51 protein-coding genes, 2 tRNA genes, 1 pseudogene and 1 CRISPR repeat array (2 of these 55 running past the window's edge) are annotated in these 57,671 nt (G+C 31.9%); of the genes and pseudogenes, 42 read left to right on the top strand and 12 right to left on the bottom strand.

Features of this window, described 5'->3' with window-relative positions; translation table 11 throughout:
- Nucleotides 1-395, top strand: partial view of a polysaccharide deacetylase family protein gene (locus ACWJJ2_RS07325; RefSeq protein WP_216303523.1) — the end only. 457 nt of this gene lie to the left of the window's left edge; only the last 395 of its 852 coding nucleotides appear in the window; its start codon lies off the left edge, out of view; it ends in the stop codon at nucleotides 393-395.
- A 149-nt stretch (nucleotides 396-544) separates the two neighbouring features.
- On the opposite strand, the gene hcp (ACWJJ2_RS07320) is transcribed toward ACWJJ2_RS07325, so the two are convergent.
- The 3 genes from hcp (ACWJJ2_RS07320) to ACWJJ2_RS07310 all read right to left on the bottom strand — a co-directional run bounded on the left by hcp (ACWJJ2_RS07320) (nucleotide 545) and on the right by ACWJJ2_RS07310 (nucleotide 3,950).
- The gene (hcp, locus tag ACWJJ2_RS07320; RefSeq protein ID WP_220286611.1) at nucleotides 545-2,263 is read right to left on the bottom strand and encodes a hydroxylamine reductase; all 1,719 of its coding nucleotides are present in this window, start codon (nucleotides 2,261-2,263) and stop codon (nucleotides 545-547) included.
- A gap of 193 nt (nucleotides 2,264-2,456) precedes the next feature.
- On the bottom strand, nucleotides 2,457-3,014 hold the full coding sequence (locus ACWJJ2_RS07315; RefSeq protein ID WP_462954115.1) for a hemerythrin domain-containing protein: 558 nt from the start codon (nucleotides 3,012-3,014) through the stop codon (nucleotides 2,457-2,459).
- A 225-nt stretch (nucleotides 3,015-3,239) separates the two neighbouring features.
- Nucleotides 3,240-3,950 (bottom strand): Crp/Fnr family transcriptional regulator, encoded by a 711-nt coding sequence (locus ACWJJ2_RS07310; protein WP_220286613.1) that lies wholly within the window; start codon nucleotides 3,948-3,950, stop codon nucleotides 3,240-3,242.
- Nucleotides 3,951-4,218: 268 nt separating this feature from the next.
- On the opposite strand from ACWJJ2_RS07310, the gene hcp (ACWJJ2_RS07305) reads away from it, so the two are divergent.
- The 27 genes and pseudogenes from hcp (ACWJJ2_RS07305) (at nucleotide 4,219) to cas2 (ending at nucleotide 35,021) form a co-directional block, all read left to right on the top strand.
- Nucleotides 4,219-5,865, top strand: a complete 1,647-nt coding sequence (gene hcp, locus ACWJJ2_RS07305) for a hydroxylamine reductase (protein ID WP_462954114.1) — start codon at nucleotides 4,219-4,221, stop codon at nucleotides 5,863-5,865.
- Nucleotides 5,866-6,254: 389 nt separating this feature from the next.
- Nucleotides 6,255-6,473: a YuzB family protein gene (locus tag ACWJJ2_RS07300; protein ID WP_220320245.1), complete on the top strand. Its 219-nt coding sequence runs from the start codon at nucleotides 6,255-6,257 to the stop codon at nucleotides 6,471-6,473.
- A 78-nt stretch (nucleotides 6,474-6,551) separates the two neighbouring features.
- Nucleotides 6,552-6,740, top strand: a pseudogene (locus ACWJJ2_RS07295) (anaerobic nitric oxide reductase flavorubredoxin); the annotation flags it as partial.
- A 265-nt stretch (nucleotides 6,741-7,005) separates the two neighbouring features.
- On the top strand, nucleotides 7,006-8,238 hold the full coding sequence (locus ACWJJ2_RS07290; protein WP_462954113.1) for an FprA family A-type flavoprotein: 1,233 nt from the start codon (nucleotides 7,006-7,008) through the stop codon (nucleotides 8,236-8,238).
- 20 nt (nucleotides 8,239-8,258) lie between these two features.
- Nucleotides 8,259-8,984: an iron-sulfur cluster repair di-iron protein gene (ric, locus tag ACWJJ2_RS07285; protein ID WP_462954112.1), complete on the top strand. Its 726-nt coding sequence runs from the start codon at nucleotides 8,259-8,261 to the stop codon at nucleotides 8,982-8,984.
- Nucleotides 8,985-9,020: 36 nt separating this feature from the next.
- The gene (locus tag ACWJJ2_RS07280) at nucleotides 9,021-11,582 is read left to right on the top strand and encodes a RyR domain-containing protein (protein ID WP_220320242.1); all 2,562 of its coding nucleotides are present in this window, start codon (nucleotides 9,021-9,023) and stop codon (nucleotides 11,580-11,582) included.
- Nucleotides 11,583-11,763: 181 nt separating this feature from the next.
- Nucleotides 11,764-12,972 carry an NAD(P)/FAD-dependent oxidoreductase gene (locus ACWJJ2_RS07275; RefSeq protein WP_216303514.1) on the top strand — a complete coding sequence of 403 codons (1,209 nt, stop codon included), beginning with the start codon at nucleotides 11,764-11,766 and terminating at the stop codon, nucleotides 12,970-12,972.
- Nucleotides 12,973-13,039: 67 nt separating this feature from the next.
- Nucleotides 13,040-13,201, top strand: coding sequence for a rubredoxin (gene rd / locus ACWJJ2_RS07270; protein ID WP_165414173.1), 162 nt, complete (start codon nucleotides 13,040-13,042; stop codon nucleotides 13,199-13,201).
- Between the two features lie 65 nt (nucleotides 13,202-13,266).
- Entirely contained in the window at nucleotides 13,267-13,455 is a 189-nt protein-coding gene (locus ACWJJ2_RS07265; protein ID WP_216303513.1) for a ferredoxin, read from the top strand.
- A gap of 330 nt (nucleotides 13,456-13,785) precedes the next feature.
- Nucleotides 13,786-15,279, top strand: a complete 1,494-nt coding sequence (locus tag ACWJJ2_RS07260; RefSeq protein WP_462954111.1) for a YjjI family glycine radical enzyme — start codon at nucleotides 13,786-13,788, stop codon at nucleotides 15,277-15,279.
- Nucleotides 15,272-16,108, top strand: a complete 837-nt coding sequence (locus tag ACWJJ2_RS07255; RefSeq protein WP_216303511.1) for a YjjW family glycine radical enzyme activase — start codon at nucleotides 15,272-15,274, stop codon at nucleotides 16,106-16,108. Before ACWJJ2_RS07260 ends, ACWJJ2_RS07255 begins: the two co-directional genes overlap by 8 nt.
- 196 nt (nucleotides 16,109-16,304) lie before the next feature.
- Nucleotides 16,305-16,739, top strand: coding sequence for a hypothetical protein (locus tag ACWJJ2_RS07250; protein WP_216303510.1), 435 nt, complete (start codon nucleotides 16,305-16,307; stop codon nucleotides 16,737-16,739).
- A 498-nt stretch (nucleotides 16,740-17,237) separates the two neighbouring features.
- Nucleotides 17,238-18,662 (top strand): YfcC family protein, encoded by a 1,425-nt coding sequence (locus ACWJJ2_RS07245; RefSeq protein ID WP_216303509.1) that lies wholly within the window; start codon nucleotides 17,238-17,240, stop codon nucleotides 18,660-18,662.
- Between the two features lie 557 nt (nucleotides 18,663-19,219).
- Nucleotides 19,220-20,227, top strand: coding sequence for a selenide, water dikinase SelD (gene selD, locus ACWJJ2_RS07240; protein WP_253198215.1), 1,008 nt, complete (start codon nucleotides 19,220-19,222; stop codon nucleotides 20,225-20,227).
- Nucleotides 20,228-20,247: 20 nt separating this feature from the next.
- Nucleotides 20,248-21,639 carry an L-seryl-tRNA(Sec) selenium transferase gene (gene selA / locus ACWJJ2_RS07235; protein WP_462954110.1) on the top strand — a complete coding sequence of 464 codons (1,392 nt, stop codon included), beginning with the start codon at nucleotides 20,248-20,250 and terminating at the stop codon, nucleotides 21,637-21,639.
- A 25-nt stretch (nucleotides 21,640-21,664) separates the two neighbouring features.
- Complete coding sequence (selB, locus tag ACWJJ2_RS07230; protein ID WP_462954109.1) at nucleotides 21,665-23,572, top strand: selenocysteine-specific translation elongation factor; 1,908 nt, start codon at nucleotides 21,665-21,667, stop codon at nucleotides 23,570-23,572.
- A gap of 82 nt (nucleotides 23,573-23,654) precedes the next feature.
- Nucleotides 23,655-23,751, top strand: a tRNA-Sec gene (locus tag ACWJJ2_RS07225).
- Between the two features lie 166 nt (nucleotides 23,752-23,917).
- Entirely contained in the window at nucleotides 23,918-24,121 is a 204-nt protein-coding gene (locus ACWJJ2_RS07220; RefSeq protein WP_462954108.1) for a hypothetical protein, read from the top strand.
- A 59-nt stretch (nucleotides 24,122-24,180) separates the two neighbouring features.
- Nucleotides 24,181-25,158: a helix-turn-helix transcriptional regulator gene (locus ACWJJ2_RS07215; RefSeq protein ID WP_462954107.1), complete on the top strand. Its 978-nt coding sequence runs from the start codon at nucleotides 24,181-24,183 to the stop codon at nucleotides 25,156-25,158.
- 261 nt (nucleotides 25,159-25,419) lie between these two features.
- The gene (gene cas10d, locus ACWJJ2_RS07210; protein ID WP_462954106.1) at nucleotides 25,420-28,335 is read left to right on the top strand and encodes a type I-D CRISPR-associated protein Cas10d/Csc3; all 2,916 of its coding nucleotides are present in this window, start codon (nucleotides 25,420-25,422) and stop codon (nucleotides 28,333-28,335) included.
- Between the two features lie 2 nt (nucleotides 28,336-28,337).
- The gene (gene cas7d, locus ACWJJ2_RS07205; protein WP_462954105.1) at nucleotides 28,338-29,315 is read left to right on the top strand and encodes a type I-D CRISPR-associated protein Cas7/Csc2; all 978 of its coding nucleotides are present in this window, start codon (nucleotides 28,338-28,340) and stop codon (nucleotides 29,313-29,315) included.
- A gap of 3 nt (nucleotides 29,316-29,318) precedes the next feature.
- Nucleotides 29,319-29,978, top strand: coding sequence for a type I-D CRISPR-associated protein Cas5/Csc1 (gene cas5d / locus ACWJJ2_RS07200; RefSeq protein WP_462954104.1), 660 nt, complete (start codon nucleotides 29,319-29,321; stop codon nucleotides 29,976-29,978).
- On the top strand, nucleotides 29,975-32,320 hold the full coding sequence (gene cas3, locus ACWJJ2_RS07195) for a type I-D CRISPR-associated helicase Cas3' (protein WP_462954103.1): 2,346 nt from the start codon (nucleotides 29,975-29,977) through the stop codon (nucleotides 32,318-32,320). Before cas5d ends, cas3 begins: the two co-directional genes overlap by 4 nt.
- A 12-nt stretch (nucleotides 32,321-32,332) precedes the next feature.
- Nucleotides 32,333-33,094 (top strand): CRISPR-associated endoribonuclease Cas6, encoded by a 762-nt coding sequence (gene cas6 / locus ACWJJ2_RS07190; RefSeq protein WP_462954102.1) that lies wholly within the window; start codon nucleotides 32,333-32,335, stop codon nucleotides 33,092-33,094.
- Nucleotides 33,073-33,693 (top strand): CRISPR-associated protein Cas4, encoded by a 621-nt coding sequence (gene cas4, locus ACWJJ2_RS07185; RefSeq protein WP_462954101.1) that lies wholly within the window; start codon nucleotides 33,073-33,075, stop codon nucleotides 33,691-33,693. The genes cas6 and cas4 overlap by 22 nt, the downstream gene beginning before the upstream one ends.
- Nucleotides 33,694-33,732: 39 nt before the next feature.
- The gene (cas1, locus tag ACWJJ2_RS07180) at nucleotides 33,733-34,731 is read left to right on the top strand and encodes a CRISPR-associated endonuclease Cas1 (RefSeq protein ID WP_462954100.1); all 999 of its coding nucleotides are present in this window, start codon (nucleotides 33,733-33,735) and stop codon (nucleotides 34,729-34,731) included.
- Between the two features lie 17 nt (nucleotides 34,732-34,748).
- Nucleotides 34,749-35,021, top strand: coding sequence for a CRISPR-associated endonuclease Cas2 (gene cas2, locus ACWJJ2_RS07175; protein ID WP_462954099.1), 273 nt, complete (start codon nucleotides 34,749-34,751; stop codon nucleotides 35,019-35,021).
- Nucleotides 35,022-35,186: 165 nt separating this feature from the next.
- Nucleotides 35,187-37,254: a CRISPR direct-repeat array (repeat unit 37 nt; unit sequence ATTACTAAAGACATTAAGCTCCATTGGAGATTGAAAC).
- Nucleotides 37,255-37,360: 106 nt separating this feature from the next.
- Here the strand turns inward: cas2 and istB (ACWJJ2_RS07170) are convergent.
- Both istB (ACWJJ2_RS07170) and ACWJJ2_RS07165 read right to left on the bottom strand, forming a co-directional pair.
- Nucleotides 37,361-38,092 carry an IS21-like element helper ATPase IstB gene (gene istB / locus ACWJJ2_RS07170; RefSeq protein ID WP_462954098.1) on the bottom strand — a complete coding sequence of 244 codons (732 nt, stop codon included), beginning with the start codon at nucleotides 38,090-38,092 and terminating at the stop codon, nucleotides 37,361-37,363.
- Complete coding sequence (locus tag ACWJJ2_RS07165) at nucleotides 38,089-38,469, bottom strand: hypothetical protein (protein WP_462954097.1); 381 nt, start codon at nucleotides 38,467-38,469, stop codon at nucleotides 38,089-38,091. Before ACWJJ2_RS07165 ends, istB (ACWJJ2_RS07170) begins: the two co-directional genes overlap by 4 nt.
- A 68-nt stretch (nucleotides 38,470-38,537) precedes the next feature.
- On the opposite strand from ACWJJ2_RS07165, the gene ACWJJ2_RS07160 reads away from it, so the two are divergent.
- Nucleotides 38,538-39,176, top strand: coding sequence for a transposase (locus tag ACWJJ2_RS07160; protein WP_462954096.1), 639 nt, complete (start codon nucleotides 38,538-38,540; stop codon nucleotides 39,174-39,176).
- On the opposite strand, the gene istB (ACWJJ2_RS07155) is transcribed toward ACWJJ2_RS07160, so the two are convergent.
- A complete protein-coding gene (gene istB, locus ACWJJ2_RS07155; protein ID WP_258280588.1) occupies nucleotides 39,166-39,909 on the bottom strand; it encodes an IS21-like element helper ATPase IstB in 744 nt (247 codons plus the stop codon). The genes ACWJJ2_RS07160 and istB (ACWJJ2_RS07155) overlap by 11 nt on opposite strands.
- On the bottom strand, nucleotides 39,897-41,459 hold the full coding sequence (gene istA / locus ACWJJ2_RS07150; protein WP_258280587.1) for an IS21 family transposase: 1,563 nt from the start codon (nucleotides 41,457-41,459) through the stop codon (nucleotides 39,897-39,899). Before istA (ACWJJ2_RS07150) ends, istB (ACWJJ2_RS07155) begins: the two co-directional genes overlap by 13 nt.
- Before the next feature lie 343 nt (nucleotides 41,460-41,802).
- Between istA (ACWJJ2_RS07150) and ACWJJ2_RS07145 the strand changes: the two genes are divergently transcribed.
- A complete protein-coding gene (locus ACWJJ2_RS07145; RefSeq protein ID WP_253198320.1) occupies nucleotides 41,803-42,621 on the top strand; it encodes an IS3 family transposase in 819 nt (272 codons plus the stop codon).
- 45 nt (nucleotides 42,622-42,666) lie between these two features.
- On the opposite strand, the gene istA (ACWJJ2_RS07140) is transcribed toward ACWJJ2_RS07145, so the two are convergent.
- From istA (ACWJJ2_RS07140) to ACWJJ2_RS07120, 5 genes are all read right to left on the bottom strand, one after another.
- Entirely contained in the window at nucleotides 42,667-43,824 is a 1,158-nt protein-coding gene (gene istA / locus ACWJJ2_RS07140) for an IS21 family transposase (RefSeq protein ID WP_462954095.1), read from the bottom strand.
- 101 nt (nucleotides 43,825-43,925) lie between these two features.
- On the bottom strand, nucleotides 43,926-44,177 hold the full coding sequence (locus tag ACWJJ2_RS07135) for a hypothetical protein (protein ID WP_462954094.1): 252 nt from the start codon (nucleotides 44,175-44,177) through the stop codon (nucleotides 43,926-43,928).
- On the bottom strand, nucleotides 44,155-44,364 hold the full coding sequence (locus tag ACWJJ2_RS07130) for an integrase core domain-containing protein (RefSeq protein ID WP_462954093.1): 210 nt from the start codon (nucleotides 44,362-44,364) through the stop codon (nucleotides 44,155-44,157). The genes ACWJJ2_RS07135 and ACWJJ2_RS07130 overlap by 23 nt, the downstream gene beginning before the upstream one ends.
- Nucleotides 44,361-44,813: a DDE-type integrase/transposase/recombinase gene (locus ACWJJ2_RS07125; RefSeq protein ID WP_462954092.1), complete on the bottom strand. Its 453-nt coding sequence runs from the start codon at nucleotides 44,811-44,813 to the stop codon at nucleotides 44,361-44,363. Before ACWJJ2_RS07125 ends, ACWJJ2_RS07130 begins: the two co-directional genes overlap by 4 nt.
- 190 nt (nucleotides 44,814-45,003) lie before the next feature.
- Complete coding sequence (locus tag ACWJJ2_RS07120; protein ID WP_220286647.1) at nucleotides 45,004-45,291, bottom strand: transposase; 288 nt, start codon at nucleotides 45,289-45,291, stop codon at nucleotides 45,004-45,006.
- 221 nt (nucleotides 45,292-45,512) lie between these two features.
- Here ACWJJ2_RS07120 and ACWJJ2_RS07115 point away from each other — a divergent pair, with 221 nt between their 5' ends.
- From ACWJJ2_RS07115 to ACWJJ2_RS07060, 12 genes are all read left to right on the top strand, one after another.
- Complete coding sequence (locus ACWJJ2_RS07115) at nucleotides 45,513-46,283, top strand: hypothetical protein (protein ID WP_462954091.1); 771 nt, start codon at nucleotides 45,513-45,515, stop codon at nucleotides 46,281-46,283.
- 133 nt (nucleotides 46,284-46,416) lie between these two features.
- Nucleotides 46,417-47,262, top strand: a complete 846-nt coding sequence (locus ACWJJ2_RS07110) for a hypothetical protein (RefSeq protein WP_462954090.1) — start codon at nucleotides 46,417-46,419, stop codon at nucleotides 47,260-47,262.
- Nucleotides 47,263-47,788: 526 nt separating this feature from the next.
- The gene (locus tag ACWJJ2_RS07105; RefSeq protein ID WP_462954089.1) at nucleotides 47,789-48,235 is read left to right on the top strand and encodes a LytTR family DNA-binding domain-containing protein; all 447 of its coding nucleotides are present in this window, start codon (nucleotides 47,789-47,791) and stop codon (nucleotides 48,233-48,235) included.
- Between the two features lie 2 nt (nucleotides 48,236-48,237).
- Nucleotides 48,238-48,642, top strand: a complete 405-nt coding sequence (locus tag ACWJJ2_RS07100; protein ID WP_462954088.1) for a DUF3021 family protein — start codon at nucleotides 48,238-48,240, stop codon at nucleotides 48,640-48,642.
- A 9-nt stretch (nucleotides 48,643-48,651) separates the two neighbouring features.
- A complete protein-coding gene (locus ACWJJ2_RS07095) occupies nucleotides 48,652-49,347 on the top strand; it encodes an ABC transporter ATP-binding protein (protein WP_462954087.1) in 696 nt (231 codons plus the stop codon).
- A gap of 3 nt (nucleotides 49,348-49,350) precedes the next feature.
- On the top strand, nucleotides 49,351-51,048 hold the full coding sequence (locus ACWJJ2_RS07090) for an FtsX-like permease family protein (protein ID WP_462954086.1): 1,698 nt from the start codon (nucleotides 49,351-49,353) through the stop codon (nucleotides 51,046-51,048).
- Nucleotides 51,049-51,783: 735 nt separating this feature from the next.
- Nucleotides 51,784-52,485 carry an L-serine ammonia-lyase, iron-sulfur-dependent subunit beta gene (gene sdaAB / locus ACWJJ2_RS07085; protein ID WP_216303798.1) on the top strand — a complete coding sequence of 234 codons (702 nt, stop codon included), beginning with the start codon at nucleotides 51,784-51,786 and terminating at the stop codon, nucleotides 52,483-52,485.
- Nucleotides 52,466-53,344, top strand: a complete 879-nt coding sequence (gene sdaAA, locus ACWJJ2_RS07080) for an L-serine ammonia-lyase, iron-sulfur-dependent, subunit alpha (RefSeq protein WP_216303799.1) — start codon at nucleotides 52,466-52,468, stop codon at nucleotides 53,342-53,344. The genes sdaAB and sdaAA overlap by 20 nt, the downstream gene beginning before the upstream one ends.
- A gap of 27 nt (nucleotides 53,345-53,371) precedes the next feature.
- Nucleotides 53,372-54,415 carry a PTS sugar transporter subunit IIC gene (locus ACWJJ2_RS07075; RefSeq protein WP_216303800.1) on the top strand — a complete coding sequence of 348 codons (1,044 nt, stop codon included), beginning with the start codon at nucleotides 53,372-53,374 and terminating at the stop codon, nucleotides 54,413-54,415.
- A gap of 383 nt (nucleotides 54,416-54,798) precedes the next feature.
- Nucleotides 54,799-54,875, top strand: a tRNA-OTHER gene (locus ACWJJ2_RS07070).
- A 195-nt stretch (nucleotides 54,876-55,070) separates the two neighbouring features.
- A complete protein-coding gene (locus tag ACWJJ2_RS07065) occupies nucleotides 55,071-55,361 on the top strand; it encodes a hypothetical protein (RefSeq protein ID WP_220286621.1) in 291 nt (96 codons plus the stop codon).
- Nucleotides 55,362-56,027: 666 nt separating this feature from the next.
- Nucleotides 56,028-57,671, top strand: partial view of a penicillin-binding transpeptidase domain-containing protein gene (locus tag ACWJJ2_RS07060; protein WP_220286622.1) — the 5' portion only. 429 nt of this gene lie beyond the right edge of the window; only the first 1,644 of its 2,073 coding nucleotides appear in the window; it begins with the start codon at nucleotides 56,028-56,030; the stop codon falls past the right edge of the window.

The following is a 57,671-nucleotide window of genomic DNA, read 5'->3' as shown; positions in this document are numbered from 1 at the left end:
GACTTGATGTAAGTACTTATATGGCTGAAATTGAGAAAACTAACAATATCTTAAAAGATATTTTAGGACAGGATTTTAATGACCGAGCAATAAGGATGCCAGGTGGTTATATGTCTAGAGTGTACTATAAAGATCCTAAGTTGATTGAATTGAACGCTAAGTTAAAAGAAAAAGATCTGTATAGTATAGATTGGAATGCATACATTTTCGATGCTGAGGGTAAAAAGAAAACTGCACCCGAATTAGTAGAGGCATTTAAAAAATCTGTAAGTACACAAGAAAAAGTAGTAGTATTAATGCACGATACCTATGGTAAGGAAGAAACTGCAAAAGCATTACCTGAAATTATAGACTATCTAAAAATAAATGGATATGAATTTAAGATTATAAAATAACTTTAAATATGTTTGGAACATAATGGTATAATTGACTTAGAAGTGTTGCCTAATTGTAGGAAAATAAGAAAATTATAAATTTAACTAAAAAAGCACCCATAAATGAGTGCTTTTTATTACTGATATTAAGAACAAAGGTAATTCTAAAATTATGCTCCCATAAACATTTTTATATCATCATCTACATTACTTATTCCACCAATACCAAAGCTGTCAACCAATACCTTTACTACGTTTGGTGATAGGAATGCTGGTAGTGTTGGTCCTAAATGAATATTTTTAACTCCTAAATGCAGTAATGCAAGTAATACTATAACTGCCTTTTGCTCGTACCATGCAATATTATAAGAAATCGGAAGTTCATTTATATCATCTAATTCAAATACTTCTTTTAGTTTAAGTGCAATTACTACTAATGAGTATGAATCATTACATTGTCCTGCATCCAATACTCTTGGAATTCCACCAATATCACCTAAATTTAACTTGTTATATTTATATTTCGCGCAACCGGCTGTAAGTATAACTGCATCCTTTGGTAGCTTTTCAGCAAATTCTGTGTAGTAATCACGGCTTTTCATTCGTCCATCGCAGCCTGCCATTACAAAGAATCTCTTTATTGCTCCAGATTTAACAGCGTCCACAATTTTGTCCGCAAGAGCTATCACTTGATTATGAGCAAATCCTCCTACTATTTCACCTTTTTCAATTTCTTTAGGTGCCGCACATTTTTTAGCCTGTTTAATTATTTTAGAAAAATCTTTTGAATTTCCATTTATTCCATCTGCTATATGCTTAACGCCTTCAAAACCTGTTAATCCTGTAGTGTATATTCTATCTTTATAAGATGCTTTTGGAGTTACAATACAGTTTGTAGTCATAAGTATTGGTCCATTGAAGCTTTCAAATTCCTGGTTCTGTTTCCACCATGCATTGCCATAATTTCCAACTAAGTGCTTGTACTTTTTAAATGAAGGATAATAGTTAGCTGGAAGCATTTCACTGTGAGTATATATATCTACTCCCGTGCCCTCCGTTTGTTTTAATAACTCTTCCATATCTTTTAAGTCATGTCCACTAATTAATATAGCGGGATTATTTTTAACTCCTATATTAACTTTTGTTATTTCAGGATTCCCGTAACTCGTAGTGTTCGCCTTATCAAGTAAAGCCATTGCATCAACACCATACTTACCACATTCAAGTACTAAGGCCACAAGTTCATCAACGCTTAAATTATCGTTAAGCGTTGAAGCTAACCCCTTTTGAGTGAATGCATGAAGCCCATCATCGTTGTATCCAAGACTACTCGCATGCTTAGCATACGCAGCCATTCCCTTCAGTCCGTAAATAAGCAATTCTCTTAAAGATCTTACATCCTCATTCTCTGTTGAGAGTACTCCAACTTTTCCTGCTTTTTCATCAAATGCTTTTAAGTCATTAGAAAACCAAACTGCTGCATCGGGTAAGTTTAATTCCTCCTCTTTGCCAAATCCAAACGTATTAAATATCCTTGTAAGCCAACTAGCATTTTCGCCTTTATCACTTAACTTAATTCCAGCTTTAAGAAGCTGACCTTTTACTTCTTCCCTTAATCTTAAACCTTCTCTTATTCTTTTAATAAATACATTTCTATCAAAATTTGCATTAGTTATAGTTGCAAATAAACTTTCCATTATAAAAGCATCTACTTCTTTATTAACGATACCATTCTCTCTAGCACGTACACTGTATATAGATATTCCTTTAGTTATATAAATTAGCAGGTCCTGAGCTTTTGCGAGACTTTCAGTCTTACCACAAACTCCCTTTACCGTACAACCTTTGCAATTAGCTGCTTCTTGACATTGATAACAAAACATAGCCATATTAATAAACCTCCATTTTTCTCTTTTGTAAGCACTGGTTGTGCCTGTTCTATGTGATTATTATACTGATATATAATCATGTTGTCGGTAACATATGTTACTAACTTATTTTATTACTATACGATGTCTAGTGTATTTTTGTTTCTTCTAATTTTCTGTGTACAACACTTGCCTCTTTTATGTATGTTTAAAATTAATCTAAATACTTCTTCTCTAATTCTTCTAAAACACTTATATATTCTTTTTGTAATTGATTTTTAGTTGCCTCTAATTCAATATTTTCACAACTTACATTTACGCCCTCCATGTCCACTTGGCTTAATGCTCTTCTAGCAAAGGTATATATCAATTTATCTTCTTTATCAATATGTCTTGTTAACAGATTAGCATAGCATACGGAATTTGCGATTATATCCACTCGTGAATCTAAGTCACCATTTTTAACTCTTAAAAGAGCTTCTTCTAAAAGCGTTATATGTTGCCTTCCTAAATCATGTTCTATATACATTCCAGATAAGGGTCCTTTTACCATATTTTGCCCTAGTTGAGTTTCCATCTTCTTAAAAAGGACAACCTCTTCCTTATTGTGATGGTGCTTATCGGCATAGTTTCTAACAAATAGAATCATCTTTTCAAAAGATACAAAATCAACAGTATTGCTATTTAATATTTCTACGCTTAATATCTTAAATAATTTTAATCCACGTAAAATATATTTATGTTCGTCCATCATTAAATCTATTGCATCCATAATTAATCCTCCTAATTTTTTCAATTCAATATTTATTTCAAATTATAATTATATTATTAACTTGTTTAATAATATAATACTAGTTCTTATAGTGTAGAACAGTAGATTTCATACTCCTATGTTATAATTCTACTTAACTTTAATTTGAAAAAATATGATTTAAATCAAAATTATAAAAAAACAACCTAAGGCTTATGTAATAGGCCTTAGGTTGCTTGAAAATTACTATTCTACATATGATTTTAATATATCTAATTGTTTTATAATTACCACTTTATTACCCTTAAGGATGATAATACCCGACTCTTCAAATATACTGAGCTTCCTGCTTATGGTTTCTCTCGTTACCCCAACATAATTTGCCATCTCTTCCCTATTTATAGGTAAGTTGATTTGCAAACCCTGATTTGTAGCAACTCCATACTTTTCACCAAACTCTAAAAGCATAAACGCAACTCTTATTTCTGCATCATTAGTAGCCAGATTTTGGGCAAGATTTTCAGTCTGAGTTAGACGCTTTGAAATAACTTGTAATAGCTTTATTGATATTCCTGGGTTGCTCATGATAATTTTATCCATATCTTGTTTGGTTAATGTACATATTTTAACATCTGATATGGCGTAAACATTAAAATTATATATTTCATCACTACTGAACAGGCTTAGTTCTCCAAAGAAATCTCCACTAGTGAAGATATGAACTATTTGCTCTTTACCCTCTTTTGTTAACTTAGATATTTTTACTTGACCTTCATTAATAATAAATAATGTATCTGATTTTTGTCCTTGGCTACACAGCATATCTCCTTTTTTATAGAATTTATGCCCTGTCATATCAACAATTTTTATAAGTTCATCGTCAGAGAGGAATGAAAATATAGGTACCTTCTTAGCACATAGGCTATGATTACAATTTCCACAACTACACTCTTTCATATATATCACCTACCATTTAGTATAATAACATCTTTAATTTAGCCCAGTCAAATAATAATCAGTATACTTTTCTATTACTTAAAGATGTTGATCAAAGGATGATAGTGTCTTATCAAAAATGGAAATATAATTTAAGAATTAGAGAAGATAACCAGAGATTTCAATGCTTCGGAAGGGGTATATGAATATTCTCATTAATATCGTGTATAATCATGCCAGTAATGTGCAAAATATTATATAGAAGTTTTAAAAATTAGGAGGGTTACATATGCAAGGAAAAATGTTTTGTTTTCAATGTGAACAAACTTTCGGCGGAAAAGGTTGTACCAAAGTAGGAGTCTGTGGAAAAACGCCTGAAATTGCAGCAATGCAGGATTTGCTCATTTATCAGTTAAAAGGAATAAGCTGTTATGCTACTAAACTTTTAGCCAAAGGCGAAAAAATTGATAAGTCATGGGTTTCATTTATTGAAAATTCATTGTTTATGACATTAACTAATGTAAATTTTGATCCTGAATCTCATATGGATATGCTTAAAAGATCTCAAGTAATAAAAGAGGATGCCAGGAAAAAAGCAGCAGGGGAAGAAGTAAATTCTGAGGAAGCTTTATATAATTTAAGTGATACTAAGCAGCAGATACTTGAAGATGCTAAAAAAGCTGGCGTTATGTATAATGAAGACTTAGATGCTGATATCCGTTCAGTTCGCGAAACTATAAAATATGGATTAAAAGGGATTGCAGCTTATGCACACCAAGCTAGATGTATTAAATATAATAGCGATGAAGTAGATGATTTTTATTTTATAGGCTTAGCAGTAATGACTGATGATAGTTTAAATCTACAAGATCTTATCAAGTATTTAGTTAAAACTGGAGATATGTGTGTTAAGGTTATGGAGGTATTAGATAAAGCCAATAATGAGAAATATAATTCTCCAACACCTACAAAGGTTAATGTAAACCTTAAAAAGGGTCCATTCATTGTAGTTTCTGGTCATGATTTAAGGGATCTTGAAATGTTACTTGAGCAAACAGAAGGCAAGGGAATAAATATTTATACACATGGTGAAATGTTACCATCGCATGGATACCCAAAGCTCAATAAATACAAACATTTAGTAGGTAATTTTGGAGGAGCATGGCAAGATCAACAAAAAGAATTTGATGGTATACCTGGTTGTATTTTAATGACAACAAATTGCTTAATGAAACCAAGAGATTCTTATAAAGATAGAATATACTCAACAAGTGTTGTTGGTTGGGATGGTCTAAAACATATATCTAATGATGAGAATGGATATAAAGACTTCTCTGAAATGATAAATAAAGCACTAGAACTCGGTGGATTTGAAAAAGATGAAGAAGTTAAAGAAATTCTAGTAGGATTTGGTCATAAAGCAACTTTAAGTCATGCTGAAACAATAGTAAATGCAGTTAAGGAAGGAAAAATTAGACACTTCTTCTTAATTGGAGGATGTGATGGTGCAAGACCAGGAAGAAACTATTACACTGAATTTGCTCAGCAGGTGCCTAAAGATTGTATTATTCTTACTTTAGCTTGTGGAAAATATCGTTTTAATAAGTTAGAGTTTGGTGAGGTAGCAGGACTTCCAAGATTACTAGATGTAGGTCAATGTAACGATGCATATTCTGCTGTGAAAATAGCCTCAGCACTAGCGGATGCATTTAAATGCAGCATTAATGATCTACCACTGGCAATTGTTTTAAGTTGGTATGAGCAAAAAGCTGTTGCTGACCTATTGGCATTACTTTCACTTGGAGTGAAAGGGATTTACCTTGGACCAACGCTTCCAGCTTTCTTAAGCCCTAACGTATTACAATTTTTAGTTGATACTTTTGATATTAAACCTATAAGCAATCCAGAAGATGATTTAAAACAAATACTCGGATAAATGATATTAATTTTATAATTATAATTTAAAATAAACGGCTGCTAAATGTAATTTGAATACATTTAGCAGCCGCTTATTTTACGTTTTTAGATTTTTTGTGACTTCAATCATATTCTAATGAAAAACAAATATGTATAATCAAAATAATATAGTGTCAATAATAAAAAATTCATTATAAAAACAAGTGATTTATAATCGAGGTCGAAGATGTAAGTTATTAGTAAATAACTTTAATTAAAAAAGGGAATATTAAAAGCAAATATTAAAAGCAAATATTAAAATGAAGTGGTGATAAAGTAAAAATATTTATTAATACAAAGGTAAAATATAGATAGTTGATGAGTTGTTGGATAAATTAAAGAACAATAAATAATGATGGAGGTATAAATATGACAGATATTAAATTTTGTGAGAATAACTTTACTTTTGGAACAGATGAAACTATGAAAAAATTAAAAGAGAACTATCCAGGTGTAGATATAACAGCTGAGGAATGCCTGGGATATTGTGGAGATTGCGCAGTGGGACCTTATGCTTTAGTAGATGACGAACTGATACAGGCTGGTACCGCAGATGAATTATATAAGAAAATAAAAAGCATGATGTAAGAAACAGATAAAACTATATTTTAGGATATTCATTTTAAGAACAATACCTTATTAAAAAATATATGAGAAGGGATTTTAAATCTACCATTAGATATGATTTGCCCAAGTCATGGAATTATTTGGAAAGATAATCCGCTTCAAATTGCAAATAAATATATGGAATGGGCAAAAGATTATAAAGAAAATCAAGTTACAATAATTTATGATACTATGTGGAATGCTACTAGAATAATGGCAGAGGCAATAGCTGTCGGAATAAAAAAACTGTGGAACCCTGATGAAGTAGGGCTAGACAGGTGTAAAGATTTTGGTAAGAGTATAGGAAAATCATATTGAAAGTCAAGGAGCTCTAATCACAAAGTGATTAGAGCTTCTTGACTTTATTGCATTCAATCATAATGATACTTATTAAATAACTTCATTATTTTTAATTTTTGATTTAAATCATATTTTTATAATTAGAATAAATCTAGAATAGAGCCATAGGAAAGCAAGAACATATGAAAATAAATTAATATTGGAGGGACACATTATGAAGAAAAACATTATGCTAAGTGAAAAAATATTTTGGGTTGGTAAGGTTGATGATAGAGAGGTACCTTTCCATAGACTAACTTTAACTAAAGGAACCACTTATAATAGTTATTTATTAATGACTGAAAAACCTACAGTGATTGATACTGTTGATATAAGCTTTGGTAGAGAATTTGTAGAAAATTTAAAGAATATAATTGAACTTGATAAAATTAAATTTATTGTAATTAATCACACTGAACCTGATCATTCTGGTGCCCTTGGGAGTTTGGCGGCTAGAGCTAAAAATGCAGTAATTGTGTGCACAAAGCTGGCTGTAGCTGAACTTAAGGAAATGTATAATCTTCATAATAGAGAATTTTTAGTTGTGGGGGATGGGGATACTCTTGATATAGGCGGCAAGACCCTAAAATTCATAGAGACGCCTTATCTTCATACGCAGGAGACTATGATAACTTATTGCATCGATGATAAAATTTTATTCCCTTGCGATATCTTTAGTACCCACGTAGCTAACTATGAGTATTTTAATGATATGGCAAAAGACGATATCAATGATGACTATATTGGCTACTACAAATTAATAATGCACCCACATAGAAGATATGTTCAGAATATGATCGAAAAAATTAGAGATTTAGACATAAAGATAATAGCACCATCCCATGGATTTATTATTAGAAATAACGTTCAAAGTTTTATAGATATTTATGATAATATGAGTAAGAATACAGAGGTAGGTAAAAAAACACTTATTTTATACTCTACTATGACAGGTAGGACAAAAAAAATTGCTGATATTTTTAAGAAAAAATTTGAGGAGCAAAATATAGCTTCCCAAATCATTGATGTAAATAAAATACCAAAAGAAGAAGTAATGAAGGCTATCAATGAAGCCGATGCAATTTTCTTTGGCAGCTCTACCAAATATGCAGATATGATTGGAAATATGGAAGATATATTGAAGAATCTTCATGAAATAAATCTAGAAGATAAGATAGGGGCGGCATTTGGTTCTTATGGTTGGAGTGGAGAAGCTGTGGAAGTAGTTCAGGATTACTTGAAGGAAACCGATATTAAAGTTTTGAATACTTCTGATGTAATTAAGTCGACTGGTATGGTCGATATAGAATTCCCACTAAGGATTAGGTTTTCACCAAGCGAAGATAACATAAAGAGCATTGAAAGGGCAGTTGTCTATACTGCTGATTTATTACTTAGTACAATTTAAAATATGAGGAGGTATTTATTATGGGAAAAATTATAAATAAAAATCAAAGCCTTGGAGAAATAGTTTCAACTTTCCCAGGTTCTACAGAGACCTTTAACCGGTATAAAATAGATTATTGCTGTGGTGGACATGATACGTTAGCGGAAGCCTTGGAGGTCATAGATTTAGACGCTGATGAAATTATTGAAGAACTTAATAACGAGTACGAGGAGTTTATAAAAACTAATTCAGAGTATAAAGACTGGAGAAAAGAAAAACCTTCCACCTTAATAAGACACATAGTAGATACACATCATGAATTTACCAAAAAACAGCTTAAAGAAATAGATACTCTATTATTAAAAGTACTCAAGGTACATTTTAAGCTTCATAGTGAAGAACTATTAAAGGTGCACAAATATTTTGGAACATTGAAAACAGAGCTAGAAGAGCACCTTATCAAAGAAGAGGAGAATTTATTTCCCCTTATTGAAAATTTTGAAATAACAAAGGATAATAGTGTCTTATCAAAAATACATCAGGTAATAAAGGACACGGAGGATGAGCATGATGCTGCTGGAAATATATTTAAAGAATTAGAGAAGATAACCAGAGATTTCAATGCTCCAGAAGGGGCTTGCACTTCTTTCAAGCTTGTATATACAAAACTTCATGACTTAGAAAAAGATTTATTTATTCATATTTATCTGGAAAACAGTGTTTTGTTTAATATGCTTTGGCAGAAAAAGAGTTGCTCTATAAATTAATTTTTAGAGTGAAATTATTATTATAGGAGTTCAAATATGGAAAATAAAAATATAAAAGTTGTTGTATCAGGAGACATATGTGTAAATTTGTTGCAAAGGATAACATACCCTCAGAATAATACTGGTTTGAATTGGCAAACTAATTTAAATATGCATAGTAATTTAAAACCGGGGCAAGCTTTGCTTCTATCAAAACTTGTATCTTTGGCAACGGGAGCATCTGTACTTTCACCACAGATGCATGATATAGAATTGATTCTACCAGGAGAGGTTCTTAGCGCTAGTGCAGAGCTAGAGCTTTTTCCGAAATTTGATGATAAAAACAATAATGAAAAAGTTTATAGAATAAGGCGTTTTATGGGTTTTACAGGGCCGGTTTCTGGTGTGCCGAGGTTACTTCCAATTATTAACGACGACGCTAATGCAGATATAATTATATTAGATGACGAAAATAATGGATTTAACTCTAATAAAGAATTTTGGCCTTTAGCTTTAAAGTCATCCGAAACATCACCAATAATCTTATATAAAATGGTTAACCCTATTGATTCTAGTGCACTTTGGAAATGCCTACAAAAATTTCATAAAGAAAAGACAATAGTAATTATAAATGGTGATGATTTGCGTTCGAAGGGAGTTAATATAAGTAAAAGTCTTTCTTGGGAAAGGACAGCGCAAGATTTTGTTTGGCAAATTAATAATAATCCAAATCTTGCTTTTCTCGCAAGTTGCCGCCATCTTATAGTACCTTTTGGTCTTGAAGGTGCCATCTATTATAAAAATGAAGGTGTGCCTGAAATTAAATTGTATTTCCTACCATATGAATTTGAAGGAGGCTTTATTAAAGACTCCCAAGGTAAAATGTACGGACTTACCTCCAGTTTTGTTGCAGGACTTGCAAGCACTATTGTTTCAGGAAATCAAGATAATGAAGAATTATCTGAATTGATAAGCATAGGAATACGCAAAGGGACTGTTTCTGCTCAAAAATATTTTATTGAGGGATTTGGTGAAAATGTTGAAAAATCTCAATTTTTAAGTTCAGATATATTTGTTGAAAAAGAAAATGATTTTGTACATACGGAGCATGTACAGGATGTATTAGTACCTACTTCAACTAATCCTAATTGTCGTGCTTGTTGGTATATTTTAAAAGACAAAAGCGCTACTAACTTAGCAGAGATAGCTTATGACATTGTTAAAAATGGAGTGAAAAGTGCACTTGAATTTATACCAATAGCCCGATTTGGAAAGCTAACAACAGTTGATAAGGCAGAAATAGAAAGCTATAGGAGCATTAAAAATCTTATGCTTGAGTATATCTCAACTAAAAACACAGTTCGGCCTCTTTCAATTGCAGTATTTGGAACGCCTGGGTCTGGAAAATCTTTTGGTATACTGGAAGTAGCTAATAGCATTGCGTCAAATTTAATTAAAAAATTAGATTTTAATTTATCTCAATTCCGTACACCATTAGATTTAGCAATTGCTTTTCGTAAAGTAAGTGATATTGCATTGGAAGGAAAAATTCCATTAGTGTTTTTTGATGAATTTGATTCTGTTATCGAAGGAAAACTTGGATGGTTAAAATATTTCTTAGCACCTATGCAGGATGGTGTATTTAGAGAAGGAGATTCTATTCATCCTATTGGAAAAGCTATTTTTGTATTTGCTGGGGGAACAAGCAGTACTCTCAAAGGATTTTGTGGAGAAGACCTTGAAAATGAAAAAGAACAAAAACAGTTTTTACTTGAATTTAAAAATGCGAAGGGTCCTGACTTTTTAAGTCGTTTGAGGGGTTACGTAAATATCCTTGGGCCAAATCAAACCGATAATAAGTTGGATTCTTTATTTATAATTCGAAGGGCAATGTTATTACGTTCACTTTTGGAGCGTAAGGTACCTCATCTTATAAATAACAAAAAAGAGGCTCAAATTGATAATGGGGTATTACGGGCGCTTCTTAAAATTCCAAGGTATAAGCATGAATCAAGGTCTATGGAAGCAATACTCGAGATGAGCATGCTAACTAATGCGAAAAAATGGGAACAATCTCATCTACCTTCTAAAGAACAGCTACAACTACATGTAGATGAAGAACAATTTTTACGCCATTTAATGCATGATGCATTCTATAGTGAAAAAATTGAAAGTCTTGCAACTGCTATTTATGAAAATAACAGAAATATGAATGGGGATTTTATAATGCCATGGCAGGATCTTCGTGAAGAGCTTAAAAATTTCAACCGTGATCAAGCAAAAAATATTCCTAATGCCTTACTTAAAATTAATTATGATGTTGTTTCTGTTAAAGAAAAACCAGCATTTATAGAATTTACAATTAAAGAATTAAATGCCTTAGCTAAGAAGGAGCATATGCGTTGGTATTATCATAGAAAAAAGGTTGGCTTTAAATATGGTGAAGTTGAAGATAATAAGAAAAAAACTAATCCTGCACTTGTACCTTGGGGCAAGCTGACAGAAGAGAAGAAAAATAAGGTATGCCAAATGATTAAGATTTGGCCAGAAATATTGGCCAAATCAAATTTTAAGATAGAACCACTAAAGAGTCTATGTCATTGTGAGACTATACTTTAACGACATTTCAGAAGGAAAGTCTCCCACTTCTATAAGTGGAGTATAAATCTCCTTCTGAAGTCGTCAATGCATCTTCTGCGAAGATGTTGCAGCTCCGCAGGAGATGATTTAACTAGAAAATAACTTTAAATGAAAAAGGGAATAATAAAAAATAAATATTAGAATAAGATGGGTGATATAAATGGCTAAAAGAATCGTAATCGTAGGGACTGGTATTGCATCAGTAACAGCAATCAAGGCAATTAGAGAAATAGATTTAGGTTCAGAGATATGTTTGATCGGACAAGAAAATTTTTATCCATATAACCGAATAAGGCTGTCGAAGGGTATATTTGATGACCTGGAGGAAAATAACATACTTCTTCAAAAAAAAGAGTGGTATGAGCAAAATAAAGTAAAAATAATTATTAATACAAAGGTATTGAATATAAATACAGATAGCCTTGAATTAATATTATGCGATGGACGTAAAATAAAGTATGATAAATTGCTAATAGCAACTGGATCCAGCAATAATATACCACCAATTGATGGTATAGGTAAAGAAGGTGTCTACACATTAAGAGGCCTTAATGATGCTTTAAATATTAAAGATAGCCTCAATGCAAGTGCACAAGTGATAGTTATTGGAGGTGGAATACAAGGAATTGAAATGGCTTGGATATTACATCAGCATGGCAAAAAGGTTACGATTGTTGAATTGCAATCAAGGCTTATGCCTCTCCAATTAGACAATAAAGCATCAGAAATATTAAAGGATATAATGCATGGTTATGGGATAGAAATACTAACAAATACTGGTGTAGTTAAAATAACAGGAGATGCTAAAGTAGCAGGCATTCTTATAGACAAAGAAGTGGAATTAAAATGTAATATGATTGTGTATTCCACAGGAATTAAACCTAATAAAGAACTAATCGCGTATACTAAAGTTAAAGCAGTAAGAGGAATATTAGTAAACAATAAAATGGAAACCAACATAGAAAATATTTATGCAGCAGGAGATATTGCTGAATATGATAATGAAGTTAATGGACTATGGAATATTGCTATAGCACAAGGAAAAGTTGCAGGTTACAACATTGCTGGGAAGGAAACTGTTTATGAAAAAATAATCCCAGTTACAACATTAAATGCTTTTGGCATTTTGTTATTTTCTATGGGGTGCATTGATGAATTAGAGTCTACAAAGGTACTAATAGATGAAGATACTAATCTTAAAATTTATAAAAAAATATTTATAAGAAATAATAAGGTAATCGGTGCGATTGTTATAGGTGATATGAAAAGATCGCCACTTCTTAAATCAGCTATAGAAAAGGGAATAACGGTAGGTGATGTTGATCTATCTGTTGATGAGTTGTTGGATAAGTTGAAGAACAATAAATAATGGTAAGAGTATAGTGAAAATTATAGGGGAGAATATAATATTAAGTAAATTTAAAGGAGATGTTTTTATGGATAAATACGTTTGTTTAGTGTGTGGATACATTTATGATCCAGAAGAAGGAGATTCAGATGGTGGAATAAAACAAGGTACTAAATTTGAGGATATACCAGAAGATTGGGTTTGTCCATTATGTGGAGTTCCAAAATCAGACTTTGAAAAAGTTGAATAAAGTTTCGTCTACTTTTAAAGTTGGATTAAATCTTTTCTAATAACTATATTGAAGGGGTGATATTAATGAAGGCTCACGTTGATAAAGATATATGCATTGGATGTGGATTATGCCCAGGGGTATGTCCAGAAATCTTTCAAATGGAAGATGACGGAAAAGCTGTGGCATCGCCAGATGAAGTGGCAGAAAATCTTGTAAGTAGTGCAAAAAAAGCAGAAGAACAATGCCCTGTTGATGCAATTTCTGTAGAATAGTAATATCATAATAAAAAATATAATAAACTGAAAACTTGTGTTGTCAACAAGAAAATCATATTGAAAGCCAAGGAGATTTAATCACAAAGTGATTAAATCTCCTTGACTTTAGTGCATTTAAAATATAATAAAACTGAAGAAGAGCCCTAAGGCTCTAGTTATATGCATATCCAAAAGATTTATGGAAGGGTTAGGGAGTAGAAAACCTTTGCAAAAGAAAGACATTCAATATAGAATATTAATAACAGCATATAACAAATTAACATACTTATATGTTAAACAACCAATTTGAAAATGTGGTTAAAATAATTTAAATGGAGTGGTGTTATAATGAACAACATTTTAGAAATTATTAAAAACGGAACCTTAACCTACGAGCAAAAGGTATTAACCCTCGCTAGAGCAGCGGAAGACAGTATAGACGTTCTAAATATTAGAAGGGATACTCAGATGCTTCGCGATGAGGGAATAATATGTGATCTTTTTGAAGGCCATGCACCGTATAGACCTAGGTATATAGTACCTAACTATCAGAAATTCATGAAAAATGGAAGTGAATTTTTAGGACTCACGCCACCAAAGGATATTTGGGAGGCTACAAATAGTTTATTAATATTATACAGACATGTGCCATCAATTTCTTCATTCCCAGTATATATAGGGAATATTGATTATCTCTTGGAACCGTTTGTCTTAGATGAAGAAGAAGCTTTTCATGCTATAAAATTATTTTTAACACATATAGACAGAACCATAACAGATTCTTTTTGTCATGCAAATATAGGGCCAGAAGATACTAAGGCAGGAAGATTAATATTAAGAGCGGAAAGAGAACTGCAAAATGCAATTCCTAACTTAACTTTAAAATATAGTACAAGTACTCCAGATGATTTTGCTATTGATGCAATTAACACTGCCTTAATAACTGCAAAACCAAGTTTTGCTAATCATGAAATGTTCTCAAATGAGTTTGCTGGGAATTACGGTATAGTTAGTTGCTATAATGGATTAACTATAGGTGGGGGAAGTTACACTTTATCTAGATTAAATTTAGCGAGGCTTGCTAAAAAAGCAAAAAACCAAGATGAATTTATAAATGTTATATTGCCGGATGCAGTAGAGAAAATGGCTGGGTATATGCGTGAAAGAATTAGATTTTTAGTGGAGGAAAGTGGTTTCTTTGAGACCAATTTCTTAGTAAGGGAAGGATTAATAAGTAAAGATAACTTCACAGGCATGTTTGGGATGTTTGGACTTGCTGAATGTGTAAATTGTTTTATTGATTCTTCTAAATTAGAAAATAGGTTTGGCCATAGTGAAATAGCTAATACTTTAGGATATAGAATTATTGAAAAGTTAGAATCTGAGGTTAATAAATATAATGATCCTCACTGCAATATATCGAAAGGTAGATATCTGTTACATGCTCAAGTGGGGATTGATTCTGATATGGGAATAAGTCCAGGATGCAGGATTCCAATTGGAGATGAACCTGAACTTCCACAGCATATAGTGGAGTCTGCTAAATTTCATAAGTTCTTTCCCTCAGGAATAGGCGATATATTTAATTTTGATAGCACGGTTAAAAGTAATCCGGAGTATGTGCTTGATATTATCAAGGGTGCTTTTAAAAAACAAATGAGATATTTTTCAGCATATTCTACTGATTGTGATGTAATAAGAATTACTGGATATCTTGTTAAAAGATCAGAAATGAAAAAATTGCAAGAGGGGCATCAGGTGTTACAGGATACAGTAGCATTAGGACTTGGGGCAGTTCTGAATCAAAAGGTACTGGAAAGAAAGGAAAGAAAAAATGATTAAGGGATTAGTTAACCGAATTATTCCCTTTAGCTCGGTGGATGGACCGGGAAATAGGACTGCCATATTCTTGCAAGGGTGTAATTTTAACTGTTCTTATTGTCACAACCCGGAGACTATAAATATTTGTAATAGTTGTGGGGAATGCATAGATGCTTGCCATTATAATGCATTACAATTTAAGTCCTCTAATGTAGTATGGGATAAAAGAGCCTGTAGTAAATGTGATGAATGTATAAGATTTTGCAAAAGGAATAGCTCCCCTAGAGCACAAAGCATGACTGTAGAAGAAGTCGTACGCGAGATAGAGAAGAATAAAGTTTTTATCTCTGGGATTACAGTCTCAGGTGGTGAGTGCACCCTTCAAAGTGAGTTTTTAATACATTTATTTAGAGAAGTTAAAAAAATGAATTTAACATGTTTTGTGGATACCAATGGTTCGGTACCTTTATGGGAACATGAAGAGCTAGTGGATGTAATGGATATGGCAATGGTAGATATAAAATCCTATAATAACGAGGAACATAAGAGACTTACGGGTATGGAAAATACTATTGTTATAGAAAATGTAAAATATTTAGCTAAGTTAAATAAAATTTATGAGATTAGAACGGTTGTTGTACCAGAAGTTTTAGAGAATCACAATAATGTAGATAAAATCAGCAAGTTTATTGCGCTATTAAATCCAGATATAAGATATAAACTTATAAAATATAGGCAAATGGGCGTACGATCTGAAATCATAAACAGTTACACTCCTAAGGAGGAATTCATGGAGGAATTAGGAGAGATAGCGACGTATAATGGTTGCAGAAGTGTAGTTATAGTATAGTAATTATTAGAAACCTCACAAAATGTGAGGTTTTTAGTTTACCTACCGTTGTTGGATACTGAGAAATTGGTATCTTTTTTAGATTCTGGAATAGCTTAATAGTAGGAGATATAATGTAGGTACCTTTATATTTCTAACGATATAAGATATTACCTTCTTTAATAGAAGGTAATATCTTATAGGGGCGGTGAATAAGATGAATTGGAAAGAAGAATTAGTTTTACAATTAAGAAATTTGACTATTGATAAAAGCATTATTGGCAGAGCAATGCAAAACTTTGTTGAGGTATTTAATAGTAATCTAGACAAATACAATATAAAGAATATTCGAGCAACAACAGATTCAAATGAATATATAGATATAAAGTATTATAAAAAAATCAAAATAGAATGTTCTGATAAAAATGTTACTTTTATTTTATTTAACAAAGATAGGATTCAGCAAAACATATCTATTAAATTAAGTATTGCTGAAAAAGTAGGAGGTTATTTTATTCAGTATATTAATACGGAAGAGCGTAACCCAAAATTGAGAGCATTTATTGATGAAAATACTATTGATGGAATTTTTGAAGATTTATTTGAATTGAATGAAGAAATAATAACTATGAATGAAGAAACAATCAATTAAATAATAAAGAGCATCCGCTTGGATGCTCTTTATTATTCAAAACATCTTATTTCCCACGTGCTAGGCCTCTATCCATTTTCATTTTTTCTCTTAATTATAGCACTGATAATAACATTTCTATTCTGGTTTATTGTAAAATAATCATATTAATTACATCATCTGGTGCTAATTTAATTAGTTAAAAGTATTTTAATTAATTAATTGGTTAAAAATGGTGGTAATTTATTTAATTTACGATATAATATAAGTACTAGTGGTCTAAATTTATTGTATAATTGTGTCAATAATTGACAGAGAGCTTCCAGTATTTCATACAAGGGATGATATTCTTGGAAGACTTACGATAACTGTAAATAATACATAGGTAAATAACTCAGAAGTAAGAGATTATTCAGTTGATACTAATAAATTTAAAGAAACTCTACATTTTAATATGTTTAGAGAAAGCAGCAAAGAAAGAAGGTAATAAAAGCAAGTAATTGATAGGAGGACTAACATATGAAAAAGAAATTCAAGATGCCAACGGCTTATACTATTTTAGCTATTATAATTGTAATGGTAGCGATTCTTACATGGATAGTGCCAGCAGGACAATATAACTTTCTAGATCCAAACGCTGATAAACTACAGCTTATCCCAGGAACATATCACGCAGTTCCTTCAAACCCACAGGGTTTTAAAGATATTGTTTTAGCTCCTATAATTGGATTCTATGACGCAGTAGATGTTATATTATTCGTTATTGTAATAGGTGGATTCTTAGGAACAGTTATGAAGACTGGGGCAATAGATGCAGGTATAGGTAGACTTGTTAAAAAGCTAGCTGGAAAAGAACGATGGCTTATACCATTGATAATGCTATTCTTCACAATAGGGGGAACAACTTTCGGTATGGATGAAGAAACACTAGCATTCTTCCCAATATTAATACCAGTGTTTCTTGCAGCTGGGTATGACACGCTTACAGCAGTTGCCGTTATAAAGCTAGGGTCAGGAATGGCAGCTATGGCATCTTTAACTAGCCCATTTGCTATTAGTATAGCATGTAAATTTGCCGGCATTTCCATTGGTGAAGGAATTGGGATAAGAATGGTACTTCTTGTTACTTTTGTAGCTTTAGGTATATTCTGGACTATGAAATATGGTGAAATGGTTAAGGCAGATCCTACTAAATCATTGATTTATGATTTGCACCATGGACATAAGAAGCATTTTCTTGGAAATAGAAATGAAAACGATATCCCTGAATTAACAGGTAGAAGAAAACTTATACTTACTGTTTTTGGGTTAACTTTCGTAGTAATGGTAATGGGAATTATTCCGTTTAGTGATTTAGGTATTAAATTCATTCCAACACTAGGCTGGTGGTTTGGTGAACTCGCAGGAGTATTCCTTGTATCTAGTATAATTATAGCTATAATAGCAGGGTATAAAGAGGAAAAATTCCTTCCTATTTTTATAGACGGTGCACGTGATTTGTTAGGGGTTGCGATAATAATAGGTTTGGCAAGGGGTATTACTGTTGTAATGGATGCAGGACATATTTCTGACACAGTTTTACATTTGGGCGAAATTTGTCTTAAAGGAAAAGGATCAATAGGGTTCACTGTATTTACTTATTTATTCTATTTACCTATGTCATTCTTAATACCTTCAACATCAGGGCTTGCAACTGTTACGATGCCAATTCTGGCACCTTTAGCCGACTTTTCTGCTGTGCCAAGACATATAGTAATAACTGCTTATCAAGCTGCAAATGGATTGTTAAGCTTATTTTCACCAACATGTCCGGTTATTATGGCTGGATTAGTTATGGGTAAAGTACCATATGAGAGATGGTTTAAATTCATATGGAAGTTGATAGTAATAACATTTGTTGTTACACTTGTACTTTTAGTATTATCTATGTTTGTATATAGATAAATAATATATTTTAATAGTATGATGTATTTATATGAAAATGATGAAGACCACTAGGCAACAGTATAATGTACCTTATAGAGTAGACAGCTAAAAAAGCCTACCCTATAGGGTACTTTTATATATAATTAAACATTATTGTCATGAATTTTCTTAGGATATGGAAATTTTAAAAACTATTCACCTTCTAAAAAATTATGGATTTAAGGTTTGCGGTTGACTCTCATGACTTGTGATTTCGAATATAAGATGTACTAGGACCACCTCACAAAATGTGAGGTTTTTAGTTTATAGAGTTAAGTTACAAATATAAAAGTAGTATCTATTTATAATTCGTCTAAAAGCTCATTTTCATAGTGGACTACGACCAGCATTCAACATTGACCTAGTCATAGTAGCATGGTAATATATTCTTATTAGGCGATTATATGGATAAAGATTATTTAGTAACTGAATCAAATTATTTTATTATGTAAAGTACTATATAATACTTTACATATTAAAGATTTTAAATATAGAGCAAAAAAGGAGGGATCATTTTGACAAAAAAACTTACAGAAATGACAAGATCCTCTGGTTGAGCAGCTAAAATAGGGCCGGAGGCTCTTTCTAAAATTTTAAGCCAATTACCTAAAATGGTGGATGAAAATTTGATTGTCGGAATTGAAACTTCCGATGATGCAGCTGTTTATAAGATAAATGATGAAATGGCAATGATACAAACTTTGGATTTTTTCACTCCTGTAGTGGATGATCCATATACTTTTGGACAAATCGCAGCGGCGAATTCTTTAAGCGACATATATGCAATGGGAGGAAAACCAGCGCTTGCACTTAATATAGTTTGTTTTCCGACCTGCATTTCTATGGATATACTTGGAGAAATACTTAGAGGTGGAGCAGATAAAGTAATTGAAGCAGGAGCAATTGTCATAGGAGGACATTCAGTTGATGATAATGAGCCCAAATATGGCTTATCAGTCACTGGTTTTGTGCATCCGGATAAAATTCTGAAAAATTATGGATGTGAGGTTTGCGATGTACTGATACTTACAAAACCTTTAGGTACGGGTATAGTGAACACTGCAATAAAAGGAGGCGTCGCGTCTGTTAATGCATATAATCAAGCAGTAAAGGTTATGACTACTTTGAATAAATATGCTGGAGAAATAATAGCATCACATGAAATAAACGCATGTACTGATATAACTGGATTTGGAATTATGGGGCACTGCTTTGAAATGGCTAAGGCTTCAAAAGTTACACTAAAGCTTTGGAAGAATAAAATACCATATATCAAAGAGGCAAAAGAGTACGCTGAAATGGGTTTAGTACCGGCAGGTTCTTATAAAAATAGGGATTATATAAAAGAGGAATACGAGCTTAGAAATATTGAACCTTGGCTGGAGGATATTATATTTGATCCTCAGACATCTGGAGGGCTACTGGTTTCATGTACTAAAAGAGAAGCTGAAAAACTAATTGAAGAACTTTCAGAACTTGAATTGAAATCTGAAATTATTGGTGAAGTTCTTGAATATGGAGATAAATATATTATTGTAGAGTAAAAACAGAATGGAGAATAAAAATGGAAAAAAATTTACTGCTACGAAAATTACCAAAAATTGATGGTCTTTTAAATGAAGCTTTTGTAATTGATGTTTTGTTAAACACATCGAGAGTCAAGGTTGTTGATGCACTTAGGGAAACAATTGATCTATTTAGAAAAAACATTTTATCTGGAGATTTAGAAAACTTTGAAACAAAAGATATCCTTGAGCAATTTAAAAGAAATATAGAGGAAAAAAAATCTGTAAGTTTAAAAAAGATAATCAATTGCACTGGAGTAATTATTCATACAAATCTGGGAAGGTCGAGGCTTTCGAAAAATGCAGTAGAAGGTGTATTAAATATAGCTAACAATTATAGCAATCTTGAATATAACTTAGCTGATGGGAAAAGGGGATCTAGATACAGTCATGTTGAGGATATCCTTACGAAAATTACGGGGGCCGAAGCTGCATTGGTTGTTAATAATAATGCCGCAGCAGTACTTTTGGCTTTAAATACACTGTGCAGCGGGAAGGAAGCAATTGTATCAAGAGGACAGCTTGTAGAAATTGGTGGATCTTTTAGAATACCAGATGTAATGAGATTTAGCGGCGCAAAGCTAATGGAGGTTGGAACAACTAACAGAACCCACCCTCATGATTATGAGAGTAACATAAATGAAAATACGGGGGCATTATTAAAAGTACATACTTCAAACTTTAAAATTCTTGGGTATACACTTGAGGTTCCTAATGAGGAATTAGTTGAAATAGGACTTAAGAATGACATTCCAGTAATTGAAGATATTGGTAGTGGAACTCTCGTTGATTTTTCAAAGTACGGTTTTACTCATGAACCAACAGTTCAAGAAAGTGTAAAAAAAGGGGTAGATGTTATTACATTTAGCGGAGATAAGATGCTCGGAGGACCTCAAGCAGGGATTATAGTAGGTAAAAAGAAATACATAGATATGATGAAAAAAAACCAACTTACTAGAGCACTTAGGATTGATAAAATGACTCTTGCGGCGCTTGAAGGCACACTTAAATATTACTTTGATGAAAGTGAAGCTGTGGAAAACATTCCTACACTTTATATGATATTAAGCTCTAAGGAGCTTAATAAAAAAAGAGCATTGAGGCTTAAAAGAAAACTGAATTCAAATTCAGAAAATTTTACATTTAAAGTTTGCGAAGATTTTTCTATGGTAGGTGGGGGTTCAATGCCCGAGGCGCGGATAGCGACCTTTGTAATTAAAGTAAAAGGTAGTAATTTACCCTCAGAGGAAATTGAAAAGAGGCTTAGGCTAAATAAAGTTCCGATTATAGTACGCGTAAGTAATGATGAGGTCATACTCGATTTAAGGACCATTGCTGATAATGATTTTGAAGTAATATCAGAAGCTTTTAAAAAAATGGATCTAAATTGAAATTTTATTTGGGGTGGTGATAACTATGAAACATATTATAATTGGTACAGCGGGGCATATAGATCATGGTAAAACATCACTCGTAAAAGCACTTACAGGTAGAGAAACTGATACCTTAAAGGAAGAAAAAGACAGAGGAATATCGATAAATTTAGGGTTTGCCTGTTTTGATCTCCCATCTGGAAGAAGAGCAGGAATAATAGATGTTCCTGGTCATGAGAAATTTATTAAAAATATGCTGGCGGGTGTAAGTTCTATTGATATAGTTTTAATGGTAATTGCTGCTGATGAGGGTATTATGCCTCAGACAAAAGAGCATTTTGAAATACTTCAACTACTTGATGTAAAAAAAGGAATTATTGTGCTTACTAAAATTGACATGGTGGAAGAAGAATGGCTTTCAATGGTAAAAGATGACGTTAAGGAGCAATTTAAAGACAGTTTCCTAGAGAATGCACAAGTCCATTGCGTATCATCTAAAACTAGGCAAGGAATATCGGAACTTGCATGTGAGATAGATACGATGACGCAGGAGGTACGTTCAAAGGATATAACAGGGCATTTTAGGCTTCCTGTTGATAGGGTATTTTCGGTAAGTGGTTTTGGAACTGTTGTAACTGGTACTGTTATTAGCGGTAAAATTGAAGAAGGGCAAACAGTTATGATGTACCCCTCAAAATTAATGTCCAAAATAAGAGGAATTCAAGTGCATGATAATCCAGTTAAAATTGCAGAGGCAGGTCAAAGGTGTGCAATAAATCTTGCAAATGTTAAAACAAAAGATATCGAAAGAGGAGATGTTATTTCAATAGAAAGCGTAATGGAGCCATCTCTTATGGTAGATTGTAAGATTTACTATTTATTGAGCAATTCAAAACCTCTTGTAAATAGACAAAGGGTAAGATTGTACCATGGAACAAGTGAAATTATTTGCAGAGTAGTAATACTTGACCTTGAGGAAATAAATCCTGGAGAGGAAGCGTATGTACAGCTTAGGCTTGAAAAGCCTCTTACAGCTCAAAGAAATGATAGATTTGTAATTAGAAATTATTCACCAATGTATACGATTGGTGGAGGCTCGATAATAGAGCCCTCAGCGCCAAAGGCTAAGAGGTTTCATGAGGACTACATAGAAGAGCTTAAAATAAAAGAAAGTGGGCACTCTGAGAGTATTATTGAAAAAACTGTAGAAAAATTAAGCTCAGAATTTCCAAGGATTTCTGGTATATTGAAATCATTAGGTAAGAATGAAGGGGATGTTCAGGAAAAACTTGACATTTTAGTTTTAAATCAAAAGCTAATAAAGCTTAAAGGTGGAGATTCTCCAGTTTATATTCATATAAACTATTTAAATAAAAAGGTAAATACTCTTTTAAAGCTTGCTTCGGATTATCATAAAAGTAACCCGCTCAAGATTGGAATCTCAAAGGAAGAAATTAAAACAAAGGTATTTGGAAAAAATATAAAACAGAAGACCTATGATGATTTGCTATTTAAGCTTGAGCAACAAAAAATAATTAATCTTAAAAGCAAGTTTATAGGTGAATATGGCTATGAAATAGTACTTACCAAAGAGCAACAATCAGAAAGAAACACAATAATAAAAGTCTTTGAAGATGCACGTTATATCCCACCCAAATATGAGGAGTTGCTCGAGGGTTCAAAGGATAAAAAGATTTTTACTATGGTATTTGAGCTACTGCTTGATGAAGAAATACTCTTTAAAATAAACACAGAATGCTACTTATTAAATGACTATTATAAAGAAGTAAAGGATAAGGTTAAAAAATATATTGATGAAAATGAAAGTATTACTATTGCACAGTTTAAAGACATGATGAATACTAATAGAAAATATGGACTTATTTTACTAGAACATTTAGATGGAATAAAATTCACTAAACGTGTGGGAGATAGTAGGGTACTTTTATAGCAGGTGAAATAAAATTTAATTTTACAAAAGATATCATAGTGTGAGTATCTGTGATAAAATGGTACTAGAGTTAAATTTTTATGGGAGTAGATAGGTGCTGGTGTGCCTGCCAGTCTTCAAAACTGTGTTGTCGTGCTAAGACCACGATGGGTGTGTTCGATTCACACATATTCCCGCCAATTAAATTTAAAGCCTTGAGGGGCTTTTTTTTAGTTCTATTAAATCATCTCCTGCGGAGATGCAATATCAACGACTTCAGAAGGAGATTTACCTCTTTGTAGACCTCTGGAGTAGATAACAATTCTTAATTGTTATCCCCCCACTTCAGAACGGGTTAAAAGTGGTATGGCTAATGCTAAATCTGAGGGTGAAATAATCGGTATAGCTAGAACAAGTATGGATGATATACCAATAGCAGTAACAAAAGCCTATGAACTATTAAGAAATTGCAAAATAAATAAGGGCGAATGTGCTAGAATGTGTGACATATTAAGACCAAGTTTGCATAAATATACTAAGAATATTGAAAAAGAAGAAGGGTTAGTATGATATAAAATATATATAATTTGATTAACATTTTTAAAAATTCAAAAATAAAAGGAGTAAAAATGAGGGACAAAAATATATCTAGTAGAACAGAAAAAAGGAATGCGATGACCTATATTATATATGAATTATTAAAAGGAAAAAAACTTTCAACAAAGGAAATGGCAGAATTAGTGGGAAAAGATCAAAGAACATGTGAAAGATATGTAAAAGAAATAGAAGAAAGTGATTTGCCTATAAGGAGAGAAGTATCTCAATATTATCTCAATACGGATGAGGGGTATTTGCCTTTTTATTTATCTAAGGAAAAAATAAATCTGATTTATATTTCACTAATATCTTTTAGTGCATTTGGTAGAGATTTAAAACTTGTAAATGAGGTGATTAAGCAGATAGAAGAACTAGTATCTCCAAGAGATAAAGAGTTGATGGACAGTATAAAGGGAAATCTTGTGGTTAAAAGAAGATATGAGATTATAACAGCTAATAGTTACAGTAGTTATGAAATATTTATGTTGTTGCTTGAAGCTTTTAGTAAAAGACGTTGCATTAAAATTAAATACAACTCTAGGAGAAATAATGATTATAGGGTAATAGATGTTTATGGTTTTTGTTTAGCAAAAGAAACTTACTATATAAATGCCTATTGCCACAAGGTAGATAAAATTCTTATGTTTAGAGTAGATAGGATTACGGAATGCTCTCTAGAGGATACATATTATTGCATTTCAGAGGAATTCAATTTGAAACAATATTATAAATATACTTGGGAAGTGGAAAAATCAAAAGAACCCTTTGATTTTGAAATTTTGTTTTGTGGTAGGTCTATTAATAATATTAGAGAAAGAAAATGGTGTGAAAACCAGGAAATAACTAATAAGAATGAAGGCACTATTTTATTTGAAGGGACTACATCTTCAAAGATAGAATTTGAAAAGTGGATTTTAAGTTTTGGGAGTGAAGCAAAGGTTATTAAACCATTGTGGTTAAAAGAAATAATAAAAGAAGAATTAAATAAGGCGATTATATTATACGATTAAGAATTTAACAATATTTTAGCAACACAGGTGGTAATTTAATAGTGAAAGAGCGACAATAAGTGTGTCGCTCTTTAATTTTAAACATATTTAGTATTGAAATTCTTATTTTAATAGTAGTATAATGTAATTGATAAACTAAATATAGAAAATAAATTATAATGTGGTTAAAAATACAAAGGAAAAAATGTAAATTATCTATAAGTATATTGTGACAAATTAAAGAAAGAGGGTGAGAATATTAGTAAGGATAAATTAAAAGAGATGTTTAAATTAAGATTAGTTACGTTAAAAGAAACAAGCGTAATTAATGACTATTATGAAAAGATAGTAAACAAAGGTTTGAAAAAATATAAAAAAATAGTTCAATATGGAATGAAAAAAAATCAAACATTATTCAGTCATGTGCTTGATATGATTGGGGTTCTAGATGGAATTAGAAATATCTTGCCAGTAGATGAATTGGAATTAAGAGTATTAATGGTTGCTATAACAATACATGATCTTAATAAGTTAGAGGAACATGCTGAAAAGTCATATTCAAGAATTATTTCAGAACAAAATAATAGAGGTGAATATGCAAATATACTTAGTGAATGTGAAGTACTAAGCATTAAAGACTTCTTTCCACAGTACAAGGAATATATAGAGGACATTAGAGCTATAATAGGTCAACATTCTGCACATACCAGTGCTTTTGCAGAAAATCTAATTTGTAATCCTGAAAGATACAAATTAGGGGATGAAAAAATAGAGATATTAATTTCTATAATAAGAGCGTTGGATGTATTAGATTTATCTAAGACTATGGATGAGGAGGAAAAGAAAAGACAATTTTTAACTCATATTAATAATGCAACAAAATACAAGAGTAAACAGTATAAATTGGTTACACATACTATAAGTGAAGACAGAGGGATACTTACAAATATATGTCATAATACTGTGGTTAAATTTTTGGAGGAGAAAGCATTTATTGATGTTGCCTATTATAAAGAAGGAGTTCTTTATTTAGTCGAGGACAAAGAAATACTTTTTAATGAAAAGGATAGAGAAAATCTTATTGCAAGCTGTGTTGATTCTATTAAAAGTAAGATCTTCTATGATTTCAAAATTTACATTAATAATGTTCAGTCAGGCATTAAGGTTGATGAAAAATGTTTAGATATTGCATCAATAGAAAAAATAATTTATGAAATTAAGATAAGATGTGAGAAATCAAAGATTCCAGATATTAATAAAAAAAATCAAATTATTAGAGTTGTTGCCGAAAAATACATAAATCTATATTCAAGTGAAAAATCGGAAGGGTTTGAGGAATGCATTACAAAATTAAAAATAGATATTGAGGCCACAACGGAAAAGAAGATCTTAAGTAAGCTTAATAAAGAATTAAAGGAAAAGATTTGTTTACTAAGGGAACAAAAGATAGGAAAAGGTATTTTTCATAGAAAAGTTAAGGAAGAATATTTTATAGAAAGTAATGAGGACAAGCTTAGATTTTCGGAATTTGTAAGATCCTTTTATAATTTTGTAAATAGTCATGTGTGCACTAATACTATCCTAAGTTGGAATGAATTATACACTTTCTTTAACATTTCAGAAGAGGATAGTTATTATTTAGATGCTTTTGAAGGATTGTACATAAGACCATATGTTTTAGGACAGTTAATATATGATGAATATAAAGACATGGACGAAGAACTTACAAACAGGATTATTAAATATTTGGAAGGTAAGCTTTCAAATCAAGAGAATAAAAATGAAGATATCATGTGGGTTGATTTAAAAGATTATCTTAATAGAAACATAATTCTATCTTTTGATAATAAAATTATATTTAAAAAAGAAAATGCATTAAAGAATTATGCAGAAAAGAAAAGTAGCAAGTGCTGTTTATGCAGCAGTGAATATGAGACAAGCAATTGGATGTCAGTTAATGTGCCCTACAAGTTGAAAATACAGAATTTTTCAAATAAAATAAATGGAGGCGCTAGGGAACCTAAAAGAAATATATGTTCCATTTGCAATATAGAATATCTGCTTCATAAAGTCACTTATGCCTCAAAGGTTGAAGTAAGTAGGAGATATTTAAGCATACTTCCTAGGGGATTTAATACAAAATCATATATTAGAGCATTTAGAGAGAGTATTAATGAATTTAAAAGCAAGGACATAGGCTCAGTTTATTTTAATGAATATAGTACATTTGTAGCATTAGCTAATGAAAATGTGGAGGAAATAGAACCACTTTTTACACAAGCAAAGATAAATGGAATAGCTATACCAAATTATGCAGAGACATTAACAAATTATTTTATTTTACCTATACATTTGGTTAAAAAGGATAATGAAACGACAAAATGGATTTCAACTTTATTGTATGCACTAACTTTCAATATATATTTTGATTCCAAAATAGTTATAAGCGAGTTTCCAGTACCAATATTAAACCAAAATGAGATGGAAGAGATATATGTGGGAGATGTTCCTGTACAATTCAGGAATATATTTGAAAAGCAGTGGACAAAGGAAGAATGCTTAAATACAATAAAATTATTTATTAATTTATTCACAATGGCTAAGTCCTTGGGAGAAACAGCGGATATAGTTTATGACTCATTAAAAGCTATGGCAAAGGGTAGAACAAACTTTATATATTGTGTATATAAAAAGCTAAAAAATAAATATGATAACCCTAATTTTAAGATTAAGGAAATTAAAGATTTTATAGATGGAATTTTAAGTTATGTAGAGGATGGTGAGATACTAGTGTCAAACATTAAAGAGTTAGCTCTATTTGCTAATGGAAATTATATAAGAGGAAATATAAATGGAGGATTTATAAAGGACAATGCTATAAACAAACCACTTAATATTATAATGGACATATTGTGTAGATGGGATAAGAACATATACACACAGGAAGATATAACAGTTTTATGTAAAAGTGAGATTCAAAAATATTTTAAAAGAATTGACCCTAAATATGGAAAAACTAAGAAAAGAATTGAAGCAGTAGAAAGGTATGTGGATTTATTTATGAATAAGATTCTAGATGAAACATTAGGTGGCAAGGTATATAACCTTGAAAATGAGAAGAAAAATATATTATCTACTTATAGTTATTATTATAGATTGGCAATGACTAAATTAAATAAAAATGGGAGTGAAGAATAATTATGAAAAGAGAAGATATAATTAAGGGCAAAGAAAGTAATTTTATGGACAAATACACACATTTTCCGGAGGGGAAATATATTACAGTAGCTATATTAAGAGAGGCTCAATCAGAGTGTATTTTTAGGACTGAGGGTTCTGGAGAAGGATTAAACAAGGAAAGAGTTTCAATGGGAATAGAAAATAAAGCAAATGATTTTAGAGCAATTATTAGTAAAAGAAAGCAATGTGCAGTGGAAAGAAGGACAGGTAGAGAGTATTTAAGGCTTAATGATTTGTTATTTACTACTAGTAAAGATAAGAGTGTATGTGCTTTAAATAAGAATACGCCATGTGGAAAATGTTTAGATTGTATGACTAATGGGTTTGCGGTAGGCGATGGTGGTGCACAAAAATCAAGAATTATATATGATAATGCTTATTCTATATTACCTTTCAATATGGTAACTGGGGTTAAAACCTTCAATGCTCTTTATGACAATGGAACTATGAGGGATGAAAAGGGTAATGCTTCATCATCAATAAATGAAGATGAATATATTAAGCCGGGAACAGTATTTATGGATATGATAACTTTTAAAGATGTAACTTTTATTGAATTTATATATGGTTTATCCAACATACTTAGAAGTAGAAGATATGGAGCTATCTCTAGTAGAATTGGTAAGATGAAGAACACAATATTGAAGGTAGCTTTTTCAGATTGTGAACTCTTCTCTAATCTTGAATTAACGCAAAGAGTATATGACAAGTTAGTTGTAGCTTCAGAAATAGAGTTCCCGCTTGAATCAAGCATAGTAGAAAAATCTGCAAAAGAATCCTTTGATGGATTGAAGAAAGAAGTATTTGGAAATATTACAGAGCTAAATGAGGCTGAGTTAGGTGATTTATTAGAATATATAAAAAGTATCTATAAAGAAGATGGAGAAGAAAAGGCTGTAGATTTATTTAAAGAACAATCAAAGCAGTATGGTGAATAGGTAATGGAAATTTATAAATATACGTTGGAATTTATGGAAGAAGTTTTCTTTTCAAGTCAAGAAATAGATACCTTATTCTCTACTAAGCCTTTTATTGGTAATTATGCACTTACCTATGCTATGGGGTGGTGTAATTCTAAATATAATCAAAATTATATTAGTTATGAAGAAGACTTTAAATTAGTCAATAGCAATGGATTGTATATTACACCAGCTTATATAAAAGAACCTAAATACAGTTTGTTTACTTTTAATGCTTTATCAGATTGGTATTATCACAAGATGGAAAGAGCTTTGGCTAATTATCCACAAGTGGGAAAAATAAAGGCTTTATCGGTAGGAAATAAGGCAGAGGGACTGCTATTTTCTGAGGATGAACTTAAAAAAATAAGTTATATTCGCCTCGGTAAATTTCTTGGTAAAGTTAAGGTTAGCTATGAAAAATGTGACTTTGATATTGCGAGTTATGATAAAAAGTGTTATGGATTAGTTAACTCGGTGGATTTAAGTGGAGAGTTTAACGCTAAAAGTTTTGACCTTATAAACATGCATCCGGTTTCTCTTCTTAAAAATCTGAGGGGAGAAGGTAAAATGTATCAGATAAAAACAGAGCAGGGTGAAATTTTTTATCCTTGTCAGGTGAAACTTGGAGGAAATATATGAAGCATTATACAGTAAAAGGGGAGTTCTTAAAAAAAGCTCCCTCATCTCCTTATTTATATCATCAAAAAAGGACACTAGATGAGCTCGGAAGCAATTCAGTTGTATTCAATACTTATCCAACAGGTGCTGGAAAAACAATAGCGTCTCTATTGTACTTAAAGGAAAATATAAATGTAGATACATTGTTTATAGCACCTACAAATGAGCTCTTAAGGCAACATTCAGACGATATTAAAGAATTTGTTAAGAAAAATAATTTGCCACATATAGTTGTGAAAATTGATGCTAGTGTAATAGAGAAATTGCGGGAAGGTCATAGAAAAGGTGCTGCATTATATGAAGTCCTAAGTAATCCTCTACAATTTAGAGATGAACTTTCAATAGAAAATATAGAGTACGATGGTAAAAGACCAGTAATAGTAGTAGTTAATCCAGATATTTTTTATTATTGTTTTTACTCACTTTATGGGAAAAATGATAAGGGCAATTTAATGGATATTATAATCAAAAAATTTAACTATATAGTTATTGATGAATTTCATTACTACAATTCTAAGCAGTTGGCTAATTTTCTCTTTTTCATGATTTTATCTAAGGAATTCGATTATTTCAAATATGGAAGAAAAATGTGTATATTGACAGCAACTCCAGATGCATTGGTAGAGCAATATTTAAAACGTGGTGGTATAGAATATAAGATTATATCAAATGAAAATGAAAGTTTAGAAAGTGAAGCTTATGAAAAATTGAAAACTCTTACGGAGTTAGATTTATATATTACTAACAAAACACTGGATGAGGTTGTTTGTGAGATGTATAAAGATAATTTTTTGAAAAATGATTGTGTAGTTATTAGTCAGTCAATATATAGAGTCAATAAACTAAAGCAGCAACTTATTAATAGTGGTATTAGTAAGAATGATATAGGCATTATTACTGGTGCAATAAAGTCTGATGAGAGAAAAAACGCTGTGGCAAAACAACTTATAATAGCAACACCAACGGTTGACATAGGATATAATTTTAAAAAAGACAATAAGGAAAGCCAAAATATTGATGTAGTAATAACAGAAGCTAATACTTGCGATCAGGCATTGCAAAGACTTGGTAGGGCTGGAAGAATACTTGGTAAAAAGGTTCAAAGTAAAAGAAGCAAGGTTGTAGTATGCGTTACAGATGTGGTATATGAATCTTTTAAAGAAGAAACGGGAGAGATATCAAGGTTAGAACTTAAAGAACTTATAAAAAAAGCTATGCCAGAGCGAAATATAATGAAGAAATACATAGAGACTAAGGGAATATTAGAATTGTGTTTCCCATTGAAGGAAATATATAGAAAGATGTCATATCGGAATAGATCTATTATAGAAAACTTATTTGATATGGTTATATCTGTATTTGCACCAAAAAGCAAGGAGAACTTTAAAGGCCTATTAGCAAAGATAAATAAATATAATAAACAATGTATATTTATAAATGAATACAACAAGTCCGGTGATAAAAAAGAAGTTGTACAAAATATCGATAATAACCTATTTATTGAGTTTTACAAAAATTATTGCCTAGATGAAGATGAGGTTGTAGATGAATCAATGCTTGATGATTTTTCACAAGAAGATATAAAAATTCTAAAATCAGATGTTGAGCAGGAGATAGTCCATTATATAAATTCAGAAATAACTAAAATAAAATCATTAATTAATTTCAGAGGTACCGATATCAGTAAGCCTGCTTTAGTTTTTGATAAATATTATAAATTTGGGCAAGAACATAGGCTATTTGTATATGATATTTTCCATTTAATGAGATATTATGAAATAGATTGGTATGAAAATAAAAAAGACTTTGAGAAGGCAGCAAAAATAAAGCTTAACGATTATGAGGAAGAAGTAAATGGAATAGATAAGATAGATATATTTGTAATAGTTAATGGAATAAAAGAAAATGCTATAGAAATTACTTGGGAATATGCATTTAACGGTGAGCAGAGTGCTTTTGATGAAAAATATACAAATAAAATTGAAGCTATAAATAATCTTAATTTAGTTGGATATGAATATACAAATCTAGGAAGGGAAGGTGTGGCCTTTCCAGAAAAAATAACCAAAGCATTCAGAGAAAGTTATATAGCGATATACACAATTTCACAGGAACCAAAGGAAGAGTATAAAATCAGGAAAATAATAAAAAATCAGCCTATATTTCTTCAAAAGTTAACGGTGCAATTTCCAGAGAGTCAAAAAGAGTATTATATAATAATAGGAACTAATGGAATTAGTGTGGATAGTGAAGTTGTAAAAATGAGAAGTAAAAGTATTAAAGAAGAATTTTTTATAGTGTAATTGGAGGGTTAGATGTTAAATTATTATAATATATGTTTTAGGAGTACGGAGAGAATTGAAAACACAATTGATACAGCTAGAATGTGGCACGGTATATTTTTTAAGATATTAAAGGAATACAATGAGGAAATATCAGATAAGTATCATGGACAACAAAGCAAGCAATCATTTTCTATATCTCCTATATTTTCCACGGAGGATTTTAATAGTGAATATTTTAGCAAACATTCACTATTAAAAGTCAACATAGCTTTATTTAGTGATGAAATGAATATGGGTTTGCTTGAATTCATTAAAAAAAATAGAAGTGTTAATTATGGAGAAGCAAAGCTTTTATTAGATGAGGTTCATTTTAAGATAATAGATGAGGAACTATTAGAACATAGCAGAATTAAAAGAGGAACACTGAATTTTATAAGTACAACAGCTTTTAGAATAAATTCGATAAACTCACCACTTCCAAATCCTAGGAGAATATTTAAAAGCTTAAGTAAGAGTTATAGTGAAATTTTCAATCATGAACTTTTGCCTGATGAGGTTATCGAGCAAATTGAAAAATACGTTATAGTAGAAGGACTTAATATTAATACAGAAGTAGCTAAATATAAGAAATTTGCTGTAACAGGCTTTATAGGAATGGTTACTCTAAATTTGAGGTTTCCAGATGAAGAAGTTCAGAGGAACTTAGAAAAATTATTTGCTTTAGCGTCTTATGTGGGGATAGGTTACAAGACAGGAATGGGGATGGGTCAATGTATAGTGTTGAAGAAGTAGATAAAGATTCATTTTATATAGAAGCTAGTGCTGTCAATACTTATCTTTACTGTCCACGGCGCTGTTATTATGAATATATTCAAAATGAGTTTGAAAGTAATGTCCATACCATTCTTGGGGACCAAGTTCATGAAAATGTGGATGAGTTTGGTGAAGAGGAAAGGCGTGGTAAGGTTATATATAAAAGTGCTAAGCTCATTTCTGATAAGTACGGTGTAGTGCTTAAGGTTGATACAGTAGAAGAGAATGGCGATGAAATCTATCCGGTTGAATACAAGAAGGGTAAAAAAGGTTTGTGGAAAAATGATAAGTACCAAATGGCATTACAAGGTATGCTATTAGAAGAAAAGCTTAAGAGAACAGTAAGTAAAGGCTATATTTACTATGTAGGTTCAAAGGAGAGAGTGGAATTTAAGATAACTAACAAAATCAAAGAAGAAATTATTACCACCATTAATAATATAAGGAAATTATATACTTCAATGAAGATACCTGAGGGCGTGGATGACAATAGGTGTAAATATTGTAGCATTAATAATATATGCTTGCCAAAGGAACGGAATATACTTAATTCTATGAAAAATGCACGGAAAGAGTAATATATTTTATTTGAAAATATATTAGAGGGGGAGAATGGAATGAGTACTCTTTATGTAACACAGCAATACACTACATTGAGAAAGGAAGATGAAAGGTTAAAGCTATATAAATACAAAGAACTTTTAATTGATATACCTATATTTAAAGTGAAGCAGGTTGTTATTTTTGGAGAAGTGACAGTTACAGCGTCTACTATAAGGCTATTTGCGGAAAATAAAATAACTTTATGTTACTTAACAGAGTGGGGGAAATTTATAGCGAGAATGGAAGGTGATGTATCAAAAAATGTTATTGTAAGATTGAAACAGTACGAAAATCACATAGATATGGATTATGGTTCTGTGAAATTTGCAAAAGCATTTGTGTCAGGGAAAATTAAAAATAGTAGAACTACACTTATGAAAAGTAACCGTGGTGAAGAAAAAAGTGAAGCTTTTAAGAAAGCTATAGATGAACTTAATAGACTCGAAAAATGTCTTGAATACCAGGATAATGTGGATTCTATAAGGGGAATAGAAGGAAGAGCAGCAGCAGTGTATTTTTCTGTTTTTTCAGAAATGATAAAAGGCAATTTTACTTTTCAAAATCGTAATAAAAGACCACCTAAAGATCCTATAAATGCTATGTTAAGTTTTGGGTATGTATTGCTTGCAAATGAAATTTCTTCAGCAGTATCAAGTGTAGGACTTGATCCCAATATAGGATATCTTCATAGACTTAGATATGGAAGACCATCACTGGCACTTGATTTGATGGAGGAATTTAGGTCTTTGTTTGTAGATAGGTTAGTGATTAGTATAGTGAATAATAAAATACTTACAGAGGATGATTTCGAAACTGTTTTGGGCGAAGTGAAAATGAGCAAAAAGGCTATTAAAAAATTCCTTGGAGCCTATGAAGGAAAGAAGTATGATGAGATATACCATCCTTTATTTAAGTACAAAACCACGTATCAACAATGCTTTCATATGCAAGCAAGATTATTCAGTAAGGCTTTGATGGAAGAAATTGAATATGTACCATTTTTAATTAGATAAAAGGAAGTGAATATGGTATGATATACTTAGTTAGTTATGATATAGTTAATGATAAAAAAAGAACTAGACTTCACAAAATGTTGAAAAATTATGGTGCTAGGAACCAATATAGTGTTTTCGAATGCGATTTAGATGGTAAAAAATATGTTGAACTTGAATATAAGATTAGAAAGATTAAGATAGAAATAGGCGACAGCATCATGGTGTACCCTATATGCTCATCTTGTGAATCTAAAATTATAAGAAAAGGCTCATTTGCTCCACTTGATGTTACAAAAATGATTTATTAAATCGCCAACTTATGTGTAATGAAAAACACGGTACCCTGGCGATGCTTGTAAATAGCCATTTCCGCGGGGGTTACGATAATATTTGGTATAGGTTTTCCTGAAAAACCGAAGCCTTGCGAAAAATGGTGCCTAAAACCAGTGGTTTCAAGGGGTGAAACGCGAGCGATTACTAAAGACATTAAGCTCCATTGGAGATTGAAACGAAATAGATAGCAAGCGAATGCAAGCTAGAAACTTAATTACTAAAGACATTAAGCTCCATTGGAGATTGAAACTTACCCCTTTCCTTATTTTTGATTGATTTATCATTATTACTAAAGACATTAAGCTCCATTGGAGATTGAAACAACTACCTTATCTCTTTGTTCTATGGCCATTGTATTATTACTAAAGACATTAAGCTCCATTGGAGATTGAAACTTATACCGTCCCATATTTGCAAAAATGCATTTTTAAGATTACTAAAGACATTAAGCTCCATTGGAGATTGAAACAAAGATACAGCAGTAGAAACATATTAATTACTAAAGACATTAAGCTCCATTGGAGATTGAAACTTGTATGGATATAGAGATTTCATAGGGGTGGTTATTAATTACTAAAGACATTAAGCTCCATTGGAGATTGAAACTACAGTACTTATATTGCCTACAGATGCTTAACAGATTACTAAAGACATTAAGCTCCATTGGAGATTGAAACAGTCAATTTACTTTTAAAAGAACTACAAGGTAATAAATTACTAAAGACATTAAGCTCCATTGGAGATTGAAACTCATTATAGTTTCATTATAGTTTTACTGTATTTTTATTACTAAAGACATTAAGCTCCATTGGAGATTGAAACGGCAAAGAGGGCAGCAAAATAGAGAATAAAGCTTTACATTACTAAAGACATTAAGCTCCATTGGAGATTGAAACTTTAGAAGTTGGGAATAATACAATTAGCTGGGATGGATTACTAAAGACATTAAGCTCCATTGGAGATTGAAACTGAAACTATAGCATGGAATAAATCAAATGAAATCGCATATTACTAAAGACATTAAGCTCCATTGGAGATTGAAACAGGTTATGGTAAAGAGAAAATAGTATGTGATTCTATTACTAAAGACATTAAGCTCCATTGGAGATTGAAACGAGAATATTAAGAACTTTTACCGAGAGTGGTAGAGGATTACTAAAGACATTAAGCTCCATTGGAGATTGAAACTTAACAGGTAATATGAAAAGAAGTATCACACACGAAGATTACTAAAGACATTAAGCTCCATTGGAGATTGAAACAAAAGAAGGTGAGATATATTTTAATAATAATACCAGATTACTAAAGACATTAAGCTCCATTGGAGATTGAAACAAGGATGAAAATAGTGAAGAAAATGATGAAGAAGATTACTAAAGACATTAAGCTCCATTGGAGATTGAAACTATGGGTGGAGGAATAGATGTATATATTTTATCAAATTACTAAAGACATTAAGCTCCATTGGAGATTGAAACCTTCCTCTGTTTGCGATTTAATACAATAGTTATCTAATTACTAAAGACATTAAGCTCCATTGGAGATTGAAACACTTGCATTTTGGAAATTCCCATGTTCGTCGCTTAATTACTAAAGACATTAAGCTCCATTGGAGATTGAAACTTGAGTAGATGCAAAAATTCGTTTGACCCGAGTGGTATATTACTAAAGACATTAAGCTCCATTGGAGATTGAAACTGTAATTTCCATTTCTAACAGTGCATCAATATAATCCATTACTAAAGACATTAAGCTCCATTGGAGATTGAAACTTATTATGTAAAGGAGTCTTTAATCTCCTTTTATTTATTACTAAAGACATTAAGCTCCATTGGAGATTGAAACACGCATGGTTTAATATAGATTGTGTGCAAGTAGAGGATTACTAAAGACATTAAGCTCCATTGGAGATTGAAACAGAAGTGTATTACTTATAAAAGTAAAGTTATTATATTACTAAAGACATTAAGCTCCATTGGAGATTGAAACACCATCTCCAAAGATTACAGCATATCCTTTTTTAATATTACTAAAGACATTAAGCTCCATTGGAGATTGAAACCTTTGTACTCCCGAGTTTTTATAAACACCATTTTCAATTACTAAAGACATTAAGCTCTATTGGAGATTGAAACTAGAAAATGATATTAGAGCCGAATACCAAAGCTTTGATTACTAAAGACATTAAGCTCCATTGGAGATTGAAACGTAGTTGTGTAAGGACTAAATTTCTCTGATTCTTTTATTACTAATGTTTTTGGCAAGATAAAAACCATGCACTGCGGAACTTAATTTTTCCAGCACCCTATTTCCATTATTGGGTATTCATGGTTGAGTGTGTTAAACGGTAGCTTGGGCCATTAAAAACTAATAAATGGCTGTGATGAACTAGTCTGTCAATGATATCACTGGTAAGCTTTTCGTCGTAAAAAATGCCATTCCATTTACTGAATTCTAAGTTAGTAGTTATAATTACACTTCGCTTTTCATAACATTCAGAGATTACCTGAAATAGTAACTGAGATCCTTCTTTTTCAAAGGGGACGTATCCCCACTCGTCACAAATAAGTAGGTCAATTTTCTCGATTTGACGCATAAAACGTTTTAATTCTCCTTTAGCTTTTGCTTCACTTAATAGGTTAACTAAGGCTGCTGTCCGAAAGAACTTTACCCTTTTTCCTCTAGAACAAGCGGCAACGCCTACTGCAGTGGCTAGGTGGCTTTTCCCAGTCCCAACAGGGCCATATAGAACTAAATTCTCTAGCTTATCAATAAAACCTCCGGTCTTTAAATCATCAATATCAATTGCTTGAGGAATTTGAATATCTTTAAAATTGTAATTCTCAAAAGTTTTAATAACATCAAATCCAGCTGATTTAAGATTTCTATTTCTTCTCACTATTTCCCTGTTTTCAGCTTCACGTTTTAATATCTGCGCTAAGAAGTCCCCAAAATCTGTTGCTTGAATTTCAGCATAGTTTTCATAAAAGCTAGTTCCTAGTCTAAGTTCTTTGCAGTAATGTTTTATTAATACATCTGAGTTCATTGATTTAATCCTCCTGCAACCATTAATTTATCATAAACATTTATATCAGGAGTGTACTGCTCAAGTTTTGGAACTGTTTCGGAAAGATAAATTTCTAGTTCGGGTAAAGGGCCGGCCGTTAATCGGCAATATGTAGCCCAAATGCTATCCACATCACTTGTCCCACATTTAATACTTTCTTCAAAAGCTTCTATTGCAGAATCCATATTTGTATTTGCGGTCATTTTAGTGAATAATTTAAGGGCCTGCTTTTTGGTTACATAATCACATTGATTCATATATTCTTTAAGAAGTGTAGGCAATTGGTTAAAGAGTCCTGTGTATTTTAAAGCCGTAGGCCGTTTAGACATAAGTTCTAGATAAGGCCCCCAAGACATGATATGCTCCCCTTATGGTAGACAGTTAAAATAATAAAACTGTTTACTATAAGGAGGGCTATTTTTTTATGGGAAGAAAATCAACTATATCAGACCAACAAAAAATTAAGGCTGTAACATCATATTTAAATGGAAAAGCTAGTATGTTAAGTTTATGCAACAAACTTCAAGTACATAAGAGTTCTTTTCAAAAATGGGTAATACGATATAAATCAGAAGGTGAAGCTGGGTTAAAACATTCTAGCAAAAATACTTCTTATACTGCCAAAATCAAGATTAACATTGTAAAAGAATATCTTGATGGGCATGGCTCACTGAATGATTTATGCATTAAGTATCATATTTCGTCAAATACAGTTTTATGCAATTGGATAAAGAAGTATAATGGTCATGAAAACATAAAATCTTCTGGAACAGGAGGAAAAATAATCATGACCAAAGGACGCAAAACTTCTTATATTGAACGCATTGAAATCATAAAGTACTGTATTGAAAATAATAACAGTTATAATAAAACTGTTGAAAAATATAAGGTATCTTATCCTCAGATTTATACCTGGATGAAGAAGTATAATCAGTTTGGTATTGAAGGGCTTTTGGACCGACGTGGAAAGCTGTTATTGGCAAGTACTTTTGGAGAAATTTCGGCAAACTATTTTACTGAATTTATCCCAGTATATTTTTCCCATTTAACTGCTAAAATATAGATTTTCTGTGCTCCAACCTATAGCTCTTTCCAATCATGTTAAAAAGTTCGCACCTATAAGATATTCTATCTAATACAGCTGTTGTTAATGCTGGGTCTCCTAAAAGCTCTACCCATTCTTCGAATCCTTTGTTAGAAGTTATAATTAGTGATGCCTGTTCATGAAGGGATGATATTAATTGAAAGAACAAATTAGCCTCATCTCTAGTTATAGGAAGATATCCGACCTCATCAATTATAACGAGGCTTGAAGAAAGGATTCTATTTAGTTTACCTTTGCTTTTTCTTGATATCTGCTGAGTTTTCAAAACATGCATCAGATTATCCATAGTTACAAAACTTACCTTATAACCTGCCTCAACGGCTTTATAACCCAAGGCAATAGCTGTGTGAGACTTCCCAACGCCCGGTGGGCCTAAAAATATAAGATTATACATCCTATCTATCCATTCCATTTCCATGAGTCTGTTTATTTGTTTCTTTGTTATTGATTTTTGAAATAGAAAATCAAATTCCTCCATTGTCTTTTTAACTGGAAAGCCAGCATATTTAAGTCTTTTTTCTTGTGTTTTCTGATCCTTCAAACCAACCTCATTTTTAAGTATTGATAACAGAAAGTCTTGATAGGAAACATTACCTAACTCGCCTTTTTCAATAATTTTATCTGCATCTACATTTAAATAGTTTAGCTTAAGATTTTTGGCATACTCTTTGATTAATTCTAATTTCTCCATGATTGCTTGTCCTCCTTCAAAGCATCAATATAGTCACTTATACTTCTTACTTCCGGTTTTAACCCTCTATACTTTGATGGTATAGATAACTTGTCAATTACAGATTTTTTATCAACTTTTGCAATATCCTGTATCGCAAGATATTCAAGGGTTTCTTTAAACATTCCAGCACTCCACAAGTTTCGTATAACACAATAATTCAATGCTTGTTCTATTAGCGAAGCTTCATATGAATGTACTATATTTAGTATTGATCCAAATTGATCTTTGCAGTATCTTGGTTTTTCACGTTTTATGCCATCTAGTAGCATTTTTGCATTTTCAGTTTTACCGAGAGCAAAAAACAATCTTTCATAAACTTGGTCAATAGAACTGTGAATATCCCTTTCGGGATGAATTATTTTTATAAGTTCACCCTGCCTTGTACTTACTTGATGACTTGCTATTAATACACCTGTATCAAAATCAACTATATTCATTTTGGAGCCTTTTATCATTAATTTAAGTTCTTTACCTGGGCTATAAGTTCCTTTGGGCACTTGATACCTGTTCTGTTTATACAAAATTACATTGTTTTTTCGTACAGCATAAGTTAAACTAGTATTAGATGAATTTTTTTCAAAGAGTTCAGGTACTGGTAGCAAGTGTTTCTTTTCGAGAGCAAACACTTCTGCCGGTATTTTTTTCGTTATTTCATGTTTTTTACCATTGCCTGTTCTATCTAGCCATTTGAATGAGTCTTCATTAAAGGAATCAACATCTATAAATACTCTGTTTATAGCAAAGTTATATTTTGAGTATTTTACCACAGATTCTATTTTCCCCTTACTTTGAGGATCAAAACCTCTACAAAGCCTAACTTTATATTTCATAGTATTAATATAATTTTGAAAACCTTCGGTATAAATAATGTCTCCAGAATTCTCGGCTACTGCAAGCACACGATCTTGGTCATACACTATTTCAATAGGCATACCACCAAGATATTCAAAAGCTCGATTATGAGCATCAATAAAAGAGGCGGTAGTAAATGGTTTGTCTGTCCAAAGTATGTATTTATACCTTGAATGTGATAAAACCATTGCAAAGCAATACACTTTTACTTTGTTTCCATTTAATCTTTTGAGCCATATTTGACCCATATCAACCTGAGCTTGGTAGCCCATGGGAAGTTCATGTACTTCCTCAAATTGTCTTATTGGCGAAGCCTTAGGCAGATTGTATTCTTTCCTTAAATTACTAATATAAAGCCTTAAAGACCTTTCTTTAAATTTTACATCACCATATCTTTCCTTTATCCAATCAAGTACTTGTGCTGCTGACATATCTCTGAAATCAGTAATCCATTCTAAAATATCATCTTTGTAGATATCAATTTTTTTATGTCTATTCTTCGATTGAATAGTGACTTTAGCATATTCACCAGGATCCATGTCCCAATACTTTTGAACTGTTTTGTAATTTATATTTAGAGCTCTTTCAACCTGTGATTTATTAAATCCAAGTGCTTTATATTGTTTTATTTCACTAAACATATTCCATCCTTTCAATTTTAAATTCCCCCTCTGTAAAATATATCTCTAATTGTATCAGAGAAGGAATTATTATTGTACTTAACTGGAAATTATTCTCCTTTTTTGTTTGCCGAAATATCACCCTTTTAGTTTACCGCTAACAAAAGCCAAAGGCTGAAGAGTTAATGACAGAAGATGAAAAGCTAAAAGCTCAATACAAGCTTTTAGAAGCACAAAATAGAAGATTACGGATGGAGAATGCTCTTCTAAAAAAAATCCAAGAGATAGAAAGAAGGCGATATTAAGCGAAGCTAGATACGAAGATACTTATCTTGCAATCCAAGAATTATCTAACAAAGATAAATTTCCTATAACTGAGTTGTGCATTATAGGCGGCGTTAGCCATTCTGCATATTATAAATGGCTACACAGAGAAAAAAGTAACCGAGTATTGAAAAACGAAGAATTATTAAAGCTTATTTGTGAGTTATATGAGGAAAAAGACGGTATCTTAGGCTATCGCCAGATGACGATTAAAATCCGTAGAGAATATAATAAAAAAGTTAATTATAAACGAATTTATCGTCTGATGCAGATATTAGGATTAAAATCCGTATGCAGAAAAAAAAGATATAATTATATTAAGTCAACTCCTGAAGTTACTGCAGAAAATATTTTGGATAGAAATTTTAAAGCAGAACAAGTCAATAAAAAATGGCTTACAGATGTAACCGAGTTTAAATATGGGAGAAGTGGACAAAAGGCTTATCTAAGTGCAATATTTGATTTAGGTGATAGAAGTATTGTTTCATATGTCATTGGTCATTCTAATAATAACCAATTGGTTTATCAAACCTTTAATCTTGCTGTTAAAGTATACCCTGATGCTAAACCAATATTTCATAGTGACCGAGGTTTCCAGTATACTTCAAAAATATTTAAAGAAAAACTAAAAAAAGCTGGAATGATACAGAGCATGTCGAGGGTTGGGCATTGTATTGATAATGGTCCAATGGAAGGATTTTGGGGAATCTTAAAAACAGAAATGTATTATCTTCATAAATTTGAAGACTATGAAAGCTTAAAGAAATCGATTGAAGACTATATAGAATATTATAATAATAGACGTTATCAAAAACGTTTAAAGTGCATGACACCAATGGAATATCAGCGATATCTATTAGGTAATGCAGCATAAATAAAGCGCCTACCAAATGATAGACGCCTTACATAAAATCTTTAATTATTTCCACTGTCTACTTGACAGGGGGCAGTTCAACATCGATTCCTTTTCTTCACCATATAACCTACTATGAGTAACTATGAAATTACTGTTAACATCCAATATATCAATGTCATAAGCACCGACTTTAAACATAACTTGCTGACCTGCCATATTGGGAGATGTTGAATAAATTCTTCCATCAAACTTTGCTTTACCGTAGTTGTCTGCCTTTGCAAAATGATGCAAATACACTTCATATGCTGTCTTAGGGAGTGTAACAAACTCTAATTTATCTTCTTCAAACAACTCTTTGATGAGTCCATGGCCTTTGTAGTGCATCCTATCCATATCTTTATCACATTTTTTAAGAAGGTCTTTGTTAAATTCTTTTAAATTATTAAATTCTGGAATTGGTACTAAAAAATTTCGACGATGGTACCCAACCTTTGCTTCAACAGATCCTTTCTCATTCCCACTATTAGGGTTGCAAAAATTGCTTTGAAAACCATGATGCATCATAAATCTTATAAATCCATTTGTTAAATCGCGCTTTCCATATTCTTTAATTTTCTTAACAGCTGTAGACATGTTGTCAAACCATATAGCTATTGGAACTCCGCCAACATGATCAAATATTGTTTTCATACCTTCTAATAAACATTCTTGATTTTGACTTTTAAAAAGTTGTATATATCCTGCATTGCTATGCGGATAGGATATATTAAAATAATTACCGTCATAAGTAATACCATTTTCAATGAAATGTGCTTCTCCGAAGTCAGCCTGGGCTTCACCTGGTGGGTGCTCTAGTGGAAGAAATCCATCAGTATAAATTACTAACTCTTTTCGTAGATTTGCAACAAACTTTCTTACAGACCTTTCATGAGCATTGAACTCGTTAGGATAGAGCTCTTCTAATCGATCATGTATTCTTTTTGCCGTATGTTGTTGTTTATGCGGAGCATTCTTATCTTCAGTAAGCCATTTCAAGACAATCTCTCGATAGGGTGATAGTTTGCCTTCACGTTTTCGTTTAGTGGGCTTTTCAATGTTAAAATCTTCTTTATCTACATATCGTTTAATTGTAGAAAAATCATGACCAGTAATTTTAGCAATTTTTCTTATACTTTTCCCTTCAAATTTCCTCATATATTTGATATTATATATTTGTTCCATTGTTAGCATCCCCTTGTTCTCCTTTTCAGTTTCGTCACTAAAAAGGATATTATATTTTGTGGGTGCTGGCAATGGAATTTTTCCATTTTATGCTTGGATTTTTAAGGGCCGTTCTGTATGGTTTTTATTATACCAAAAACAATTACTAAAGACATTAAGCTCCATTGGAGATTGAAACTCAAAATTTTAACTTCACGTGAAGAATGTGTTCCATTACTAAAGACATTAAGCTCCATTGGAGATTGAAACACTATAAGGGTTGCAATGGAATACTTTGCAAAATATGGATTGACCTGGTCAAGTAAAATTGTAACACTTGTGTGTAAATAATTACTTAGAATATCTTTTCTCAAAAGGGGTTAATCCTCCCAGAGAACTATGAGGCCGTTTATGGTGATAATATCTAAAAATATAATCATTTGTTAGTTCTTCTAAATGTAGAGCATCTTTAATACTGTAATGCTTAATATGTTCATTCTTGAGTTTTCCAAAGAAAGACTCCATAGGAGCGTTATCATATGGACAACCTGCTTTGCTCATAGATTGCTGCATTTTTTTATCCTCGCAAAAGGAAGTGAATGCCTTTGAGGTATATTGCGATCCCTATCACTATGAATTATTAATCCCGTAGGGGGCTTATGATTAGATATAGCTTCACTAAGTGTATCAATAGCTAGTTCAGCGGTTATATTATTAGATATTTTAGTTGCTACAATACTTCTATCATATAGATCTAAAATAGAACAATTGTACATTATCCTACCGCTTGAAAGATGTATATAGGTGAAATCTGTACACCATTTTAAATTTTTAGCTACAGCTGTAAAATCTCTATTTAGGATATTTGAAAATACTTTATGTGAGGTTCCTTTTACATAATTAGGTCTTTTCCTAAATGAAACCGACTTAATATTTAATTCTTTCATATATTTATGCACAGCTAATAAGCTCAAATTAGTTCCTTGTTTTTCTAATGAGCGTTTTACCATTCTATATCCCATTTTTCCATTTTCACTGTGGAAAATTTTCTGTATATGTTTTAAAACTAATTTTTTTGTTCATTATAGATATTTTTTCTGAATTTTAAATAATTATAATATGCATTAGGTGATAGCTCAAAGCGACGTAATAACCATCTTATGCCAAACTCTTTATTGTTGACAAATATAAACTGGTAGATTAATTGTCTATTTCCTTGGCGAAGAATGCCGCAGCTTTTTTTAAGAAAGCATTTTCCTTTTCTAATTCAGTAGTTCGCTTTTTTAATAACTTATTTTCCTCATAAACACTAGGAGATATTTTTTCTTCTGATTCTTTGCATTCTTCACAATAGCTTTTAATCCACACATTAAGGGTTGATCTAGATACACCATACTCTTTAATTAGACTTGGAATTGTTCTACTATTTTCTAGATTTAATTTTACCAGTTTTTCTTTAAATACTTGATCATATATTTTCTTTGCCATTTGTAACACCACTCTCCTAATTTTATTATACTATTTTATTAGTACTCAGTGTTACAACTTTAGTATATCAGGTCAATTACATTGTTGATTTCTACCTTAAGCTAATTAGTCACAAAACTAAAAAATAGTTGTTCTTCCAATATAATGTATATTATATATTGTTTATAAAGTGTAAATACAGTAAAATATTATTATGTATTGTATTGTGGGGGATGATTAACTTGAAAATAAAAAAAATTGAATCTATAGTTACGGCAATTGTATTTGTAACTGTAATGGGCATAGTTGTAATTTATGCCGATAAAGATAGAAAATACGAAAAATACCAATGCAAAATTAATACTATTGAAAAAAATGTAAAAGATAAAAAATTTAGTGAAGCGGAAACTAATATTAAAAATTATGGATTAACAGAAAAAGATGCAAAAGAACTCAGCACCAAAGTTGAAAAAGAAAAGGAAATTGCAATAGTAAAAGAAGATATAGAAACTAAATTAAAATATTTAAATGGTTTACCAAACGAAGCAGACAAGATATCGTACGAAGCTTTATATCTTGCACATAATGGATATATAAATTCTCTAAGTAGTGAAAACGTTATTCGATGTAAAAAAATGGGTATCGAAAATTATCTTTTAGAAATGCAAAATTCATATTTGAAATATCTTTCTAATTTTGAAATAAGTAAAAATGAAGCGATTAGATTAAGTAAGTTGAATTATGATAAACGACGTGATGAATTACTTAATAACAAAATTTTATTACAAAAAGGGGAAGCTGAAAGACAAGCTGTTGTGGATGCAGATGCAAAATTAAGAAGTACTATTCCATACATAGGTATGACAGAAGCTGACTTAGGAGAAAGTGCATGGGGTTCACCTGAAGATGTTAATACAACTACTACAGCGTATGGTTCTCATAAACAGTATTGCTATTCGGGAAACAAATATGTATATGTGGAAGATGGAGTTGTAACAATGATACAAGATTAAAACATACAGGTTTTAATGAAGAAAATTTTAAAAAGTAGAAAAAATATAATACAATTTAGTATAAGGAATTTGGCTGATTTTGTAGAATGACATATTTATATTTTAAAACTATTTATTTTAGGAGTTGTTATGTATGGGTTTTCTTGTTGTAATTGTTGTAATTTTAGGAATTTATTGGGAAGCAGAGTCACCAATCACATTTTTTATTGGAATATTTATTTTAATTGGCTATATTATATATTTATGTATTACTGCTAATAAAAGAAAAGAAGAAGATACAGAAAGAAAAATTATTAAAGATGAAAAGAATAACAATATATTTGAAGAAAAAAAGAAGCAATACAATATTAAGGAGTATTGTTTTAATAAAAATGAGGATTATTCGACTGTAAATTATAAAAATGGATTTGCAATTATAGCAAAAACTAAATTATACATTTGGGAGGAAGAAGAAAAGCTGTGTTTTTTTCCAGCCATTGCACAAAGTGAGGCATATATTTATAAAGTATACAGTATTCAATTAAAAGATATAGAGTATTATGCTACCCGAGGGGAAATCTCTAAAGAAACAAAAATTTCAGGTGGAGGTGGCGGAGTAGGAGGTAGTTCTATAGGGGGAGCTATAGTTGGTGGAGTTATAGCAGGTGGTGCAGGTGCAATAATTGGTAGTAGGAAAAAAGGGAAAATAGAACCAATAAAATCTGAAATTGTAACACACGATAATAGAGAAACATTTTTAAATTATTTTATAGATGGTGTTAAGCATTCAATGTTTTTTAATTATGAGGATTATAGAACTTTTTTAAAAGTTATACCCGAAAAAGAATATAATTCTTTTGTTAATGTCCATGTAGCCAAGGGTTCAAAGCAATCATTTAAAGAACATTTTATAGATTTGGCGGACTTAAAAGAAAAAGGAATCCTTACAGAAGAAGAATTTAATGAAAAGAAGAAAATATTATTAGCTAAAATTAAATAATAATTTGCTAATGTGAATATATAAGGGCGTATTAGCCAAGGGGTACGGAGAAGGAGGATATATTTTATTGTGGTGACTTGGAATTACAGGCACGTAAGAGGTTCAATGAATTGCCTGAAAATGTACACAAAGAGATTGTCAAAGCCACAGTGAAAATGTGTAAACTGTTTGGATATGAGATGATAGAGAGCATCAACGTGGTAGAGAAAATATTATAGTGAATTCATATAATAATCATAGATAGATGATATAATAATGAAAAATAAGTTAAATTCAAAGGCAGGGGCATGAGTTATATGCTTCTGCTATTTTATTGCAGTTTTAGGGTACGAATATATTGTATACCCTATGGGGTCAGACCCTATTCCAGAGATTGGAAGTGAAACGGATAATCTCTGGTTGCTAAATTGATGACATTGACCGACAGGGTGTATGTTAGTAGCCATTTCGTGCATCCTGGTAACAGCAGCATTGTCATCAGAAATGGTTACAGTTATACTTAACGCATGTAGAAATTGGGGGTGATATGTTGATAATTAAACTGGAACAGGATTTAAAACAAGATGATGTTGAAATACTTGTTAAATATGCAATTATGGACCAAGATATAGAGCGTCTTATTTCACTAATACAATCGGTAGATATACGGATTAAGTGCGATTTGAATGGTAATGAAAAATTGGTGAATGCCTCCGACATCTATTATATTGAAAGTGTGGATAAAAAAACTTTTTTATATTGTGAAAAAGAAGTTTATCGTACTGGATTTCGTTTATATCAACTAATGGATATGCTGTCGGGGCTGGGATTTGTTCAAATCAGCAAGTCTTGTATTTTGAACATAAACACCTTGGATTCCATCAAACCCCTCTTGAACAGACGGATGGAAGCAACGCTAAAAAATGGTGAACATCTCCATGTAACTCGAAAATATCTGACCAATATCAAGCACGAATTGCAGGAAGGGGTGTAAGTATGAAAAAAATGATTCTAAATATCATGGCAACTACCGGGATCACTCTCGTTGTCCTTGCATTGATTGGCACTCTGTACGAAGCAAAATTTCTGTGTATCAGCGGTGTTTTCCAATCTCTTGGCGCAAATATCGTTATGCATTTAGGGTTTATTCTCACAAGCAAGTTTGAAAGTAAATACCCCCTATTGGAAGCTATATTGGACATCAGTTATACCATAGTTGTACTTATCATTTTCGGAGATGTGTTTAACTGGTACAGAAGCACACCTATATGGGTACTAATTATTATGGCTGTGATTATCTACTCGTTCGGTTGCCTTATCAGCATTTTCCGTATGAGGGAAGAGGTCAAAGCTATTAATGAACTATTGCAAAAACGTAAAAAAAGAAATAAAACTCAGTAGGAGGAAAACATGGAAGCTATTTTGAAAACGGAAAATATAACAAAAGACTTTGGGAAAGAGAAAATTGTTAAAGGAATTTCACTTACTATCTATGAAGATACATTTACGGCTATCCTTGGCCCCAGCGGTTCGGGTAAATCCACTCTGTTGAATATCCTTTCCGGACTGATACGGCCAACGGTGGGGACAGTATGCTATAGGGACGAAGTCATATCCGCTTATTCTGAGGGACAGCTTGCGGATTGGAAACGTGCCAAAATTGGAAATGTATTTCAAAACTACTTACTTTTAGACAATCTGACTGTAGAAGAAAATATTAAAATCGGTGTTAATCCTCATAAACCGTCGCTTGCTTTTGACAGATTGACCCGTATTCTTCAAATTGACGACATACTAAATAAGTTCCCCTCCCAGCTCTCCGGCGGTCAACAGCAACGTGTCGCTATTGCGCGAGCTGTTATCAAAAGCCCGCGTCTGTTATTCTGTGATGAAGCTACCGGCTCACTGGACGAAGCCAACAGTAAAAAGGTAGTGGAATTGCTGCATAGATTAAAATCCACTTTTGGAGTGACGATTCTATTCACCACGCATAATCAACAGATAGCAAAAACGGCTGATCGTATACTGACCATCAAAGACGGCATCATACAGGGCGATATTACCAATGAAAATCCAATATCAGCTGGCGATATGGTGTGGGGGTAAAACATGGGATTAGTACATAAGCAACTTACAAAACAGATGGGTCGTAACAAAGTATTTATAGCACTATTGCTTTTGCTCACAATCTTAACATCGCTCTCATTTTTCTTTGTGAAGTTTTCCATTGATGGGAATATGGTGGCGTTAAATTCACTACTTTCATTGAATGAGAACCAAGTGCAATATAAGAATGCTCTAAATTCCAACGTATCATTGGCGTACACCTTTTTCGTTGCACTGATTGGTCTGACCGCCTTTGTGTTCAGCATGTTCTTTTATCGGTTTTTCCGTTCTAACAAAAAACAAATCGGGTGTTTGAAGTCACTGGGCTTCAAAGATAAATTCTTGTGCGCCTACTTTGTGGTATTTGTGGCTGTCCTTTCTACAATCGGAGCCTTGTTTGGATTATTAGGTGGATATTTTCTCTCCAGCATCCTGATTGAAGCCAATACAAGGACGTATTCTGTAACAGGTCTTGTAAAAGGTATCAGCCCAATTAGCCTTGTGATTGGATTAGTAATTTCTACCCTTGTTTTCTGCTTTGTCACCTTTATAGGCTATTCATTCGTCAGGGGCAAAGAACCGGGTGCGTTGATTTTCGGAAAGATAGATCGACAAAACGATAGTGGTACTTTACGGGTAGCTAACGGTATTGTAAGTGTCATTCCCTGCAAAAATAAATTTCCACTTCGTATTGCTTTGCGAAAGCCTCTCGCTGTATTGCTTATCCTTGTAGCGGTAATGGCTTCTAGTGTTTGTGTTATCTTAGGGCAATCATTAAATAGCAGCAGCCAAAAGGTTTTCGATTCACAAACCATTGGACACAGCTATGAGGGAGATACCCATTACCTGCAATATAGCACAGCAACAGTGATGGATAGGGAGCTTAAATATCTTGATAGTTCAGTAGAACTTGCAGTTGGTGGCTGTGATATAGAGCAAACCATTGTTGGGCTGTATAGCCTGAATGAATTATACAAATTACAGGATGCTGGTGGCAATATACTACCTGCGCCGAGTGCTTATAATATCTATGTTAATCCCGGACTTGCAGACACATACGGTGTAAATGTGGGGGATATTCTTACTGTAAACATAGCTGGTAGGAGTTGCAATTTTGCCGTGGCTAAAATTGCTGTCAATGCGAAATCGGCAAGTATCTATGTAAACGCAGTTGAGTTGTCCAAAATCATGGGGATTCCTGCTGGAAGCTATAATGGCATATGGAGCATGGAAAAAGCACCGAGCGGTGGAAGCACGATTGAAAAAGCCCAACGTATTGATGATCTTCAACGGAATGCGGTATCAAATAATACCAGCGCAGTTATCAACCAGGTGATAGGCAGCGTTGTGGGGTGCATTTTGATATTCCTTGCACTTTATGTTAATTTTCAGGACAATACACGGGATATGCGGATATTACAATTGATGGGCTATAGACCAAAGGCAATACGCAAAATGTTAATAGACGTCTATAGACCGATTGTATGTATTTTTTTTCTAATCACCATTATACCAAGTATTTTTGTAGCAAGGTCAATTCAGAGGTCGTTGTCCATTACTACCAATGACTATATGCCGTTTGGAACAAGTATCGTTGTAATTCTTCTCGTATTTGCTCTCTTAAACATTATTTATTGGTTGGTGCAGACCGTCTTTTCAGTAGGCATCAAACGGACAATTAAGAAAGAAACTAATTTATAGAGGTAAACGGTTAATAAATTGTCACATTGACAGCTATTAACCGCTATTTTTAATCTTTTTTCTTTAAATAACATCCTTTGGGAAGATTTACCTATGAAAATAGGGATTGAAATAAATTTAGGTTCTTCTATGGGGTCAAACCCTATCCCAAAGATTGGAATGAACAAAAATTATATAATTAAAGTATAAAAGGATATTAAAGGAAGGATTGATACTATGAAAACTGTACTACGAACTTAATATAGAAAAAAGTGAGATAAATAGGTTAAAAAAATAGAATAGCAACGGAAAGAACATAGCAAAAGAGCATACAATTCGTATGCTCTTTTGCTATGTGTGTTTAAATAACATTTATATAATTGGTACAGAAAGTAAAATATGTTCTAAATTCCACAAAGGTATAAGTTATTTTAATGTTTTTTAATAAACAAATATAGACAAGTATAGACAGTTATATGCAAATAATTTTTATAAGGGAGCTTCAAAAAAAATAACAAGTCATATTCCGCCATATTTTGCACTACGCTCATCACCACAACATTTACATAGCCTAGCTATGTAAATATGAATGTTCTTTGCCTGGCACAAAACATTCACATAATCTTTGACTTGTTATTTTCTTTCAGCTCCCTTATTAATTAATAATCAAGTTTTCTTGACTTTTAAATTGAAATCGTTTAACATTAAAAATGTAAAAAAAATTGTATTATATTGACGAAAGGAGGAACACCTAACATGAAAAATTTTGGTGTTTTTGATATTATAGGTCCTATAATGGTCGGTCCATCATCTTCTCATACAGCGGGTGCTGCTAGACTTGGTAAAATAGCAAAAACTATTGTTGGAGCTGATATAAAAGAGGTTACATTCTTACTTCATGGGTCCTTTGGTAAAACTTACAAAGGTCATGGAACTGATAGAGCGCTAGTCGCTGGCATACTTGGAATGGAACCAAGTGATGATGATCTTAGAAATTCTATTTCAATTGCTGAAAGTAAAGGCTTAAAAATAAAATTTATTGAGTATGATCTTGGACAAGTACATCCAAATACAGTTAAATTGTTAATAACAGATGTTAATAATGATTATTTTGAAATAATGGGTTCGTCTATTGGTGGCGGTAATGTAGAAATAAATGAAATAAACGGAAATAGTGTTCTTATAACCGGTTTATATCCTACTATTATCACTTGTCATGATGATATCCCAGGAACAGTAGCAAAAGTGTCAGACCTTATTTATGAGGATAAAATTAATATTGCTTTTTTAAAACTTGTTAGAGGCGAAAAAGGAAAATCTGCAACTATGACTTTTGAAGTAGATAGTACTATTAGCGATTCTTTAGTAAAAAATATAAAAAAAATTACTGGAATAAACAAAGTAATAGTTATTAATCCAGAAACAAGGAGGAAGCATAATGATAGCGAAGTCAGCTAGTGAACTTATCGAAATATGTAAAACAGAAAATATAAAATTAAGTGAATATGCAATAAATCTTGAAAGTGAACAAAAGGATACTTCACGAGAAGAATTATTTCTGCATATGAAAGAAATCCTTGATGTAATGAGACAAGGTGCTACTTCTGGAAGAGAAAAAGAAGTTTATTCATTAAGTGGTCTTATAGGTGGAGATGCTTATAAACTGCAAAAATATTTAGAATCTGGTAAATCACTTTTAGGAGACACTGCTGTAAAAGCTATGGCTATGGCGTTATCTTCTTCAGAAGTTAATGGTTCTATGGGTAAAATAGTAGCGTGTCCAACAGCTGGATCCTGTGGGATACTTCCAGCCGTAATATTAACTGCTGGTGAAAAGCTTGGAAAAAGTACTGATGAAATGATTGAAGGATTATTTGCAGCTTCTGCAGTTGGTATGATTATTGGAATGAATGCAACCTTTGCAGGTGCAGAAGGTGGTTGTCAGTCAGAGTGTGGTTCTGCAGCTGCCATGGCCTCAGCTGCAGTTGTGGAAATGATGGGAGGAACACCAGAGATGAGCTTAAATGCTGGTGCCATCGTATTTAAAAATGTATTAGGACTTGTTTGTGATCCAGTTGCAGGGCTAGTTGAAATTCCTTGTGCAAAAAGGAATGTAGCTGGTGCAATTAGTGCACTTTCTACCGCTGATTTAGTTATGGCTGGTGTTTCTTCAAAAATACCATTTGATGATACATTATCTGCAATGTATAAAATCGGCATAGAATTACCAGCTTCCTTAAGAGAAACAGCTCTTGGTGGCCTTGCTGTTACTAAAACTGGTCTAGCACTTAAAGATAAGGTGTTTTCAAAAAAATAAATTTGGAATTATAAGGAGAAAAAAACAATGAACATTTTAATAGGAACTGGTCTTTTATTATTAGTATTAGCTTTATTTACACTTTTTAGTTGCAAAGCACCTGAAGGAATGAAAGCGATGGGTGCACTAGCAAGTGCTGCCTGTGCAAGCTTTCTAGTTGAAGCTTTTCAGTCTGCATTTTTTGGTGATGTATTAAAATTAAATTTTTTGAAAGAAGTTGGTTTATCTAATGGTAGTTTAGGAGGAGTAGCCGCTGCAATACTTGTACCTCTAGCTCTTGGAGTTTCACCAATATATGCAGTATTGATTGGGCTATCTTGTTCTGGTATTGGTATCTTACCCGGATTTATAGCTGGATACCTTATGTCATTTGTAGTTAAATATCTAGAAAAGAAATTACCAGGAGGTTTAGACTTAATAGTTATAATTGTTTTTGCAGCTCCATTAACTAGATTTATAGGAAACTGTATGACTCCTGTAGTAGATGGCACACTATTAAATATTGGTAGAATTTTAACTTCTGCGTCAAGTTCTAGTCCAATAATAATGGGTATAGTACTTGGAGGAACAATAACCGTTGTTGCCACTGCACCTCTTAGTTCAATGGCTTTAACCGCAATGCTTGGGCTTACCGGTGCACCTATGGCTATAGGCGCATTAGCAGTATTTGGTTCATCATTTATGAATTTCGTATTATTTACAAGAATGAAATTTGGAAGTAAAAAAGATACAATTGCAGTAGCTATAGAACCTCTAACACAAGCTGATATAACCACAGCAAATCCCATACCAATTTATGTAACTAATTTTATAGGTGGTTCTTTATGTGGAGTAATAATTGCATTAATGGGACTTGTAAATAATTCTCCAGGAACAGCAACCCCTATAGCAGGGTTCGCAGTAATGTTTGCATATAATCCAGCTTCTAAAGTGCTAATAGCAGCCTTAGGTTGTATTATAGTTAGTATTTTCAGTGGTTACGTAGGGTCTATTATGTTTAAAAATTATAAAATACATACTGCTGCAGAAATCCGTGGAGAGATTATCCCCGATTTAAAAGAAGTATCATAAATATATGTTTTTTTAAAACAATATAAGAAAAGGCTGAGTTTACTTTTATGTAAAACTCAGCCTTTTTTTAGGTATTGTAAAATTATCAAGGCGGTAACTTTCAGTTACCGCCTAAGGGGTCTGGACAGCAAACTAAAAAAAGGGAGCAAAGCGACAGTTTGGCGAAAGCCAGTGAGGATAACTATTTATATATATTTTGGCAGTTTTTCTTCGTAAAATATAATTTGATTGCATTGCTAAGGTATCTCTCTTGACTGCATTTTGACAACGCTGCATATATTTCCATACTATTTCATACTGGTATCAAAACAATGTAAAAAGACGTTAAAGCACTCAAAACACTAACTTTTGAGTGCTTTATATTATAATAAAATTTGTTATAGATAAGCATTTAAACAGTCTTCAAAACTGTGTTGACCTGCTAAGACCAGGTTGGGTGTGTTCGATTCACACATATTTAGAGATATGTTCGCATTTTATTGAAGAGTGGAGGCAACAGAATAATCCGTCATCAAGCTGGTACAATTATGTAAAGACAATCATTAATCGTTTAAATGATATCTTAGATGAAAAACCCTATGTTCGTATGCATTCTTCGAAAGGGTTGATATATCCTGCTGTTTTACGTTCTTATCTGAATGATTATCTGTCCTTTATGCGAAAGCATGGAAACAAAGAATCAACTATAAATGTACGACGAGTATACTGTACGCAGTTCCTTTGTTCTCTTGAATCACAAGGGCTTAGATCTATAGGGGAATTGCAGCCCATTCATATTTATGATGCATTCATTTCGACTTTATCCAAAGAAGGCTTAGCTGCTATATTTAACTTTAAAAAGAAATTAGGCATACATAAAGAAGATAAATTACATGTAAGGCTAAATCTCAAGTATGCTACTCAAAAAGTAACTAGATTAGCAAAATATGGAAAATCTCTTCCGTAAATTTCAAAACATTAGGCATAACTGTTTCTACTATCAGTAAATATAGAAAAAAGCAGTGAGAGAAGGATTGTTAGAAAAAGCAGAAAAACGGAATAAAGAACAAATGTTTATTTGAAATGTACTTATATTATTTTTTTGCTCAAAACAAGTTAGTTAAAGTAGAAGTATAGTATTGATAATGTTAACTAAAAAGGTAATAAAAAATATATATTAGCTAATTTAAGATCTTTGAGAAAAATATTAAAATAACACGAGTATATTTAATATTCCCCCTGAAGTTATCGTTATTTTAGTAATATATGTCTTAACTTATAAAATCCGCGTTTCGCGGTTACTATCCCTAAGGTAAATAATTCAAAGTAAATGTTTTGAGTCTGTATAACGTTTTATTTGCTGCCACTACCCCAATATGGGGAGCGGAGTTTCGCCACCGCCAATGAAACCCACGAATACATATTAACGTATTGGAGAGATCTAGTGCGGTTTTTGTTGTAATTGAAAGAGGATGTCGGAAGTATGTTGTGTCTCTATGTCCAGGTATAAAAAAACAGTTGACATTTATGGATTACAGTAGTAATCTTTCTATAGATTACTACTGTAATCTATAGAAAGAAAGTAAAAGTTATATTGAATTAAGTACAATATTAAAGGAGAGGTATTTATTAAATGAAAAACAAATTTTTGAATGGTAGGTTTTATAGATGTAAAAAATTAGTCTTAGTTATTTTAGTGATAGTTACGCTAGTATCAGGTATATATTTCCTATGGTGGAATAAAACTAAAACCATTTCAGCGAATAAATATTTTGATAGTTATGTGAATTCATGGAAGAAAAAAGATTTTGCATTAATGTACAATATGATTGATGCGGAAAGTAGAAAAAAGATTAGTGAAGCAGATTTTGTTCAGCGTTATAAAAATATTTATAGTGGAATCGAATTAAAAGAAATTGATGTTAAAATTAAGGATTCAGAAAAAAAGAAATATGATTCAAGCATAGAGAGTGTTAAGTTTGAGGTTATAATGGATACGATAGCAGGTAAATTAACTTTTGATAATACTGGTGAATTAATTAAAGATAGCAAGAATAAAACATGGAAAATTCTATGGAGCAGCAAGATGATTTTCCCTGAACTTGAGAATGAAGATAAGATACGTGTAGCTACCTTGTATGCTAAAAGAGGTGAAATAAAGGATAAAAATGATAAATCCTTGGCACTGGATGGTACAGTAGCTGAAATAGATATTATACCAGAAAAGCTTGGTAATGATGCAGCTAAATCAAAGGGAAATGTTTCAAAAATACTACAAGTCTCCCTAGAAGATATTAATAAAAAGCTGTCAGCTACATATGTAAAACCAGACATGCTTATTCCTATAAAAACAATATCTGAGGATGAAACAGAAAAAATAAGTGTGCTATTAGAAATACCAGGAGTAATGGTAAATGAGAAGAAAGCAAGAGTATATCCGTTAAAGGAAAAAGCTGCACATCTAATAGGATATATTCAAGCAATAAGTGCGGAGGAAATTGAAAAAAATAAGGGGGAAGGCTATAGAAAGGATGATATAATTGGGAAAACTGGTTTGGAGAAAATATATGAAAAAACACTTAGAGGAAAAAATGGATATGAAATATATGTAGTAGATAAAAATAATAAAAAGAAAAAGTCTTTAATTAGTAAAGCAGTACAAAATGGTGAAGATTTAAAGTTAACCATAGATGCTGATATGCAGAGTCTTCTTTATGATGAATTAAGTAAAGATGCAGGAACTTCAGTAGCAATGAATCCTAAAACTGGTGAAGTACTCGCTCTTGTTAGTACCCCTTCATATGATCCTAATAATTTTGTCATGGGAATGTCGCAAGATTTATGGAAAAGTTTAAATGAAGATGAGAAAAAGCCTTTGTATAACAGATTTCAAAGCAATTTATGTCCTGGATCAGTTTTTAAGCCAGTAATTGCTGCCATAGGGGTTAAAACAAAGAAGATTGATGCAGAAATTTCTAAGAATATTTCAGGACTTAGATGGCAGAAGGATAAAAGCTTTGGGAATTATTTTGTTACAAGAGTTGTAGATTATGGACAACCATCAGATCTAAGAAATGCTTTTATTCATTCGGACAACATATATTTTGCACAGGCAGCATTAGATATCGGCAAGGATACGCTTCAAGCAGAGTTAAAGGAATTTGGCTTAGGTGAAAAAATTCCTTTTGAATATGGATTGTCTAAATCTCAATTTGATGCAGATGGAGATATAAAAGGTGAAGTTCAGCTAGCAGATAGTGGATATGGACAAGGTGAA

It is taken from the genome of Clostridium sp. CM039, assembly GCF_055081075.1.
Note: the sequence above shows the minus strand (reverse complement) of the source record. Positions and strands in the feature narration are given on the sequence as shown.

Bases quoted from the DNA above. Each gene is read 5' to 3' on its own strand.
- hcp (WP_220286611.1), bottom strand. From the start codon at position 2,263: ATGGCTATGTTTTGTTATCAATGTCAAGAAGCAGCTAATTGCAAAGGT.
- ACWJJ2_RS07315 (WP_462954115.1), bottom strand. From the start codon at position 3,014: ATGGATGCAATAGATTTAATGATGGACGAACATAAATATATTTTACGT.
- ACWJJ2_RS07310 (WP_220286613.1), bottom strand. From the start codon at position 3,950: ATGAAAGAGTGTAGTTGTGGAAATTGTAATCATAGCCTATGTGCTAAG.
- hcp (WP_462954114.1), top strand. From the start codon at position 4,219: ATGCAAGGAAAAATGTTTTGTTTTCAATGTGAACAAACTTTCGGCGGA.
- ACWJJ2_RS07300 (WP_220320245.1), top strand. From the start codon at position 6,255: ATGACAGATATTAAATTTTGTGAGAATAACTTTACTTTTGGAACAGAT.
- ACWJJ2_RS07290 (WP_462954113.1), top strand. From the start codon at position 7,006: ATGAAGAAAAACATTATGCTAAGTGAAAAAATATTTTGGGTTGGTAAG.
- ric (WP_462954112.1), top strand. From the start codon at position 8,259: ATGGGAAAAATTATAAATAAAAATCAAAGCCTTGGAGAAATAGTTTCA.
- ACWJJ2_RS07280 (WP_220320242.1), top strand. From the start codon at position 9,021: ATGGAAAATAAAAATATAAAAGTTGTTGTATCAGGAGACATATGTGTA.
- ACWJJ2_RS07275 (WP_216303514.1), top strand. From the start codon at position 11,764: ATGGCTAAAAGAATCGTAATCGTAGGGACTGGTATTGCATCAGTAACA.
- rd (WP_165414173.1), top strand. From the start codon at position 13,040: ATGGATAAATACGTTTGTTTAGTGTGTGGATACATTTATGATCCAGAA.
- ACWJJ2_RS07265 (WP_216303513.1), top strand. From the start codon at position 13,267: ATGAAGGCTCACGTTGATAAAGATATATGCATTGGATGTGGATTATGC.
- ACWJJ2_RS07260 (WP_462954111.1), top strand. From the start codon at position 13,786: ATGAACAACATTTTAGAAATTATTAAAAACGGAACCTTAACCTACGAG.
- ACWJJ2_RS07255 (WP_216303511.1), top strand. From the start codon at position 15,272: ATGATTAAGGGATTAGTTAACCGAATTATTCCCTTTAGCTCGGTGGAT.
- ACWJJ2_RS07250 (WP_216303510.1), top strand. From the start codon at position 16,305: ATGAATTGGAAAGAAGAATTAGTTTTACAATTAAGAAATTTGACTATT.
- ACWJJ2_RS07245 (WP_216303509.1), top strand. From the start codon at position 17,238: ATGAAAAAGAAATTCAAGATGCCAACGGCTTATACTATTTTAGCTATT.
- selA (WP_462954110.1), top strand. From the start codon at position 20,248: ATGGAAAAAAATTTACTGCTACGAAAATTACCAAAAATTGATGGTCTT.
- selB (WP_462954109.1), top strand. From the start codon at position 21,665: ATGAAACATATTATAATTGGTACAGCGGGGCATATAGATCATGGTAAA.
- ACWJJ2_RS07220 (WP_462954108.1), top strand. From the start codon at position 23,918: ATGGCTAATGCTAAATCTGAGGGTGAAATAATCGGTATAGCTAGAACA.
- ACWJJ2_RS07215 (WP_462954107.1), top strand. From the start codon at position 24,181: ATGAGGGACAAAAATATATCTAGTAGAACAGAAAAAAGGAATGCGATG.
- cas10d (WP_462954106.1), top strand. From the start codon at position 25,420: ATGTTTAAATTAAGATTAGTTACGTTAAAAGAAACAAGCGTAATTAAT.
- cas7d (WP_462954105.1), top strand. From the start codon at position 28,338: ATGAAAAGAGAAGATATAATTAAGGGCAAAGAAAGTAATTTTATGGAC.
- cas5d (WP_462954104.1), top strand. From the start codon at position 29,319: ATGGAAATTTATAAATATACGTTGGAATTTATGGAAGAAGTTTTCTTT.
- cas3 (WP_462954103.1), top strand. From the start codon at position 29,975: ATGAAGCATTATACAGTAAAAGGGGAGTTCTTAAAAAAAGCTCCCTCA.
- cas6 (WP_462954102.1), top strand. From the start codon at position 32,333: ATGTTAAATTATTATAATATATGTTTTAGGAGTACGGAGAGAATTGAA.
- cas4 (WP_462954101.1), top strand. From the start codon at position 33,073: ATGTATAGTGTTGAAGAAGTAGATAAAGATTCATTTTATATAGAAGCT.
- cas1 (WP_462954100.1), top strand. From the start codon at position 33,733: ATGAGTACTCTTTATGTAACACAGCAATACACTACATTGAGAAAGGAA.
- cas2 (WP_462954099.1), top strand. From the start codon at position 34,749: ATGATATACTTAGTTAGTTATGATATAGTTAATGATAAAAAAAGAACT.
- istB (WP_462954098.1), bottom strand. From the start codon at position 38,092: ATGAACTCAGATGTATTAATAAAACATTACTGCAAAGAACTTAGACTA.
- ACWJJ2_RS07165 (WP_462954097.1), bottom strand. From the start codon at position 38,469: ATGTCTTGGGGGCCTTATCTAGAACTTATGTCTAAACGGCCTACGGCT.
- ACWJJ2_RS07160 (WP_462954096.1), top strand. From the start codon at position 38,538: ATGGGAAGAAAATCAACTATATCAGACCAACAAAAAATTAAGGCTGTA.
- istB (WP_258280588.1), bottom strand. From the start codon at position 39,909: ATGGAGAAATTAGAATTAATCAAAGAGTATGCCAAAAATCTTAAGCTA.
- istA (WP_462954095.1), bottom strand. From the start codon at position 43,824: ATGGAACAAATATATAATATCAAATATATGAGGAAATTTGAAGGGAAA.
- ACWJJ2_RS07130 (WP_462954093.1), bottom strand. From the start codon at position 44,364: ATGAGCAAAGCAGGTTGTCCATATGATAACGCTCCTATGGAGTCTTTC.
- ACWJJ2_RS07125 (WP_462954092.1), bottom strand. From the start codon at position 44,813: ATGGTAAAACGCTCATTAGAAAAACAAGGAACTAATTTGAGCTTATTA.
- ACWJJ2_RS07120 (WP_220286647.1), bottom strand. From the start codon at position 45,291: ATGGCAAAGAAAATATATGATCAAGTATTTAAAGAAAAACTGGTAAAA.
- ACWJJ2_RS07110 (WP_462954090.1), top strand. From the start codon at position 46,417: ATGGGTTTTCTTGTTGTAATTGTTGTAATTTTAGGAATTTATTGGGAA.
- ACWJJ2_RS07105 (WP_462954089.1), top strand. From the start codon at position 47,789: ATGTTGATAATTAAACTGGAACAGGATTTAAAACAAGATGATGTTGAA.
- ACWJJ2_RS07100 (WP_462954088.1), top strand. From the start codon at position 48,238: ATGAAAAAAATGATTCTAAATATCATGGCAACTACCGGGATCACTCTC.
- ACWJJ2_RS07095 (WP_462954087.1), top strand. From the start codon at position 48,652: ATGGAAGCTATTTTGAAAACGGAAAATATAACAAAAGACTTTGGGAAA.
- ACWJJ2_RS07090 (WP_462954086.1), top strand. From the start codon at position 49,351: ATGGGATTAGTACATAAGCAACTTACAAAACAGATGGGTCGTAACAAA.
- sdaAB (WP_216303798.1), top strand. From the start codon at position 51,784: ATGAAAAATTTTGGTGTTTTTGATATTATAGGTCCTATAATGGTCGGT.
- sdaAA (WP_216303799.1), top strand. From the start codon at position 52,466: ATGATAGCGAAGTCAGCTAGTGAACTTATCGAAATATGTAAAACAGAA.
- ACWJJ2_RS07075 (WP_216303800.1), top strand. From the start codon at position 53,372: ATGAACATTTTAATAGGAACTGGTCTTTTATTATTAGTATTAGCTTTA.
- ACWJJ2_RS07065 (WP_220286621.1), top strand. From the start codon at position 55,071: ATGCGAAAGCATGGAAACAAAGAATCAACTATAAATGTACGACGAGTA.